At 42.9% G+C, this 57,671-nt stretch carries 53 protein-coding genes and 1 tRNA gene; 9 read left to right on the top strand and 45 right to left on the bottom strand.

Annotated features, from left to right (window positions below):
- Positions 1 to 108 precede the first annotated feature (108 nt).
- From FD12_RS03170 to FD12_RS03140, 7 genes are all read right to left on the bottom strand, one after another.
- Positions 109 to 486, bottom strand: coding sequence for a type II toxin-antitoxin system PemK/MazF family toxin (locus FD12_RS03170; protein WP_054747235.1), 378 nt, complete (start codon positions 484 to 486; stop codon positions 109 to 111).
- A gap of 8 nt (positions 487 to 494) precedes the next feature.
- Positions 495 to 779 carry a hypothetical protein gene (locus tag FD12_RS03165; RefSeq protein ID WP_054747237.1) on the bottom strand — a complete coding sequence of 95 codons (285 nt, stop codon included), beginning with the start codon at positions 777 to 779 and terminating at the stop codon, positions 495 to 497.
- Positions 780 to 850: 71 nt separating this feature from the next.
- Positions 851 to 1,975, bottom strand: a complete 1,125-nt coding sequence (gene alr / locus FD12_RS03160) for an alanine racemase (RefSeq protein WP_056981639.1) — start codon at positions 1,973 to 1,975, stop codon at positions 851 to 853.
- A 7-nt stretch (positions 1,976 to 1,982) separates the two neighbouring features.
- A complete protein-coding gene (acpS, locus tag FD12_RS03155; RefSeq protein WP_056981637.1) occupies positions 1,983 to 2,339 on the bottom strand; it encodes a holo-ACP synthase in 357 nt (118 codons plus the stop codon).
- A 143-nt stretch (positions 2,340 to 2,482) separates the two neighbouring features.
- Positions 2,483 to 4,012, bottom strand: a complete 1,530-nt coding sequence (gene cshA / locus FD12_RS03150) for a degradosome RNA helicase CshA (RefSeq protein ID WP_056981636.1) — start codon at positions 4,010 to 4,012, stop codon at positions 2,483 to 2,485.
- Between the two features lie 261 nt (positions 4,013 to 4,273).
- Positions 4,274 to 5,662: a UDP-N-acetylmuramoyl-tripeptide--D-alanyl-D-alanine ligase gene (locus FD12_RS03145; protein WP_054747240.1), complete on the bottom strand. Its 1,389-nt coding sequence runs from the start codon at positions 5,660 to 5,662 to the stop codon at positions 4,274 to 4,276.
- Between the two features lie 56 nt (positions 5,663 to 5,718).
- Positions 5,719 to 6,486 carry a hypothetical protein gene (locus FD12_RS03140; RefSeq protein ID WP_054747241.1) on the bottom strand — a complete coding sequence of 256 codons (768 nt, stop codon included), beginning with the start codon at positions 6,484 to 6,486 and terminating at the stop codon, positions 5,719 to 5,721.
- Positions 6,487 to 6,638: 152 nt separating this feature from the next.
- Here FD12_RS03140 and FD12_RS03135 point away from each other — a divergent pair, with 152 nt between their 5' ends.
- Positions 6,639 to 7,106: a low molecular weight protein-tyrosine-phosphatase gene (locus FD12_RS03135; RefSeq protein ID WP_054747243.1), complete on the top strand. Its 468-nt coding sequence runs from the start codon at positions 6,639 to 6,641 to the stop codon at positions 7,104 to 7,106.
- Here the strand turns inward: FD12_RS03135 and FD12_RS03130 are convergent.
- The gene (locus tag FD12_RS03130) at positions 7,103 to 7,822 is read right to left on the bottom strand and encodes a class A sortase (protein ID WP_056981634.1); all 720 of its coding nucleotides are present in this window, start codon (positions 7,820 to 7,822) and stop codon (positions 7,103 to 7,105) included. The genes FD12_RS03135 and FD12_RS03130 overlap by 4 nt on opposite strands.
- 51 nt (positions 7,823 to 7,873) lie before the next feature.
- Here FD12_RS03130 and FD12_RS03125 point away from each other — a divergent pair, with 51 nt between their 5' ends.
- A complete protein-coding gene (locus FD12_RS03125; protein WP_056981633.1) occupies positions 7,874 to 9,094 on the top strand; it encodes a multidrug efflux MFS transporter in 1,221 nt (406 codons plus the stop codon).
- An 88-nt stretch (positions 9,095 to 9,182) separates the two neighbouring features.
- On the opposite strand, the gene FD12_RS03120 is transcribed toward FD12_RS03125, so the two are convergent.
- The 5 genes from FD12_RS03120 to FD12_RS03100 all read right to left on the bottom strand — a co-directional run bounded on the left by FD12_RS03120 (position 9,183) and on the right by FD12_RS03100 (position 13,962).
- Positions 9,183 to 9,434 (bottom strand): type B 50S ribosomal protein L31, encoded by a 252-nt coding sequence (locus tag FD12_RS03120; protein ID WP_056981631.1) that lies wholly within the window; start codon positions 9,432 to 9,434, stop codon positions 9,183 to 9,185.
- A gap of 106 nt (positions 9,435 to 9,540) precedes the next feature.
- Positions 9,541 to 10,821 (bottom strand): UDP-N-acetylglucosamine 1-carboxyvinyltransferase, encoded by a 1,281-nt coding sequence (locus FD12_RS03115; protein ID WP_054747247.1) that lies wholly within the window; start codon positions 10,819 to 10,821, stop codon positions 9,541 to 9,543.
- Positions 10,822 to 11,061: 240 nt separating this feature from the next.
- The gene (locus tag FD12_RS03110; protein WP_056981628.1) at positions 11,062 to 12,678 is read right to left on the bottom strand and encodes a CTP synthase; all 1,617 of its coding nucleotides are present in this window, start codon (positions 12,676 to 12,678) and stop codon (positions 11,062 to 11,064) included.
- A gap of 158 nt (positions 12,679 to 12,836) precedes the next feature.
- A complete protein-coding gene (gene rpoE, locus FD12_RS03105; RefSeq protein WP_054747250.1) occupies positions 12,837 to 13,472 on the bottom strand; it encodes a DNA-directed RNA polymerase subunit delta in 636 nt (211 codons plus the stop codon).
- A gap of 55 nt (positions 13,473 to 13,527) precedes the next feature.
- Complete coding sequence (locus FD12_RS03100) at positions 13,528 to 13,962, bottom strand: YwiB family protein (protein ID WP_054747252.1); 435 nt, start codon at positions 13,960 to 13,962, stop codon at positions 13,528 to 13,530.
- 183 nt (positions 13,963 to 14,145) lie between these two features.
- Between FD12_RS03100 and FD12_RS03095 the strand changes: the two genes are divergently transcribed.
- From FD12_RS03095 to yidA, 3 genes are read left to right on the top strand one after another with little or no spacing between them, the layout of a single operon-like run.
- On the top strand, positions 14,146 to 14,973 hold the full coding sequence (locus FD12_RS03095; RefSeq protein ID WP_056981626.1) for a lipoyl protein ligase domain-containing protein: 828 nt from the start codon (positions 14,146 to 14,148) through the stop codon (positions 14,971 to 14,973).
- A gap of 12 nt (positions 14,974 to 14,985) precedes the next feature.
- A complete protein-coding gene (locus tag FD12_RS03090) occupies positions 14,986 to 16,323 on the top strand; it encodes an HD domain-containing protein (RefSeq protein WP_054747254.1) in 1,338 nt (445 codons plus the stop codon).
- 23 nt (positions 16,324 to 16,346) lie between these two features.
- Positions 16,347 to 17,153: a sugar-phosphatase gene (yidA, locus tag FD12_RS03085; RefSeq protein WP_054747256.1), complete on the top strand. Its 807-nt coding sequence runs from the start codon at positions 16,347 to 16,349 to the stop codon at positions 17,151 to 17,153.
- A gap of 358 nt (positions 17,154 to 17,511) precedes the next feature.
- Here yidA and FD12_RS03080 read toward each other — a convergent pair whose 3' ends face one another.
- From FD12_RS03080 to trpS, 18 genes are all read right to left on the bottom strand, one after another.
- Positions 17,512 to 17,880 (bottom strand): DUF3899 domain-containing protein, encoded by a 369-nt coding sequence (locus FD12_RS03080; protein WP_056981625.1) that lies wholly within the window; start codon positions 17,878 to 17,880, stop codon positions 17,512 to 17,514.
- Positions 17,880 to 18,860: a ribose-phosphate diphosphokinase gene (locus FD12_RS03075; protein ID WP_056981623.1), complete on the bottom strand. Its 981-nt coding sequence runs from the start codon at positions 18,858 to 18,860 to the stop codon at positions 17,880 to 17,882. Before FD12_RS03075 ends, FD12_RS03080 begins: the two co-directional genes overlap by 1 nt.
- Positions 18,861 to 18,939: 79 nt before the next feature.
- A complete protein-coding gene (glmU, locus tag FD12_RS03070) occupies positions 18,940 to 20,316 on the bottom strand; it encodes a bifunctional UDP-N-acetylglucosamine diphosphorylase/glucosamine-1-phosphate N-acetyltransferase GlmU (RefSeq protein WP_056981621.1) in 1,377 nt (458 codons plus the stop codon).
- 23 nt (positions 20,317 to 20,339) lie between these two features.
- The gene (gene purR, locus FD12_RS03065; RefSeq protein WP_186825936.1) at positions 20,340 to 21,158 is read right to left on the bottom strand and encodes a pur operon repressor; all 819 of its coding nucleotides are present in this window, start codon (positions 21,156 to 21,158) and stop codon (positions 20,340 to 20,342) included.
- 98 nt (positions 21,159 to 21,256) lie between these two features.
- On the bottom strand, positions 21,257 to 22,060 hold the full coding sequence (locus FD12_RS03060) for a metal ABC transporter permease (protein ID WP_056981619.1): 804 nt from the start codon (positions 22,058 to 22,060) through the stop codon (positions 21,257 to 21,259).
- Positions 22,053 to 22,736: a metal ABC transporter ATP-binding protein gene (locus FD12_RS03055; RefSeq protein ID WP_056981617.1), complete on the bottom strand. Its 684-nt coding sequence runs from the start codon at positions 22,734 to 22,736 to the stop codon at positions 22,053 to 22,055. The genes FD12_RS03060 and FD12_RS03055 overlap by 8 nt, the downstream gene beginning before the upstream one ends.
- 146 nt (positions 22,737 to 22,882) lie before the next feature.
- Positions 22,883 to 23,734 (bottom strand): 4-(cytidine 5'-diphospho)-2-C-methyl-D-erythritol kinase, encoded by an 852-nt coding sequence (ispE, locus tag FD12_RS03050; RefSeq protein ID WP_054747260.1) that lies wholly within the window; start codon positions 23,732 to 23,734, stop codon positions 22,883 to 22,885.
- Between the two features lie 132 nt (positions 23,735 to 23,866).
- Positions 23,867 to 24,115 carry a Veg family protein gene (locus FD12_RS03045; protein ID WP_054747263.1) on the bottom strand — a complete coding sequence of 83 codons (249 nt, stop codon included), beginning with the start codon at positions 24,113 to 24,115 and terminating at the stop codon, positions 23,867 to 23,869.
- 97 nt (positions 24,116 to 24,212) lie between these two features.
- Positions 24,213 to 25,103, bottom strand: coding sequence for a 16S rRNA (adenine(1518)-N(6)/adenine(1519)-N(6))-dimethyltransferase RsmA (gene rsmA / locus FD12_RS03040; RefSeq protein ID WP_082622148.1), 891 nt, complete (start codon positions 25,101 to 25,103; stop codon positions 24,213 to 24,215).
- Complete coding sequence (rnmV, locus tag FD12_RS03035; RefSeq protein ID WP_054747265.1) at positions 25,096 to 25,662, bottom strand: ribonuclease M5; 567 nt, start codon at positions 25,660 to 25,662, stop codon at positions 25,096 to 25,098. The genes rsmA and rnmV overlap by 8 nt, the downstream gene beginning before the upstream one ends.
- The gene (locus FD12_RS03030) at positions 25,659 to 26,435 is read right to left on the bottom strand and encodes a TatD family hydrolase (protein ID WP_054747267.1); all 777 of its coding nucleotides are present in this window, start codon (positions 26,433 to 26,435) and stop codon (positions 25,659 to 25,661) included. Before FD12_RS03030 ends, rnmV begins: the two co-directional genes overlap by 4 nt.
- A gap of 73 nt (positions 26,436 to 26,508) precedes the next feature.
- A complete protein-coding gene (metG, locus tag FD12_RS03025) occupies positions 26,509 to 28,536 on the bottom strand; it encodes a methionine--tRNA ligase (protein WP_056981614.1) in 2,028 nt (675 codons plus the stop codon).
- Between the two features lie 285 nt (positions 28,537 to 28,821).
- Complete coding sequence (locus FD12_RS03020) at positions 28,822 to 29,667, bottom strand: DUF72 domain-containing protein (protein ID WP_054747269.1); 846 nt, start codon at positions 29,665 to 29,667, stop codon at positions 28,822 to 28,824.
- A 21-nt stretch (positions 29,668 to 29,688) separates the two neighbouring features.
- Positions 29,689 to 30,405, bottom strand: a complete 717-nt coding sequence (locus tag FD12_RS03015) for an NAD-dependent protein deacylase (RefSeq protein WP_054747271.1) — start codon at positions 30,403 to 30,405, stop codon at positions 29,689 to 29,691.
- A gap of 23 nt (positions 30,406 to 30,428) precedes the next feature.
- Entirely contained in the window at positions 30,429 to 31,400 is a 972-nt protein-coding gene (locus tag FD12_RS03010; RefSeq protein WP_056981612.1) for a hypothetical protein, read from the bottom strand.
- 2 nt (positions 31,401 to 31,402) lie between these two features.
- A complete protein-coding gene (locus FD12_RS03005) occupies positions 31,403 to 32,650 on the bottom strand; it encodes a hydroxymethylglutaryl-CoA reductase, degradative (RefSeq protein ID WP_056981610.1) in 1,248 nt (415 codons plus the stop codon).
- Positions 32,651 to 32,714: 64 nt separating this feature from the next.
- Positions 32,715 to 33,656 (bottom strand): Ppx/GppA family phosphatase, encoded by a 942-nt coding sequence (locus FD12_RS03000; protein ID WP_056981608.1) that lies wholly within the window; start codon positions 33,654 to 33,656, stop codon positions 32,715 to 32,717.
- 23 nt (positions 33,657 to 33,679) lie between these two features.
- Positions 33,680 to 34,705, bottom strand: coding sequence for a tryptophan--tRNA ligase (gene trpS / locus FD12_RS02995; RefSeq protein WP_420843357.1), 1,026 nt, complete (start codon positions 34,703 to 34,705; stop codon positions 33,680 to 33,682).
- 360 nt (positions 34,706 to 35,065) lie between these two features.
- Between trpS and helD the strand changes: the two genes are divergently transcribed.
- Positions 35,066 to 37,372 (top strand): RNA polymerase recycling motor HelD, encoded by a 2,307-nt coding sequence (gene helD, locus FD12_RS02990; protein WP_056981604.1) that lies wholly within the window; start codon positions 35,066 to 35,068, stop codon positions 37,370 to 37,372.
- Positions 37,373 to 37,628: 256 nt separating this feature from the next.
- On the opposite strand, the gene FD12_RS02985 is transcribed toward helD, so the two are convergent.
- Genes FD12_RS02985 through FD12_RS02975 form a run of 3 tightly spaced genes read right to left on the bottom strand, consistent with a single transcriptional unit; the run spans position 37,629 to position 41,459 of the window.
- Positions 37,629 to 38,960, bottom strand: a complete 1,332-nt coding sequence (locus FD12_RS02985; protein ID WP_056981602.1) for a dihydrolipoyl dehydrogenase family protein — start codon at positions 38,958 to 38,960, stop codon at positions 37,629 to 37,631.
- A gap of 14 nt (positions 38,961 to 38,974) precedes the next feature.
- Positions 38,975 to 39,937, bottom strand: a complete 963-nt coding sequence (locus FD12_RS02980; RefSeq protein ID WP_056981600.1) for an ABC transporter ATP-binding protein — start codon at positions 39,935 to 39,937, stop codon at positions 38,975 to 38,977.
- A gap of 4 nt (positions 39,938 to 39,941) precedes the next feature.
- Positions 39,942 to 41,459, bottom strand: a complete 1,518-nt coding sequence (locus tag FD12_RS02975; protein WP_056981598.1) for an ABC transporter permease/substrate-binding protein — start codon at positions 41,457 to 41,459, stop codon at positions 39,942 to 39,944.
- Between the two features lie 109 nt (positions 41,460 to 41,568).
- On the opposite strand from FD12_RS02975, the gene FD12_RS02970 reads away from it, so the two are divergent.
- Together FD12_RS02970 and FD12_RS02965 are read left to right on the top strand one after the other, a co-directional pair.
- The gene (locus FD12_RS02970; RefSeq protein WP_054747276.1) at positions 41,569 to 42,543 is read left to right on the top strand and encodes a polyprenyl synthetase family protein; all 975 of its coding nucleotides are present in this window, start codon (positions 41,569 to 41,571) and stop codon (positions 42,541 to 42,543) included.
- 20 nt (positions 42,544 to 42,563) lie between these two features.
- Positions 42,564 to 43,121: an RBBP9/YdeN family alpha/beta hydrolase gene (locus FD12_RS02965; protein ID WP_054747291.1), complete on the top strand. Its 558-nt coding sequence runs from the start codon at positions 42,564 to 42,566 to the stop codon at positions 43,119 to 43,121.
- Positions 43,122 to 43,438: 317 nt separating this feature from the next.
- On the opposite strand, the gene FD12_RS02960 is transcribed toward FD12_RS02965, so the two are convergent.
- From FD12_RS02960 to FD12_RS02940, 5 genes are all read right to left on the bottom strand, one after another.
- Positions 43,439 to 44,143: an SGNH/GDSL hydrolase family protein gene (locus tag FD12_RS02960; RefSeq protein WP_054747277.1), complete on the bottom strand. Its 705-nt coding sequence runs from the start codon at positions 44,141 to 44,143 to the stop codon at positions 43,439 to 43,441.
- Between the two features lie 178 nt (positions 44,144 to 44,321).
- A complete protein-coding gene (gene cydC / locus FD12_RS02955; RefSeq protein ID WP_056981596.1) occupies positions 44,322 to 46,061 on the bottom strand; it encodes a thiol reductant ABC exporter subunit CydC in 1,740 nt (579 codons plus the stop codon).
- On the bottom strand, positions 46,058 to 47,788 hold the full coding sequence (cydD, locus tag FD12_RS02950; RefSeq protein WP_056981595.1) for a thiol reductant ABC exporter subunit CydD: 1,731 nt from the start codon (positions 47,786 to 47,788) through the stop codon (positions 46,058 to 46,060). The genes cydC and cydD overlap by 4 nt, the downstream gene beginning before the upstream one ends.
- Before the next feature lie 214 nt (positions 47,789 to 48,002).
- Positions 48,003 to 49,016 (bottom strand): cytochrome d ubiquinol oxidase subunit II, encoded by a 1,014-nt coding sequence (gene cydB, locus FD12_RS02945; RefSeq protein ID WP_054747279.1) that lies wholly within the window; start codon positions 49,014 to 49,016, stop codon positions 48,003 to 48,005.
- Positions 49,009 to 50,460: a cytochrome ubiquinol oxidase subunit I gene (locus tag FD12_RS02940; protein ID WP_056981593.1), complete on the bottom strand. Its 1,452-nt coding sequence runs from the start codon at positions 50,458 to 50,460 to the stop codon at positions 49,009 to 49,011. The genes cydB and FD12_RS02940 overlap by 8 nt, the downstream gene beginning before the upstream one ends.
- A gap of 345 nt (positions 50,461 to 50,805) precedes the next feature.
- Between FD12_RS02940 and FD12_RS02935 the strand changes: the two genes are divergently transcribed.
- Positions 50,806 to 52,431 carry an NAD(P)/FAD-dependent oxidoreductase gene (locus FD12_RS02935; protein ID WP_054747281.1) on the top strand — a complete coding sequence of 542 codons (1,626 nt, stop codon included), beginning with the start codon at positions 50,806 to 50,808 and terminating at the stop codon, positions 52,429 to 52,431.
- Between the two features lie 219 nt (positions 52,432 to 52,650).
- Here the strand turns inward: FD12_RS02935 and FD12_RS02930 are convergent, their stop codons facing one another.
- The 6 genes from FD12_RS02930 to FD12_RS02905 form a co-directional block, all read right to left on the bottom strand.
- On the bottom strand, positions 52,651 to 53,421 hold the full coding sequence (locus FD12_RS02930; RefSeq protein WP_054747283.1) for an ABC transporter ATP-binding protein: 771 nt from the start codon (positions 53,419 to 53,421) through the stop codon (positions 52,651 to 52,653).
- Entirely contained in the window at positions 53,396 to 54,364 is a 969-nt protein-coding gene (locus FD12_RS02925) for a FecCD family ABC transporter permease (RefSeq protein ID WP_054747285.1), read from the bottom strand. Before FD12_RS02925 ends, FD12_RS02930 begins: the two co-directional genes overlap by 26 nt.
- Positions 54,361 to 55,266 carry a heme ABC transporter substrate-binding protein IsdE gene (gene isdE / locus FD12_RS02920; protein ID WP_056981591.1) on the bottom strand — a complete coding sequence of 302 codons (906 nt, stop codon included), beginning with the start codon at positions 55,264 to 55,266 and terminating at the stop codon, positions 54,361 to 54,363. Before isdE ends, FD12_RS02925 begins: the two co-directional genes overlap by 4 nt.
- A gap of 12 nt (positions 55,267 to 55,278) precedes the next feature.
- Positions 55,279 to 56,097, bottom strand: coding sequence for an NEAT domain-containing protein (locus tag FD12_RS02915; RefSeq protein WP_056981589.1), 819 nt, complete (start codon positions 56,095 to 56,097; stop codon positions 55,279 to 55,281).
- Complete coding sequence (locus tag FD12_RS02910; RefSeq protein WP_082622147.1) at positions 56,081 to 57,253, bottom strand: NEAT domain-containing protein; 1,173 nt, start codon at positions 57,251 to 57,253, stop codon at positions 56,081 to 56,083. Before FD12_RS02910 ends, FD12_RS02915 begins: the two co-directional genes overlap by 17 nt.
- Positions 57,254 to 57,469: 216 nt before the next feature.
- Positions 57,470 to 57,542 (bottom strand) — tRNA-Thr (locus FD12_RS02905).
- Positions 57,543 to 57,671 lie beyond the last annotated feature (129 nt).

The raw sequence follows: 57,671 nt of genomic DNA, 5'->3' as shown, positions 1-57,671 counted from the left end.
AAGAGCTCTCGTCTAGAATCCAAGATCAGGATCCTAAACGGGAGCTCTTATAGAAACGCCATAAATTATTGCGTTTCCTTACGTTTTATTCTATGTATCGATCTCTCACTAATTCTTAATCATTCCGAGACTGATTTTGATTGCTTTATCGACCTTATTCATCTTCGCATTATCGAGGTGAGTTACCTTGTCTCTCAACCGTTGCTTATCAATCGTTCTGATTTGCTCCAGTAAGATAACAGAGTCTCGCTCAATGCCATCGCTCACCGTAATCCCAACATGGGTTGGCATCTTTGGCTTGGAAATTCTAGCGGTAATTGCGGCAACAATAACGGTTGGACTGTAGTGATTACCAATGTCATTTTGAATAATCAGGACAGGTCGCATGCCTCCCTGCTCGGAACCAATTACAGGTGAAAGATCCGCGTAGAAAATGTCTCCACGCTTAAATATCGTGTCACTCACCCTTGCACCTCCCATCGTCATCAATCGAACTAATGGAAATTTTGCAATCCTTGACGATACTGAGTCAAATGAACATCAGCGTCTTCTTCACAACAAGAAAAATCATGACTAATTTCACGGTTTAAACTAGCCATTTCACGATAACCTTTCATTAATCCGTTGATGACTTGCGGGTCGTCAAAAAAGTAATTGATTGCAACCTCAACTACTGCACTCTCGGATAGGCCAACTGTTGAACAAAATTGCTCCAAACGATCTGCAATTCGATCATTGATCATAACTGAAAAATGCCTTTGATTAGTTGCTTTATCCATCGTAATTTCCCCTATATCTCAGATTACTTCACGTTCTAATATACCATGAAACTCATCAGAAAACAGTAACGTTATACATATTTTCTCTTAAGACGGTCACTAAAGCCGCAAATCACTTCGTAACTGATTGTCCCAAGATACTTGGCAACATCGTCGGCAGTAATTTGTTTATCGCCGGAATGCCCAATAATTGTGACCGGTGTTCCATATTCATAAGACTTTGGTAGCTTAATCATAAATTGATCCATGCAAACCCGACCAACAATTGGACACCACTGGCCATCAACTAAAACGGAAAAACCCTGCAGCTTTCGAGGGACGCCATCCGCATAACCTACTGGCACCGTGCCGATCCATTCGTCATCTTGTGCAGTGTAAGTGGCCCCGTACCCAATTGACCGGCCCTTTTTAACAAGCTTCACATAAATTAAGCCAGCCTGCAATGATAAGGCTGGATGAATCTTATAAGGCAATTGAGTAATATCAGTTCCCGATGGATTCAAGCCATAGGTCGCTATCCCAAAGCGGATCATATTCCCATCACAGGCTTTATGCCACAAACTAGTTGCAGAATTAGCAACATGAACGTACTTGGGACGCTTAGCCACAACGGCCATCAACTTATTGAAATTATCGTACTGATAATTAAAGTAATCGTCATCTGGGCTGTCGGCAGTCGCAAAATGCGTAAAGATCCCTTCGAAATTCATCACATCGTTCAAATCAGTTAACACCTGAATGGCTGCTTTTAGTTCGTCAGCGTACTGAAATCCGAGTCGACCCATTCCGGTATCCAATGCCAAGTGAACATTCAGCAACGTTTCACTTGGCACTTGTTTTAAAGTAATTGCTGCTGATTTTAACCACTCCGTAGAACTGACTGTCAACGAAATGTTATGGTCACGAGCAATCGCTGCAAATTCTGGATCCGTAATGCCTAATACGAGGATTGGCTCGTTAAAGCCGGCATTTCGAAGCTCAAGGGCTTCATCTAGTAAGGCGACACAGAAACCAGTGGCGCCAGCTTTTTCTGCAATTCGGGCTACCTGAATTGCGCCGTGACCGTATCCGTTTGCCTTTAGAACAACAAATAAATCTGTTCCCTCGTCCGTATGTTGCCTAGCATTCTTAACATTCTCAAATATAGCTTGTTGGTTAATCACCAATTGAGCGTTTCTTAAAGTCCCGACTACCATTACCTCATCACCTATTCTCTAAAATAACTTGGGTTATTACCATACTGTCGGTATGAGATATCGACACAAACGCATTTCCGTCAAATGGATGAGTATAAACGATTGGCTTACCGTCTTGATTGTTGAGAATTGCTAAGTCTTGAAACCGAACTTTTTTGCCCAGACCGGAGCCATATGCTTTGGAATATGATTCTTTTGCAGAAAAGCGACCAGCGATATACTCATAACGTCGTTTTTCAGACAATAAATCCAATTGCTGAATTTCAGCCTCCGTCAATACCCGGTTAATGAAATGATGATTTTTCTCAACTGCAGCCTTGATTCTGTCAATTTCAGTAATATCAATTCCAATTCCAGCAATCATCAAAAATCCCTCACATATCAAGAAAGCTACACTACATAATACCACAAAAAGGGCATGATTAAAACGAGATTCACTTGCGAACAGCAGATTTGATATTAAAAAAAGCAGCTGGAAAGGTTCTCCAACTGCTTTAGTTCATTCAATTACGAATTTTTAATTGTGAAGCGCCGTTTGCTACCACCGCTTGAACGTTTACTGCTATTCTTGCTTCCGCCATGATTGCGATCGCGGTCACGATTGCCACCACCGTTTCTGCTCCGGTTGCGGCCTGAGTTACGGTCATTATTTCGGTGATTGTTGCGTGAACCGCCCCAATGACCACCACCCCTGTGGCTGTTATGTCCATGACCACCGTGATGACGTGATAATGGGCGTTCAGGAGTAATCTTAACTTTCACATTATCCCGAGTCACATCATTTAGTAAGGCAGCAACTAAGTCAGTTGCTTCGTACTCATCAAGAAGCTTATCAGCCATCTTTTGGTACTTATCAGTATTCGTCTTCTGAATCAAATCAGCGATATCAGACTCTGCTGAATTCAATTGACCAACAAATGCTTCTTGTTCTGTTGGTGGCTTCAAAGGCAGCATGCGCACTTTGGTCAACTTCTCGATTTCTCGTAAGTAGTCCATTTCGTTTGGCGTTGCGAATGTAATTGAAACACCATGCTTTCCGGCACGACCGGTACGACCAACCCGATGAACGTAGCTATCTGGATCCTGGGGAATATCATAGTTGTAAACGTGGGTAACACCAGAAATATCAATTCCACGTGCAGCCACATCAGTCGCAACTAAAATATCAATTTTGCCACGCTTAAATTCTTGCATGATCTGAGAACGACGAGCCTGAGTTAAGTCGCCATGAAGGCCGGCAGCCTTATAGCCACGCGCCTCTAATCCTTTTGATACTTCGTCAACCCGGCGCTTTGTCCGGCAAAAGACAAGGATAACTTCAGGATCTTGGACGTCAAAGAAACGCGTCATTGTGTCAAACTTTTCGTATTCTTTCAATCGAACATAGTATTGATCAATTAAGTCCGTAGTTAATTCTTTAGCCTTGATCTTAACTTGTTGGGGATCCTTCATAAACTGAACCCCAACTCGCTTAATTTGAGCAGGCATTGTTGCGGAGAACAAAAGTGTTTGTCTCTCTTCGGGGGTTTGTTTGATGATACTTTCGATATCGTCTAAGAATCCCATATCTAACATTTCGTCGGCTTCGTCAAGAACTAAAGTCTTAATGTGCTCTAACTTCAATGTATGACGACGGATATGATCAAGGAGTCGTCCAGGAGTTCCCACAATAATCTGTGGATGGTCTTTTAATGCGTTGATTTGGCGGCGAATATCTGCCCCACCATAAACGACCTGAACGCGAGCCTTCTCGTCTTTACCGAGTCGATAAATTTCTTCTTGGGTCTGAATTGCAAGCTCTCTAGTGGGTGAAATAATTAGAGCTTGAACATTGGGATTGTCAAAATCAATCTTCTGCAAGATTGGTAATCCAAATGCAGCCGTCTTACCCGTTCCAGTTTGTGCCTGACCAATAACATCCTGACCCTTAAGAACCATTGGAATGGTTTCTGCTTGGATGGGAGTTGCTTCTTCAAAACCACTACTGGAAATTGCTGAGAGTAAGCGGTCTGATAATCCTAATTCACTAAACTTCAAATATGTTTCCTCCTAATTATTGAAACAATTAAGGTTCCGCCAATGACTAGAGAAAAATCCGTTTCTCTTGTTCGGTCATTAGCCTGACCATCAATCATTTATTACAAAATAACTTTTTCAGTTTACACCGTTTGTAGGTAATACGCAAGGGAAAAGGGCGTAACGAAAGCGGTTAACCTTCGAACTTCCAACTTCTTTTGCAAAATATTGGGTTGGGAGTTTTGACCAAGAGCACCTATTTCTCGATGACGATTGTATGCACTACTCTTTCTTCACCAATCCATCCACAACATTCTCTAGATGAAGTCCATGACTGGCCTTCAACATAACCTCATCATCGGCGGTTAGCTGGGCCGTTAGATCAGCAGTTAACTTATCGAGTTGATCTGCCGAATAATGGTGTAAATTTTCCGGTGCAAATACCGGCTTTAATCGATCATACAGTGCAGCCATATCATCACCGACTAAATAAACCATCGCAATTTGGCTGGGGTCAATACTGCTGGCTAACGATGCATGCATCTGCTTTGACTGACTGCCAAGTTCCAGCATATCACCCAGTACCGCAACTCGCCGACCCTTCGTTGGTGTTTCCTGGAAAGCCGTCAGCACTTCTTTGGCTGCAGTTGGATTGGAATTATAGACATCGCTTAAAATCTTCTCGCCTGCTTTACCAACCAGCCACTGGGTTCGATTCTTCGTCAGATCAAATTTTGTTAAACTCTTTTGAATCATTGATGGATGAATTTGGAACACCCGACCGACCGCCATTGCTGACAACGCGTTATTAACGTTGTAATCACCGATCATAGGGATTTCAAACGTCATATCCGGCCACAAATTCACTTTAAAGGATGTACTGTACTGACTATCTTGAGTTTCTGTCGCGTAAATATCATCATTAGGTTGGCGGCCAAACGTACTCTGAGCCGTCGAAACTGCCTTGGCCCGTTCCACCAGCAATGGTTCATCGCCATCATAAATGAATAAGCCGTCAGATTTCAATCCGTGGGTAATTTCCATCTTGGCATCGGCAATCTTAGCGCGGGTCCCAAAGAATTCGATATGGGCCTCGCCAATCATCGTAATGATCGCGACATCAGGCTGCACCAACTTTGATAGGAAATCCAGCTGACCTGGACGATCCATCCCCATTTCAACCACCAAGAACTCCGTATTGGACTCCATCTGCAAAATTGTGTATGGAACCCCAATTTCATTATTAAAATTATCGTGGGTCTTGGTCACATGAAACGTGCTGGAAAGGATGGCAGCGATCATGTCTTTTGTGGTTGTTTTACCATTGCTGCCGGTAATCGCAATAACTCGTGGGTTAATTTTGGTGAGGTAATATCGACTTAAGGTTTGAAACGCCGTCAATGGGTCATCAACCACCAATGCTGGAATTGAAAGCGGCAGCCGGTTGGCTTTGTCAGCAGCCCATAGTGTTGCAACTGCACCATTGTGAATCGCTGAGTCTATGTAGTCATGCCCATCATGCTCGCCGGCCAGAGGGATAAATAATTGGCCCGGTTCAAGCTTGCGGCTATCAAAGCACACACCCTCAACGTCTTGTTTTAAGGAACTATTTGGAAAATTATCGGTCTTGGCATTGATCGCTGAAGCAATTTCGCCAATTGTCATTTTCATTATTTAACGCTCCAATTTTGAATAGTTACTGTCAATTATAACAAAAAATCAACCAGCTAAACACCCGCCGCTTGATCTTGCCATTCTAACTTCCATGTGGAATTTTGTAAATTGTAACTCAAATCACCAACATAGTTCGTATTCTCAATAATTGTCTTGGTTCTTAAAATAATCGAAACCTGATCCGGATTTTTCAAAATTCTAATTGGAATATGATATGTTCGATTTCGTTCCCTAATTGAACCAAATAGAATGAACAAGCCATCATTGGCCTTGGTAATCAGCTCAATGAGAATGGAATTGTCGATGTCCTTGATTGCCAACGGCCGCAAAAATACCCGCAATGTATTATGGGTTTCGCGAAGATTCCGTTTGATGGCAATTTCCAACACATGATTGAAATCTGAAAATCGTCGATAGTAGGATCGAATCGTCCGATCATCTTGAGTGAGATAAATATAGTGGTTCAATAACTTGGAAGAAAATGGGCGACCCATCGGGGTTCCAAAGTGGGCAAGATACAAGAGTTCAGCGATTTCGTATGGTGACAGATTATTGACACTGTCTTCATCATCGAAGTCGATAAACTTCTTCGGCCCACTTGGGTTTTTAAGCAGGTATTGCCGGATTTCAGACGAGCCAAATATTAAATTGAACTTGGAATGAGAATTATACCCATTGGCATCTTCCTCATCATTGTTCAACAAAATAATATTATCTGGCAGTTGGTCTAACCCATTAATAAAATCAGCGGCGGTAATCCCCGACGACAGAATCATGTTGGAAATCGGATTTGTATTGATAAAAATAAAATTGCCCTTCATTGTGTCATTACCCCATATAAAAGTCTAATTTAATTGTACTACCCTTTGACAAAGATGTCTGTAAATACCTTTCAAAAATGAATTTGTTTGCCCTTTTGCTCAATAGTTGGTAACATTATTGTTAATACAATGATGGTGACGAGGTTAAAGTAATGACTAACGTTTTATTTGTTTGTCTGGGAAATATCTGCCGTTCGCCAATGGCAGAAGCAATTTTTAAGAAAATGGTCAAGGAAGCGGGGCTTGCCGACAAAATTGCCGTTGATTCAGCAGGAATCAGTAGCGAAGAACAAGGCAATCCCCCTCATCCAGGCGCGCAAGCAGAACTCGAAATGCATGGTATCGATTGGACTGGGATGACTTCTCGGCCGATTGAGACAAAAGATTTCGAGTGGGCTGACCTGATTATCGGGATGGATAGCCAGAACATTTACTATCTAAAGCAAATGGCCCCTGAAAACGATAAGGCCAAAATTCATCTGTGCTTGGATATTCTTCCAAATGAAATGGGAAAAGACATTCCAGATCCTTGGTACGACCATAAATTTGGTCGGACCTATGCACAGTTATCCGAGTCGTTACCAAAATGGCTGGATTACATCAAAGCGAACATGCTCTAATTATTGGCGGGCCTCAAAAGGGCTCGTTTTAATTTTGGCGTTGCTTGATTCAAAGAGTACTGATTAATGAGCTTGCCGCGGATCATTAAGCGCCCCGCTCCCGTTGCATCACACGTAATCAATGTCACAATCGGCTTCTTAGTCTGTTTGACCACATCTACCCTGGTAGCAGCAATGAAAACTCGTCGATAAACCCGGTAATGGTATACTTTTTTCAAATCAGTCAGATAAATATTATCGCCAACTTTAGTTTTGAAGTACAATGGTCCAAATAACACATGGCGATTCACCATATGGTGGCCGGCTAATGGATAGTTACCCTTCCCCATCTTTTGATCCTGACGCATCGTCCCAGCTGCCAGGGCTAATGTCGTATTGGCAACTCCAAGACCAATTGGCAGGTGGATTGAGGACTTTGGTACTAAAATTTCACCGACAACTTCCAATCGGTTGGTATTCATCCTGGAACGCAAAGCAGTTTGGAAATCTAGTGATTTGACTTTTTTGAAATCATAGCTCACATTTTTAGAATGGCGCTTGGTTTGCTGCTTTTGCCTGGTTTCGGATTTCTCAACCATCTGGCGGGTCACTTTGGGCTGATAAGATTTAATCACTTCATTTTTAATGGGGCGGTTAAAAATCAGTACCAGTGCAATCAGAAACACAAGCACAAAGATCAGGTTGATAATGATTCGTTTGAAACGACTTTTTTTCATGTTTGCCTCCAATGGCGAACTTTATTTTGATAAATAGGAGTGATCAACTCATTGGCTGAAAATAAACTAGCACCGAATTCTTGGCAGCGAAATCTGCGAGTGTTATGGTTTGGCACGTTCATGGCTGGAATTGGTTTCAGTGAAGTCATGCCATTCCTGTCACTTTACGTCGACTCGCTGGGAAAATTTACACATAATGAACTCAGTTTGTACAGTGGCTTGGCATTTGCGGCCAGCTACTTTGTAACCGCACTGGCTTCTCCATTCTGGGGAAAACTGGCTGACCGAACCGGTCGAAAGCTGATGCTGATCAGGGCATCTGCAGGAATGGCCATTGTCTTCATCTTCATGGGCCTTGTGATGAACGTCTGGCAATTGATTGGCCTGCGACTGCTTCAAGGCGTGTTCTCAGGTTATATCAGTAATGCGAATGCCCTAATTGCCACCCAAGTCCCGAAGAGACGTAGTGGCCAAGCGCTAGGCATGTTAGTTACTGGAAATGTTTCCGGCGCACTTTTTGGGCCCCTATTGGGTGGAACCCTTGCTTCCATCTTTAGTTACCGGGTGACCTTTTTCATTACGGGATTCTTATTTGTAATGGTATTTCTGGTTACAACCATTTTTGTAAAAGAAGACTTCAAACCAACCGCAAAATCAGAAATGCTTAACACTCGCGGGGTTGTAGGCGAATTATCAAACGCCAAATTAGTGTTTGGCATGTTTGTCACGACCATGATCATTCAGGCTGCGAACAATTCTATTGTACCAATTTTATCATTATATGTTCGGCAAATCATGGATAACAGCTCGGCCACAACCTTTTACAGTGGAATTGTCGCCGCAGTTCCAGGAATTGCGACACTGTTTGCTGCTCCTTTATTAGGGAGAGTCGGTGACCGGATCGGAACCGATCGAATTCTAATCATTGGATTTATTTTAGCAATTAGTGTTTATGTCCCGATGGCCTTTGTCACCAACGTTTGGCAGCTGATCGGTCTACGCTTTATCATTGGTGTTGCCAACGCCGCAATGTTACCTGCCGTGCAAGCCATTTTAGCCAAAAACACCCCTCCTCAAGTGACTGGTCGGGTGTTCAGTTGGAACCAGTCGTTTCAAGCGATGGGCAACGTTGCCGGTCCAATGATTGGCTCAGTTGTTGCGACGTCTTTTGATTATTCTGGCGTTTTTCTTTCAACTGCGATTCTAGTGGTAATCAATTTAGCACTGGTCTATCATAATACGCGAGAAATGCGGCAAGCTCGCAAAATATAAACAAAATTCCCTAATTTTTGACATTCAAGGTAAAAATGTCCAAATAAAAAGACAGGCCACATAATGTGTCCCGCCTTTTTGTTTGGGTCTAGTTGTTTGTAAGACCGTATTTCTTGTTGAAACGATCCACAGCGCCATCCGCTTGGGTAAACTTTTGCTTACCAGTGTAGAATGGATGAGAGTCGGATGAAATTTCAACCCGGATTAATGGGTATGTTTTGCCATCTTCCCATTCAATGGTTTCGTCAGAGGTCTTAGTTGATCCTGACATAAACTTGAATCCGGTACTTGAATCTTGAAATACAACTTGGTGGTAATCTGGATGAATTCCTTTTTTCATAATATATCGCTCCTTTGCCCTGAATCAATTTGATGACCCAGAGATTATCGATTAGTCAACCTTGTTAGTTTATCATAAAATAATTCGGGTTTCAATAACCTTTCGGCTAAACTTTTTCTTCGACTTCCAGTTTGACGTCTGCACCAATTGACGTCAGTTTATCGACGATACTGCCATATCCCCGCAAAATATACTCTGCGTGGGAAATTTCAGTTGTGCCATTTGCCATGAGACCAGCAATAACCAACGAAGCGCCCGCACGAATCTCACCAGCATCAACATGGGCCCCCTTCAAGTGTGGCGAAGGATCCACAACGATTACACCCTCGTCAGTGTCTTCTGATTTGATGCGACCGCCTAATTTGTTGAGTTCGGGAATGTGCTTGATTCGCTTAGGATAGATGGTGTCAATGATGATACTCCTACCACTCGCCTTAAATAATAGTGGGGTCACTGGCTGCTGCAAATCAGTCGCAAATCCCGGAAACGGCATCACTTTAACTTGAATCGGTTTCAGGTCATGTGAAGGCCCAACATAGATGCTGTCTTCATAAACCGTTAGATCACAACCCATTTCCTCCAATTTTGCCACAAATGCTTCCAAATGTTCTGGAATAATATTCGTAATCAAAACACCGTCCCCAACCGCTGCGGCCAAGGAAAGATATGTACCAGCTTCAATTCGATCAGGAATAATTGTGTGGGTGTTACGAGCTTGGAGGGTTGGCACCCCTTCAATTCGAATGACATCTGTCCCGGCACCTCTGATATTTGCACCCATGTTATTTAAAAATGTCGCAATATCAATAATTTCAGGTTCTTTAGCAGCGTTACCAATCACCGTCGTTCCGGGTGCTTTAACAGATGCGAGAATTGTATTAATCGTTGCGCCAACAGAAACCACATCTAAAAAGATCTGCGCACCATGCAGACCATTTGGACCCGTTTGAATGGTCACAGTTCCATCATGATCGCTCACCTCAGCACCCAGTGCCTTAAAGGCCTTAATATGCTGGTCAATCGGTCGCGGCCCAATATTATCGCCACCAGGAAAGCTGACCGTTGCACGTTGAAAACGCCCCAACAATGCGCCCATGAAATAGTAAGAAGCTCGCAAGCTCTTGATCGCCTTACTTGGGAGCGGTGCTTCGACAATATTTGTCGGATCAATTGACAAAACATCGCCCTTAAACTCAGACGATACATTCATTGATTTTAAGATCAACATTAAATTGTGAACATCTAAAATGTCTGGAACCGAATCAAATTTAACTGGTGTGTCGGCTAAAATGGCGGCCGGAATAAGCGCAACTGTGCTATTTTTAGCACCGCCAATGGACACCTCACCAGAAAGACGATTCCCGCCATTTATTATTAATTTAGTCATCAAACTTTCCTCACTTTTACAATCGAACATTTTTAACGCTATGAAACATCTTAAAGAAAAAGCTTGCAAAATACAATCCCTTTAGTTGAATTATACAATGTGTGACAGGAAACACAATGATAGTGTGTAGTGTTCATGGATTAAGTCAGAGAACCTAAAGCTATTCGCTTTGCCAACCCGCGCTCTACAAAAAAAGGGTTAGGGCACTACGCCCCAACCCCTTGCCCAAAAATGGACTTATTACTTATTTTTCTCAAGATAAACATCATTAGCTGCTGCCACAAAGTCCTTGAACAGTCCCTCTGGCCGGTTTGGTCGAGAAATAAATTCTGGATGATATTGAGAACCAACGAAGAACTTATTTGCAGGAATTTCAACAACTTCAACCAAATGATTGTCAGGTGATGTTCCTGAAATCACCATGCCATTTTTCTCCATTGCCTCACGATAGGCATTGTTAAACTCATAGCGGTGACGATGCCGTTCTGAAATCACATCGGCATTGTCATAAGCTTTGGCAGCCACCGTTCCTGGCTTCAACTTACATGGATAAGCACCCAAACGTTGGGTCCCACCCATATCATGAACGTCCTCTTGGTCAGCCATCAAATCGATCACATTGTGCTTGGTTCTCGGATTCATTTCAGTTGAATTGGCATCTTTGTATCCAAGAACGTCGCGGGCAAATTCAACGCAAGCCATTTGCATCCCTAAACAGACACCGAGATACGGCACATCCTTTTCGCGAGCATAACGAATCGCAGTAATCATGCCTTCAATCCCACGATCACCGAAGCCACCGGGAACAATAATGCCATCAGCTGATGAGAGTAATTCTTCAACGTTGTCATCGTTAATCTTTTCAGAATCCAACATTTCCAAATCAATGTCTGCATCCACCCGGTAACCAGCATGCTTCAATGCCTCGGCAACGGAAATATAAGCGTCGTGAAGGCCAACATACTTACCTACCAGGGTAATATGGATCGTTCGCTTCAAATGCTGGACATGCTGCTCTAATTCACGCCAGTCAGACATGTCGGCAGCTGGCTTTTCAATTCCGAAATGTTCCAAAATCTGTTGATCCATTCCCTGCTTCTGCAAATTCAACGGAATCGTGTAGAGAGTCGGCACATCTAAGGATTCAACAACCGCCTGTGGCTTAACGTCACAGAACAAGGAAATCTTCTTACGCATCGAATCAGTGATCGGCTTTTCCGAGCGAACAACCAGTAAGTTTGGCTGAATTCCTAGGCTGCGCAATTCCTTTACACTATGCTGGGTTGGCTTTGTCTTCATTTCACCAGCTGCCCGCAAGTAAGGAATCAGGGTTGTATGAACATAAAAGACGTTTTCGTCACCAACCTCCGTCTTCATTTGACGAATGGCTTCCAAGAATGGCAACGATTCAATATCACCAACAGTTCCACCAATTTCAGTGATCACAATTTCTGCATCTGTTACTTTGGCAGCTCGCATAATTTTTTCTTTAATCATTCCCGTGATGTGAGGAATCACTTGAACGGTCGCGCCAAGATAATCTCCATGACGTTCCTTACGTAAAACTTCATCATAAATTTTACCGGTTGTCACGTTTGAATACTTATTGAGGTTATTGTCGATAAATCGTTCATAATGGCCAAGATCAAGATCAGTTTCGGTTCCATCATCGGTAACGAAAACTTCACCATGTTGATAAGGGTTCATCGTACCAGGGTCGACGTTAATGTATGGATCGAATTTTTGAATTGTTACGTTTAATCCGCGATTTTTTAACAATCGACCTAGTGAAGCTGCAACAATCCCTTTTCCTAAGGAAGAAACAACGCCACCAGTTACAAAAATATATTTGGTCATTATATAATCCTCTCCTCTTACTAGTTCGACGGGGAATCACAAATAAAAAAATCCCTATCCATAAGTGAATAGGGAACAATTAATCATCGTTCAGATGTCCTTGAAAACTCAAGGAGCCCAAAAAACATAATACATACTTTTTTGAAATTAGTCAAGAATTATTGATTATCTTTTGAATTGTAATCATCATCGTCGTCACCATCATCACCGAACGAATCATCATCGTCATCGTTCAGTTCATTCAGCTGACCCTCAATGCCATCTGGTAAGTCCTCATCACTGGCATCATCGGTACTGTCATCGATGTCTGCAAGATCCTTATTGTACTTACCGAGATCTTCACTGCTATCGTCATCATCGGCGTCATCGTCATCTTCTACGAAATCATCATCGTCTTGATCTTCAGGGTCGTCGTCATCGTAATCAATGACATCATCATCGTCGGAAGCATCAGCAAGGAAGGCATTAACCTTCCGACGCTTTTTGCGCTTTGGTCGATCTTCATCCTCTTCAGCGTGGACAGTTGCTTCATCAATTGATTCGTATGGGTACCATGTTCGCAGTCCCCAAAGATTGTCACCAAGTGAAATAAAGCTACCATCAATGTTGAGATCCGTATAAAATTGTGACAAGCGATCACGGATCTCTTTGTTACTATCGCCCAAGTATGACTGCACCTCATTAGCTAAATCCACAAATGGCATTGTGTCACCGCGTTTTGCTAAGATTGCGTGAGCTACTTCAATCATCGATAGTTCGTTTTTGTTTTGGCCTTTAAAGACTTCTAATTCCAAACTGGTACACGTCCTTTCAACAGTCTAACAACAGTCTAAAAATTACTATACTCGATTAAATTGTAAATTGCAATCGAATATTGTATTTGCCCAACAAATCATTACCAGCATATAGTAAATAATCAATTCCAACTTTACCACGCAATGGTTGATCCAGGATCTCCGTATCCAGTGCAGATGTCACTGTCTGAACGTCCAAAAGTCCATAGGGTGTCCGATAACGTGCTGCAACCCGTTTACCTTGACTGAATAACAATTGCAAACGATTAGTTGCCGAGCGGGTTAATTTGATATCACCGTTATCCATGATCTTAATGGTGACTGGTACCGATCCTTCTTCAGCGTCCTCAGTGTATCTAATGTAGATGCTGGTCCCGACTTGAACGAGTTGACCAGTGACATCAAAGACAAAGTTCGATTCCTCGCCGCTTTGCACAATATTCGTCTCTAAATGAATTTGAACTGGAACGCCAGTTGCCAAATTATCCATAATACACCTTCTTTAACTCTACTACTTGTCTAACTAATACATTGTATAACCTCAACCCGAATTTAGCACTCATTTTATCTTTAAATGATCAGTTTGGCGGCCAGCCTTTAACGGATCTTATTCAATATTGGTAGCGGATTCTGTTATAATTAACTAAGTTACTATTTTGAATGGGGGTATTAGATGAAGCTGGCGAACGTTCCAATCACCGTGATTAATCAAACATATTCAAGTGAAGAGAAATTAACAAGCTTTGCGGACACGAATGCCCTACTTGAAATTTGTGATAAATTTCAGCGACCCTTTCTTCATTTTTGGACAACCGAACAGCCCACTCTCATCTTGGGCATTAATGATCGCCACTTACCAAAGCTGAGTTTGGGACTCAAATCGTTAAAAAACAATCATTTTGATTATTTTCTGAGAAATTCTGGTGGCCTGGCTGTGGTCAGTGATCCGGACGTCTTGAATATTTCGTTATTTATCCCGTTGGCCGAAACTACTTATTCTGTTGATGAAGCCTATGAAGAAATCGCTGGATTAATTCAGCTATGCTGGCCAAGTCTTCCAATCAAAACTTATGAAATTGTTCATTCATATTGTCCCGGCAAATTTGATTTGAGCGTCGATGATCAAAAATTTGCCGGAATTGCCCAGCGGCGAACGCCGAATGCCTTGGTGTTAATGTTGTATATGAGCGTCAGTGGCAATCAGGATTTCCGAAGCCAAACAGTGGCAGACTTCTACACGCAGGGTGGCGCCTACACCCAGGATCGTTGGCAGTTCCCAACCGTCGACAAAGCAACGATGACGACCTTAGCGGCACTTGATTTACCAACCATCACCATCCCAAAAGTCGAACAACAACTCCTGACAACTTTAACCCAGCAAGGTGAGTCGGTTGATTTATCATCCGCCCCAGAATTTCTGCGTTCCAGCCAATTCACTACGGAACAAGCAACCCAACTTAAAAAAATTCAATTGCGAAATGATCAGCTACCAATTGTCTAAGGAGGCAATTTTTTGGATTACGCACATCAACTACTTGAGAGAGAAAAGGTCTTCCGCGACCCGGTTCATAACTATGTCCACGTCAAATATCAGGTCATTCTCGACCTAATTAACACCACTGAATTCCAACGATTACGCCGAATTCATCAACTGGGCACGACGTCTTTGATTTTTCATGGCGCAGAACACACCCGGTTTGCCCATTCACTCGGCGTTTACGAAATTGCCCGCCGGATCATCGAATCATTTGAGGAAAACTGGCTGTCTACGCAACCAGGGGATGGCCTCTGGGACGATTCCGAAAAATTGGTGACCCTATGTGCTGCACTCCTTCACGATATTGGTCATGGTGCTTATTCCCACACCTTTGAGCATATCTTCGGAACAGACCACGAAAAGATCACCCGAGATATTATTACTTCTCATACAACCGAAATTAATCACGTCCTCGAACGGGTTGCCCCCGACTTCCCGGAGAAGGTTGCCAGCGTCATCAGTAAGACCTATCCAAATCGCCAAGTTGTCGAAATGATCTCCAGTCAACTTGACGCTGATCGAATGGACTACCTACTCCGAGATGCCTATAACACCGGCGTTAAGTATGGGACATTTGACCTTTCCAGGATTCTGGAAGTGATGCGGCCTTACAAAGACGGTATCTGTTTTGAAATGAGCGGCATGCACGCCGTTGAAGATTATATCGTCAGCCGGTTCCAAATGTACCAACAAGTTTATTTCCATCCCGTTTCCAGAGCAATGGAAGTGATCTTAAATCGTTTGTTACAACGGGCCAACGAAATTTTCAGTGAAGAAGGCTTAAAGCATAATCCCCAAACGCCTTACCTTCTGTTGCCATTTTTCCATCACGACTTCAACTTAGATGATTATTTGCAACTAGATGATGGCGTCTTGAATACCTACTTCATCCATTGGAAACGATACCCGGACGACTTACTGAGTAATTTAGCAAGCAGGTTTATTGACCGCAAGCCACTCAAATCGGTTAAGTTTGATGATTCAACCAAGGATCTTTTGCCCCGCCTCAGGGAAATCATTGAGCAGTCTGGGTTTAATCCCAAGTACTATACCGCAACTGACAACAGTTTTGACCTTCCTTACGATGCCTATCGACCTGGCAAAAAACAAATTCAACTGATGCAAAATGACGGATCGCTGATTGAGTTGTCGTCAATCAGCCCACTGGTACGAGCCATCTCTGATAAGCAAACCGGTGACAACCGCTTCTTCTTCCCCCGAGAAATTCTCCGGCCGGAAGAAAATGTTGACCTGTTCCAACCTGAGTACGATGAATTCAATCATCATATTCGTAACGATCAATTAATTAAATAATAATTCAGAGGAGAGAATTCCCTATGGACATCAAATTAGTCGCCATCGATATCGATGGCACGTTACTAAACGAAAAGCACCAACTCGCTCAAGCCACCATTGACGCAATTACCGCCGTCAGGCAAAAAGGAATCAAGGTGGTCCTAGCGAGTGGCCGGCCGCTGACTGGCGTTCAACCCTATCTGGACAGTCTAAACATTAGTGGTGCCGATGAATTTGCCCTTACTTTTAATGGTGCGATGGCCCAAACCTTGGGCGGTGAGATCCTCGTCCACCACACGTTAAGTTACGACGATTTCTTGGAAACTGAAATGCTGAGTCGAAAATTTGGCGTCCATTTCCAGTTGGAAACTGTCGACACAATTTATGCCACTAATCGGGACCTCAGCCCCTATACCATCGGCGAAAGTTATCTGGTCCGACTGCCAGTCAAGTACCGGGCACCTGAAGACATTTCACGAGATCTTGTCATTTCAAAAGTGATGATGATTGATGATCCGAAGCTGATTAGCAATGCCTATCAAAATATTCCCGCCGACCTTCAGCAACAACTTTACATCGTCCAAAGCGAACCGTTCTTCATTGAGATCATGAGTAAGCAGGCCAACAAGGGTAAAACATTGGGCGAACTTGCTGAGAAGTTGGGCTATACGGCAGATAATGTCATGGCCTTGGGAGATCAGGAAAATGATTTGACGATGATTAAATATGCCGGTTTGGGAGTTGCAATGGGCAACGGAATCACAGAAGTAAAGGATGCCGCATCGTTTGTGACCAAGCCTAATACTGAGAATGGAGTTGCGTATGCGTTAGAAAAATATTTATTATAAAACCAGAATGAAGCTGAGACATTAGTCGGTGACCTGTTTATCAATGTAAATTTGGCTTTCCAAATTTACATTGATAAGGCCTGCAACAAATGGCTAACCCTGCCATTTAAGCCAAAAAAGAGGCTGGAACCTATGTTGATTTTCAATCAGTGATCATCATTTGGATCGCCACTGATACTCAGAAAAAAGCCGCGACAAACGGCTGATCCCGGCCATTTAACAAGAAAAACCAGTTATTCCAACATCAGGAATAACTGGTTTTTCTTGTTAAATTCTGGGATCAAATCGCCTTTCGTCCCAGTCTGCTTTTTTGACTTAAATTCTGGGATCAAAGCACCTTTCGTCCCAATTTACTTCTTTAAATAATCGTGAGTATAATTCCCAAAGCAATTAGCAAACCACCCGTGGCAATACAAAAACGAGCGTATTTGTTAACTTTAATAGGTTGATTTTTAATCGATGCAACATCTTTTGCTTTAGGATGCTTGGGGTCATTCTCTGATTCCAAATCCGTTTTTTTCTTTTTTGGAATAAACCGCCAGCCAGTGAATAGGTGGCCGGACCCGACAACGAAAATTGATGCCAAGACAGTTAAAAATAACCCCAGCAAAAAGTCTGCGTTACCTAATGCAATCTTTGGGACACCAAACAGAACTAATAGTAAGTTGATCACTAAAATACCAACAACACAAGTTGCCGTTATATGCGTTTTGAGCTTTTCAACCATTAACCCTTATCACCACGAAATCTATTTCTAAAGAGTGGACTCACCGGCTTGTCTTCATTGATCCGTTTAATGGCATCACCAATCAACGGCCCAACAGAAACTTGCTGAATCTTGTCCAATTGCTTTTCCTTTGGTAACTGAATGGTATCAGTCACCACCAGCTGCTTGATCGGTGACTTTTTAATTCGTTCAATTGCCGGACCTGACAATACTGGATGGGTACAACATGCATAAACTTCAGAGGCTCCTGCATCCATTAGCGCTTGGGCACCAAGCGTGATTGTCCCAGCAGTGTCAATCATATCATCAATCATTAAACAACGTTTACCTGACACATCACCAATGATGTTCATAATTTCAGCAACGTTGGCTTGAGGACGACGTTTGTCAATAATGGCAATGGGCGCCTTTAAAAACTCAGCCAATGCCCGAGCCCGAGAAACTCCGCCGTGATCAGGAGAAACCACGACATCATCACTCCCGAACCCTTGCTTGATAAAATGATCGGCTAGTAATGGGGCCCCCATTAAATGATCGACAGGGATATCGAAGAAGCCTTGGATCTGGGCAGCATGAAGATCGAGTGATACGACCCGGTCAACACCATCTTTTTGAAGCATATTTGCAACTAACTTGGCGGTAATTGGTTCACGTGATCGGGCCTTTCGATCCTGACGTGCGTAACCATAGTAAGGAATCACAACATTAATCGTTCCCGCACTGGCTCTTCTTAAGGCATCTACCATGATTAATAGTTCCATTAAATTATCGTTCACAGGAGCTGAAGTTGATTGGATGATAAAGATATTATCACCACGAATACTTTCTTCGATGTTAATCCTGATTTCACCATCACTAAACCGGTCAACGGAGGTCTTACCAAGCGGTACACCAACTGTTTCGGCGATTTTTTCCGCTAATGGCCGGTTAGAGTTTAACGCGAAAATTTTAAGTTTAGAATCAAAATATTGCTGAGACATATGATCCTCCCATACGTTTTATTAGTTCAATTCGCTTTCCCACATTGATTATACAATGTTTTCGCTAAAAATTTCAGCGTTAATCCTTTTGATATGGTAATTTTTTGAAATAGCCGGGTTTATTGGTCTGCCTACTACGGGCAATCGCCATGTCGTATTGATTAACTTGGCGGTTAATCGTTGACCCGGCAGCAATAAATGAGTGATCAGCTACTTCAAGCGGTGCGATTAAATTGGAGTTGCTTCCAATAAAGGAATCATCACCAACAGTGGTTTCATGCTTGTGAGCGCCATCGTAATTGACGAAAATCACGCCACAGCCCACATTGATGTTCTTACCAAGTTTGGCGTTACCAACATAGGTCAAATGACCGACTTTGGTGCCTTCACCAATCGAGGCCTTCTTAACTTCAACAAAGTTACCAAGATGAACATGCTTGCCAATCATTGCTTGAGGACGCAGGTGACTATTAGGACCAATATCTGAGTGGTCCATCATTTCAGACTGCTCGATTAACGAAGAAGTGACCGTGACATGATCGTGAATAATTGAATCACGAATTTCAGAATTAGCGCCGATATAACAATCTTCACCAATCACCGTCTGTCCTTTGAGCTGGACACCTGGTTCAATAATCGTGTCTGAGCCAATCTTGACATCGCTATCGATATAGGTCCGCTCAGGATCGATCATCGAAATACCGTCTTTCATGTGCTGACGGTTAATCCGACAACGCATGATTTTAGTCGCCGTTGCGAGTGCCAAGCGATCATTGACACCCATTGTTTCGTCAAAATCAGCCATCTTGTAAGCAGCAATTGTTTCACCTTCTGCCTTCAAGATTTCAATGACGTCGGTTAAATAGTACTCGCCTTGCGCATTGTGATTGTTAATCTTGTGGAGTGCTTCGAACAGGGCCCGGTTGTCAAACACGTAGACACCGGTGTTAATTTCATCAATCGCCTGCTCTTCTTTAGTGGCATCCTTTTGTTCAACAATTTTTTCAACAATTCCCAAATCATTGCGCACGATCCGGCCATAACCAGTTGGATTTGGTGCTTTGGAAGTCAAAATGGTGACTTTGGCCTTTTTATTTTGGTGATAAGTAAATAAATCTTCAAATGTTTTGGTCGTAAACAGCGGGGTATCTCCGCTGACAACCATCGTCATTCCGTCTAAATGACCTAAGAGCTGCTCTGCCTGCAAAACGGCATGACCAGTCCCAAGCTGTTTTTCTTGAACGACATACTGAGTACGATCACCCAAGTTATCGCGAACTGCATCGGCACCGAATCCCACAACGGTTACAATATTGTCCATGTGAGCACCTTCAACGGCGGTCAGCACATGATCAACCATCGTTTTACCGCATAGGCGATGGAGCACCTTATACAGCTTGGATTTCATTCGGGTACCTTTGCCAGCTGCTAATATGATTGTATTCTTTGTTGCCATTATCAATGTCTCCCCAATGCATTCTAATTAAAAATCTTGTCTAGATAATTTCCTGGTTGTGAAATAACCGTGTTGTCTTTGGCGTCAACCCGCATCAATGACGTGTAATTGCCAATTGAGCGACCGTTTGGCGCGGTGCTTTCAGCAACGACTCCCACGCCAATCAAATTCGCGTCAAACTCTTCAACCATCGAAATCATCCCGCCAACTGTGCCACCACCACGCATATAATCATCAACGATCAGCACGTTGGAATCCGGTTTGAGGCTTCGTTTGGATAACGACATCTTTTCAATCCTGGTAGAAGAGCCGGATACATAATTCACATTAACCGTCGAGCCTTCGGTGATTTCAGTATCATGTCTCACGATCACAAACGGGACGTTTAAGAAATCGGCGACACTTTGAGCAATTGGCACACCCTTGGTTGCAATGGTCATGACCGCATCCACATCTTGATTAAGATATTGAGTGGCAAAAACCCGCCCAATTTCTCTTAAGGTCGCTGGGTTGCCCAGTAAATCAGACATATAAACATAGCCACCCGGCAAATACCTGGTGTTGGAAGACATCTGTTCAATCAGGTGATTAACGACCTGGACAGCCTCTTCTTTTAAAATATAGGGCAAGAACCGGGTTCCCCCGGCAGCACCAGGAATGGTTTCAAGCAAGCCAGTCCCCCTGGCTTGAAAAGTTCGTTTCAAAATTGTTAGGTCTTCACTAATTGAAGACTTGGCAGACCCATACCGTTCAGCAAAAAACGTCAACGGGATCAACGTATGGGGCCGTTCAAGCAAGTATCTGGTCATGTCAATCAACCGATCGCTTCTTCGTACTTTCAAAAATTCCACCTCTACTTTATGTAACATATACTAAAATCTTATCATAAATGTTCGTCTTTAGGGGAATATATAGAAAAATATAATAAATTTAAACTGTTTTATTTGCTTTTGCTCCGAATGAAGTTGTAAAACAATGAAATCCCATAAATTGCTGCTTCAATTGAAGAAATGAAGAAAGTAACCGGCCAATTTGTGAGATACCCCAAATACAGGCCAACCCAAACACCGAATAACGCAAACCCAACTGCCAAAGCCATCATCTGAAGAACCGTGTGCGCAAAGTATTTAGCACTGGAAGCCGGCAACGTCAATAAAACGAAAATCAATAAGGAGCCAACAATTTGGGCTGCCACACTGACATTAAAGGCCAACATAATCAAGAAAATGATTGAAATGATGTTGCGATAAATGTGGTTTGTTTGAGCGCCAACCGGATCAAACGAATCATCTTTTAGGTTTCTGAAAATTAACAGTAAGACCACCAACACTAAAATCGATAATGCCGCCATTTGAATAACATCTTGGCGACTAATCCCAATCACACTTCCAAACAAAATGTTGGTTGCATAACTGGAATTCTTTTGGGACAGCGACAAAAACAAAATTCCCAAGCCAATAAACAGTCCCGAAATAGCACTAATGACTGATTCCCGCCTTGATTCAACTGCTCCGCTTAATTCACCAACCATGATTGAACTAACGGTCGTAAACGCCAGCATCCCATTCAATGGTGTCCAGCCGATGAAAATCCCAAACGCAGCTCCGGCAAACCCAATTTCTGACAAAGTATGGGTCATGAATGGCATATTCCTGGCAACCACGAATACCCCCATCATCCCACTGACAATCGCGATCAAGGTCCCAGCCAAATAAGCGTTTTGCATAAACTCAAAACTAAACATATTGTCCCTCCTTGTTTTCATTGTGCAGATCTTCAATTGGTCCGGATTCATAATGTCCCTTTTTCAACCACAAGTAATGATCAGGATATTCGTGAATCATCTGCATATCATGAGAAACAAATAGGATCGTTAACCCGGTTGTTTTGTTGAGTCGGAAAACAACATCGAGCAACTCTTTCTTAGTGTTAGGATCGAGGCTGGCAGTGGACTCATCCAGGATTAATAGGTCAGGATGGTTGATTAATGCCTGAGCGAGATACGCCTTCTGCTTTTCACCGCCTGAAGCCAAACCCAGTGGCCGGTCAGCAATATGTTCGAGACCAACTTGATGAATCACTTGATGGACCCGCGTTCGTTCTTTCTTCGATAGCCAAGGCAGCTTGAGCCCCGTAAAATTTAAGGCAACAAAGTCCTTGATCGCAAGTGGATACTCAACATCGATATTCCGAAACTGGGGAACGTACCCAATTCGAACCCCATCTTTGATGACAACTTTACCTGCAGACGGATGCAGTTGGCCTAAAATCACCCGCACCAAGGTTGTCTTGCCAATCCCATTTTCACCGATCACGCCAAGAAAATCCCCCCGGTTGACCTGAAAGCTGAGTCCAGATAACACTGGGTGATTGGGAAAACTTAGCGATAAGTCTTCAACTGAAATTAATGTGTCACTCAAATGAATACCTCCAACAATTATTGTAAAAAGTAATAATTACTATTTTAGTTTAGAGTAAATCACAATTTTGTCAATCCGCAAATGCATAATTAAAGGGTTGCTTAACCAAAACGATGCATTCTGCTTTGGTGCAACCCTATTTTTACTCAACACGTTGGCTGAGCAACATAAACTTCATGGCAAAATCCTGAAATACTATTATAAATCCGTCGGGCACGGGATTCGCTGTGGCAAACCCCAAAAACAGTCGGTCCACTGCCACTCATCTGAGAACCGTCCGCGCCATATTTTAGCAAACGATCCTTAATGACTTGAATCTGGGGATGACTCGAGGCGGTAATCGGTTCCAACGTGTTCCCTAAATTCGCAACAATTTGCGCGTAATCTGATTGCTCAATACCTTCAAGTAAGCCTTCAATGTTGGGATGATCAACTTGGGTGTAACGTAACCGGCGTAAAATTCGCGGCGTTGATACACTGACATTGGGTTTGGCAAGCACGAACCACATTTTGGGTAGCGGCCGCAATGGCGTCACAATTTCTCCTCGGCCACTCACCAACGCGGTTCTTCCATACACACAATACGGCACATCAGAATCAATGGCGAGCCCCAACTTTGCCATTTCCTCTAATGAAAGTTGGGTATCAAACATGTCATTCAGTCCCCGCAAAACGGCAGCAGCATCTGATGACCCGCCACCTAATCCGGCCGCAACTGGGATGTTCTTTTCGATTGTAATGTTGAGGCCGCTGGTGACGCCGGTTCGCTTCAAAAATAAATGGGCTGCTTGATAAGCAAGGTTCCTCTTATCATTCGGTAAAAAGCCGCTATCAGAAATAATTTGAATTTTTGAGGAAGTGGTTGTTTCAATCTGCACGTGGTCGCTGAGGCCGATGGAAGTCATGACCATCCGCCACTCAATCGCGCCGTCGGAGTGGGCAAATGGCGTATCAAGGCCCAAGTTCAGCTTTGCCGGAGCCCGAACCATCATTTTCATCTGCGCCACCCCCTTACAATTTACTTATTATTATCAAAATTATACTAAATAATGGTCTAGTTGTCAGTGGCTATCACCGAAAAATGGCAAAATAAAAAGGCCATCCGGCCCCCAAAAGATTGATACGAACTCTTAGCTTACTTGAGCGGCATCAAAATCTACCTCAATATTCTTGGTTAAAATATCGGTATAGCTATAAGAAACGCGTTCAAAGCTAGATTTCCCTGGATCTAACTCCACAACAAACACAGCTGGAAAAGTTTCTTTCAAAATCCCATGACGTTTTGTTGTTTTTCTTCGACCTATTTGCGAAGTCACCAAAACGTGTTGACCGATATGGTCGTCCATCTTATGCTTAATCACTGACAGCGTAACTGGCATCCAAATCACCTCACGATAAGTCATTATACCACGTGAGTTATGAAATCGCAAATTTTACCACAAACAACTTTCACTTTCAACTACAAAAGTTTAAAGATTAGTTTAAGATACCATTGTCATGAAAGGCATTCGCTAACTGGACAAACTGATCAATTGTCAGCTGTTCTGAACGGGCACCGGGATCAATTTGGACCTCCGTTAACACTTTAGTAATAGCGCCCTTGGCTTCGTCAGTCTTGCCAAAAAAGCCTAACAGATTATTCCAAAGTGTCTTTCGTTGGTGCATAAAGCATCCCCGGACAAATCCCGCAAATCTTTTTTCATCGAAAGGAACGGTTTCCTTAGCTTTTTTTTGGGTGAGCTTAACGATTGCGGAGTCAACGTTTGGCTGAGGAATGAACGCCGTTCTGGGAACAATAAATGAAATTTCAACGTTATTCATTTCTTGGACAATCACTGACAAGGAACCATAAGGCTTGGTACTTGGGACGGCAGTCAGTCGTTCCGCAACTTCTTTTTGCATCATGACCACAATGGCATCAAATTTAAGATCGCCTGCCAAGAGATTCATCACAATTGGCGTTGTAATGTAATATGGCAGATTGGCAACCACTTTCAGTGGATGTTTCCCCGTAAACCGTTCTTTAACCACTTGAGGTAAATTTGCCTTCAGAATATCCTCGTTAATAATCTCAATATTGTCATAGGGTGCCAAAGTCTCTTGCAATACCGGCAGCAGGTTTTCATCAATTTCAAAACCAAGGACTTTATGGGCAGCCTTAGCTAACTGTTCCGTTAACCCACCGATTCCAGGACCAATTTCAATCACGTCGTCATCACTGGTAATTTCAGCGGCTTCAACGATGTTGTCCAAAATGTTAAGATCAACCAAGAAATTTTGGCCAAGGCTTTTTTTAGCAGACAGCCGGTAACGGTTCAAAATTGCCTGGGTCCTCGCAGGACTGGCAATTGCAGGGTATTCAGTCATTTTTATTATCTCCATCAATTTGTCTAAGGGCAGCCAGAAATTGGTCATGCGTGATACCAAACATTCGCAGGCGATGCTGCAGCTGTTTGCCATTGACATAGCCAATTCCTAAAATTTCACCCAACTTCTCTCGTCGTCGTTTGGCATCTGGATTGCCCATCAAGCCGTCTTGAATCAATTCAGCTCGTGAAATGAGTTCAGCAGCCGAATCATCCTCCGTATAGACTCGGCTAAGGGCCTGGCGAATTGATTCAACGCTGGCGTGCTCAACTCCCAAGGATCCCACAGAACGGTTCGGAACGCCCTGCTTCTTGGTAATAAATGCATGCTTCACATTCGGAACTTCTGCCGCGATTGTTTTGCGAATCTTTTCACCCGAAAAGTCGGGGTCAGTAAACACAATCACGCCACGGGTTTTGGCCAGCTCGGAAATCAGATCCAGGGTTTCTTGGGGAATGGCCGATCCACGGGTTTCGATTGTGTCGGCGTCAACTGCTTGACGAATTCTTTTGGTGTCATCCTTGCCTTCAACGACGATGACTTCTTTAATCTTTTTCATTTGTCCTCAATTCCAAATAATTTCAAGGTATTTTCGTAAGTGTGGGCTGCGATCACTTCTGGATTGACATCACAGAAGCGGGCAATCGCCTCCACGGTATAAAGGGTATAGGCGGGCTCATTTTGTTTGCCTCGCAACGGTTCCGGGGCGAGATAAGGGGCATCGGTCTCCACTAACATACTATCAAAGGGGGTCTGACGAACCGCCTCGTGGATTTCTTTGGTTTTCTTAAAACTGGCAACCCCACTATAAGAGACCAGCATCCCCAAGTCGAGAAATTTTTTCAGCCATTCCGAGTCACCGTTAAAACTATGCATGACCCCCCGAATGCCAGAAACGTCCATTTCCTTGAGAATATCATAAGTATCCTCAAACGCGTCTCGGTTGTGAACCGAAATTGGTAGATGCAGTTGTTTAGCAATGTCAATCTGGCGTTTAAAGATGTCCTTTTGAATGTGCCGAGGTGAAGTCGTTTGATGATAGTCCAAACCAATTTCACCGAGCGCAACAACCTTGGGGCTTTGAAGCTGTTCAATCAGCAATTTTTCCTGTTCTTCATGATAGTAGATCGAATCTTCAGGGTGCCAGCCAATGATCGAATACATATCTGGATAGTGAGCAGCCAGCTCTAGGGAGCGGTCATTCAGTGCCTGATTGGAGCCAACGTTTGCCAGTTTGACAACCCCTAAGTTTTGAGCATGCTTGAAATACCTGGAGGCTTCCGGATAGAGTGTTTCATCGTTTAAATGCGTATGGGAATCAAAAATTTTCATTTAGTTACCTCAAAATTGTTAATAACAAAAACAGACCGTTTCCAAAACATCTGAAAATCGGCCCATTTGATTTCTATTCCAATGTCATCCCGTTTTCAAAGTGTGGGTTGATCGTGACCAATTCAACATTGCCATCTTTATCCTCAACAGATAACAACATGCCTTGACTGACTTGACCACGCATCTTTCTTGGCTTCAAGTTAGAAACGATGATGACTTTTTTGCCAACTAAGGACTTGAAATCAGGGTACCACTGGGCAATCCCTGACAGGATTTGACGGTCACCATCATCACCGGCATCCAATCGGAATTGGAGCAGCTTATCGGCACCTTCCACCTTATTGACATCCTTAACTTCAGCGACTTTTAACTCAATCTTTTCGAAAGCCTCAAACCGAACTTCCTTTTTAGTCAGGTTGAGATTAGTTTCTTCAGGATCAAAATGGCTTTCTGCAGCAGCTTTCATTGCAGATCTTCCCTTAGCCTTATCAGTTTTGGTCATCTGTTCCTTGATGAAATTAACTTCGTCATCAACTTCAACCCGAGGGAAAATCGGTGTCCCCTTTGAAACTGTCTGACCACCGGCTGGAAGTGCCATGAAATCAAGATTCTTCAAATCGATTTCTTCGGTCAATCCGAGTTGAGTAAATATCTCTTGGGGTGCATGGGTCATGATCGGACTTACTAATTCAGCGATCACTCGCAGGCTAGCAGCCAAATGAGCCATGACCGAGTCCAATTGCGCTTTATCATCAGGATTCTTAGCTAATTTCCAAGGCTCTGTCTGATCAATATACTTATTCGACTGAGCAACTAATTTCCAGACTTCACTTAAGGCATCTGAAAAATGAAGGTCGTCCATCAGTTTCTTATAATTGGCAATAACCGTGACGGCGGTATCCTCAAGCTCGCTATCAAAATCGGTAACCCCTGTTTTGACTTGAGGGAGAACGCCACCTTCATACTTGTTAATCATCGAAACGGTTCGATTAAGTAAATTACCCAGATCATTGGCCAAATCGTAATTCAAACGATCGACAAAATCTTCAGGCGTAAAGAGGCCATCATTGGCGTACGGCATTGCCCGCAGCAAATAATAACGAAGCGCATCTAATCCATAACGATCAACTAACGTTTCAGGATAGATCACGTTGCCTTTTGACTTGGACATTTTGCCGTTCTTCATTAACAACCAACCGTGACCAAAGACCTTCTTAGGCAATGGTAATCCCAGTGCATGTAAAATAATTGGCCAGTAAATTGTGTGGAAACGGACAATTTCTTTTCCAACCATTTGAACGTTGGCGGGCCAATATTTCTTGAAGTTGCTGTCATCTTTTCCGTCATAACCAAGCGCAGTGATATAGTTGGTCAGCGCATCAATCCAAACATAGACAACGTGCTTTGGATCCGATTTGACAGGCACACCCCAACTAAAAGTTGTCCGCGAAACCGCCAAGTCTTCCAATCCAGGTTCAATAAAGTTTTTGATCATTTCGTTCATTCGAGCTGCTGGCTGGATGAAATCAGGGTGATCTTTATAGTACTGGAGCAGCCAATCGGCGTACTTACTCATTTTGAAGAAGTAAGACTGTTCGTGAACCAATTGAACTTCGTGACCACTAGGCGCCTTTCCGCCAATCACTTTACCATTATCATCACGATAGACTTCGGCGAGTTGGCTTTCGGTAAAGTACTCTTCGTCAGAAACAGAATACCAACCCGTGTATTCACCTAAATAAATGTCACCTTTATCGAGTAATTCCTGAAAAATGTCAGCAACTGCTTTTTCATGGTAATCATCGGTTGTCCGAATAAATTTCGTATTTGAAATTTCAAGCTTTTTCCATAATTGCTTAATTGTGGCAGCCATTTTATCAACATAATCTTGAGGAGACATCCCCAGTTGTTCCGCTTTTTGTTCGATTTTTAGGCCGTGTTCATCGGTCCCAGTCAAGAAGAACACATCATAACCCATGGCACGTTTATAACGCGCTTCAGCGTCACAAGCAATGGTGGTATAAGAATTTCCAATATGTAATCTTCCTGATGGATAATAAATTGGTGTCGTAATATAAAATGTTGGCTTACTTTCTGTCATGAAAGTACCTCTTTTCCAAACTGATAATCTTAATAATTACAATCAAGTATAGCAAACAACAGCGTGCGAAAACAAGCAGTTTTGCAACGAACATCAGCCCGTCTGGATGACGGTTTGTTTCCGCCCACTTTCATAATCGATCGACAAGCAAACACAATCTGGATTCTTTGATCCACTGAACAGTCCAGTCCTCCAAATATCAAGCTAAGTGTAACCGGCTCGTATGCAATTTTCAGCGTGAAAGCTTTATTTATTCCAACTGATACCCACTTGTGGATTTGCATTTTAAAACAAATCCATTTGCAATGGTGACAGCCCATTAAACGAAATGCCCAGCATTTTCTGCAATTCCAGTGCATTATCGGCCGCATCACCACCGGAATTATTATTGAAGATCACACAAACCTCTTTGGTCTGTTGTGCCAACTTTTGAACCGTGTTGGCAAAATCTTGAAGTTCGTCGGTTGAATAACGATATAGTGTTCGCTGACTGCGCCAATCTTTTGATCGTTCAGACCAGCCCTTCACGTTGCGACCATGAAGGCGTAAGATACACAATTCGTCGCTGGTGACAATCGGCTCAAAGGGCACTCCCATGTTGGTCGTGTGCGGTTCGTCAACAGCCACTAGGCTCATCCCAAGTTCTTTGAGATAACCAGCCACATCCCGGGTGATCTCGGGTCCATACCAGCTTGGATTGCGGAACTCCACTGAGATGGGATACCCCGCCATGAACGTGTGGATCCGCCGCAGATACTCGATTGCGGCAACTCCTCTTGAAAAATAGGGCGGAAATTGAAACAACACACTTTTGAGTTGATGAGCTGCCATTAATGGGGCCACCGCCCGTTTATAATCATTAAAAACAACTAATCGCTGCTGATTATCAATGGGATCTTCGCTACCCTGATCATGCAACGTCATCACTTGGTTAGCTTTTAAAACAAATTGAAAGTTATCGGACACTTGCTGTTGCCAATGTTGGATGACCTCAATTTTAGGAACAGCGTAAAAAGGGGTATCCAACTCAACTACCGGAAAGTGGGCACTATATTCAGTTAGGCGAAGCTTCCGGTTCTCATGAATCAGAGATGGATGCTCCGAAAAAGTTGTTAATCCTATTGTGATCAAGATTTACACCCCTTCTCGACCCTAAGCGTTCACTTTCAGATCCTTGAAGAAATCAACCGCATTTTCTTTAATCATGGTAAATGGAAACGAGAAACTCAGTTGTTCTTCATTGATGGCCAAGACAGTTGCGTTAGCAGAACGATAATCGATTAACCCTGCAAACGGATAAACCCGCATGGAGGTACCAACGATGACAATCAAGTCAGCATTAGACACGGCACTGACACTCTGAGAAATCGCACTTGGATTTAAGCCCTCACCGTATAACACAATGTCTGGCCGCAAGATACCACCACAATTTCGATGATACATGCTAGTTAGATATTCTTTATAATCAACCTTCTTGCGACATTTCTGGCAATAAACGTTATACAGATTCCCATGAAATTCAATGAGATTTTGGGTGCCGGCTTTTCGATAAAGACTGTCAATGTTTTGGGTGACAACAGTGGCATCTTTCTGTTGAGTGAAGGCCGCCTGCTTCTCATGAATCACATTTGGTTTAGCATCCGGGTAATACATATTTTTCTTTTCATACTGGTAAAAGACCTTGGGTTCATCCCTCAAACAGTCTAAACTCAAATAATATTCGGCTGGCCGATTAGATTTATCATTGGTGTACAACCCACCTTTTGAGCGATAATCGGGAATTCCAGAAGCAGTGGAAACCCCTGCACCAGTTAGAAACACAATCTTTTTAGCATCGTCAAATTCTTGTTGAATTTTCTTATCAATCATTGTATTCCTCCTATTTTTGTTAATTACTGTCTAATAATATAAGGCATTTTGAGCTCGTCAAACAACTCTTTGACAGTTTTGTCATAGACATCTTTGAAGAATTCTGGATTGTCTTGATCACCCTTTGGATTGGCAATGACAAAGGAATTTTGGTCATCAACCCGGTTAAAGCCAACATAGGCCTTGGTGTTACTGTTAACTTCGATCAATTCAGAATGGTAGACTTCAAACAATTGTTTGACTTTCAAACCTAATTGGCGTTCCGACAGCACACTCGTCAATGTCGTAAACTCGGTATTATGAAGCGCAGGCAATTCCCAGTCTTTCAATTGGGCGTCGAAGGCCTTGAATAGCTTTACGACATTTCGTCTCAACCCAAATGGAGAATCCGTTGGTTTGTCGGTGATTAATGCGTATAACTTTTCAGCAGCTGCATACGAAACCGGGAAATCTTTTTTCAGTTTATCCGCCACTGTTGATAACTTGTCACCATAAAAGGCCATGGCATCCAGCAACGTTGTCAGGCGTAGCATCATTTCATCATCCAAGGGATCTGGCTCAGGCTTGATGGTGGCATAAATCCCTTTCATGTACATTTCTTCAATATCGTCATTGATCAGACCATGCTTACGCTGCTCAGATACAACCACAAAGTGGGAAACGATGTCATAGAGTTCAGTCCCCATCATTTTTAACTGCTCATCTAACTTGTCTTGCCCAGTCGTCAATGAGTAAAAGACTTGTGGGAAGCCGCGCAATACCATTAATAAGTGAAGCAATTCGTGTGACGCCGTGTAGTTTGGGGCACTTAAATCCGCAATTTGGATAATGACATTTTTGCCATCCTGAACTGCTTGAGCCTGATCATGTCGAACATAACCGGATTGCAATTTACCAATAAAGGTCACGGTAATTGTACCGGGGAAAAGACTATTCACGGCGTTGATCAAGTCTTGGACCTGGTCATTTAATTCGATATTAATACTGTTGTCCATAATTATCTCCTTAACTGTCTTAAAATTTGTTTCACATCGGTTGAATCTGGCTGCTTCATTTTTTTGAGTCGATCGACCACTACTGGGAGTTCTTCTCTAGTCGCACCATTGGCCATCGCTAAAGAGTTAAGTTGAAGATTCATGTGCCCCTTCTGGATCCCGTCAGTAACCAACGCTTTTAAAGCCGCTAAATTCTGGGCGAGCCCGACTGCGGCAATCACTTTCATTTCTTCACGTACATTGGTGACTTGGGCAATCTGCTGGTTGATTTTAGCCAGCGGCAATACCTTTGTTGCTCCACCAACGTAACCGATTGGCATTGGGATCGTCAAGTGCCCCGCCAGGCCAGTGGCTGAAACCGACCATTGGCTGAGGCCACGATAATGACCATCTTTGGCAGCATATGAATGGGCGGCACTCTCCACGGCCCGCCAATCATTGCCAAACGCAATCACGGCGGCGTCAATTCCGTTCATGATGCCTTTATTGTGAGTCGCAGCTCGGTAATGATCAATTTCAGCAATCCGACTGGCATCAGCGATTCGTTTAGCCACGGTTTCACCTGACATTGATTGGGTTTCTAATGCAGAAAAAGGAACGGTTCCATTCACTTGAACGATCCGCTCAGCCTCAAAATTTGTCAGAATGGCCATTGTAACGGTTACCGCTAACTTTTGCTGCAACCAAGCAGCAACCGCCTCCAACATGGTATTAATCGTGTTGGCACCCATTGCTTCACCGGGATCGACGGCTAAATCCACGGAAGTAAAGTGCTCGTCCAGCTTTCTAACGCCAACCTTTTGAGCGCCGCCCCCATACTGTAGAATGTGGGGGTGACTACCGTTTGCAACGGCGAATAGCTCAGGTCGATGTTGATCAACGAATTGTGTCAGTTTAGCAAGTGGGAAATCTTTGATGACAATTTGGCCGCCAATGAGATGACTGAGAACTTCTGCTTTAATGCCGGTCCCGCTTGCCAACAGTTTACTGCCATTGCTCGCCGCCGCGATCACTGACGGTTCTTCCGTTACCATTGGGACTAAATGTTCTTGGCCGTTGACCTTCAAATTAGTCACAACGCCTTCTGGAAGTGGATAATCTGTAAGAAAGTTTTCAATCAAATTTCGGGAAACTGTTGAGTCATTGCCCAGCTTGTTTAGTTGATCGGCTGACAGCCCCACTTCCTTAGCAATTAAATCAAGTCGTTGCTGGTATGTTTTCTTGTAAAAATGATCCCATTTTGTCTTCATCATATCACCATAGATTCTCAAAAGGCATAAAAAGCTGGTCAAGAAAACTCTCGACGCCAGCCTTTTATTTGTCCAATTGGACATTATAATTTTTTTCGACGTACTCAGTAATAATGCCCTCGCGAACACCGCTCTCAGAAAATAATACTTTTTTGGCATCCACGCGATCCATTAGCACAATGAGTGGCAATAAACCGCCGACAATAATGTCAGCGCGGTCATTTTCCAAGCCTTGGATTTGTCTCCGTTGATTCACATTTCCGCGCAATAAGTTCAGATAAGTCCGGTTAACCTGTTCTGCCGTCAAATGATAGCCATGAATCGCATCAATTCGCGTCATGTGCTGCCGTTTGCGATTAATTCTTGCCAGGGTGCGGTTCGCCCCGCCAAGTAGCACTAACGGTTGATGGTAGGAACGGCTCAACCATTTAATTTTGGCATAGAGCTTGCGAATATTAAACTGCGCGTTAAATAAATTCGCCCCTGAAATTGCATCTTCCAGATGATAACGTTCTGTGAGGTTAACGGCTCCAATTGGGATACTCGTCAGATTTTTACTTTGGCCATGACTGACCCGGATCAGTTCACAACTGGCCCCACCAATGTCTAAAATAAGGCAATTTTCGGCGCCCAATCGATTAATCACCCCGAGGTAATCGTAGTAGGCTTCCTCTGTCCCAGACAGGACTTGAAGCTTAATGCCAATCCGTTGTTGGACATCCTTCAAAAAGACATCCTGATTCTTGGCTTGCCGAACAGCGGCCGTCGCAATTCCAATGACCTTTTTTGCATTGTACTTAAGATAAATCCGTTTGAAATCTGCTAACGATTTAATCGTGCGTTCCATCGCGTCCTTCTGAAGGATCTTAGCTTTACCCATCCCTTCAGATAGCCGGCTGTCACTTTTGATCCGTTTAATCTCGCGGTAGGAACCATCATTAGAAATTTGGTTAATCGCCATTCTGACGGAATTGGAACCAATATCCAAAATTACCAGGTTTTCCATTTCGGCCACCCTTTCTGGATATTTTAATCAAAATAATTGATTCCAATAGCGTCACGAACCTCTTTAAGCGTTTGGTTAGCGACCTCATTTGCATGCTCGCTGCCCTTTTTAAGAATGTCATAAACGCCCGCTTCATCTTTGGCGTACTGATTACGACGTTCTCTGATTGGCTTCAATTCTGCTTGGAGCACTTCGTTGAGATAACGTTTAATTTTAACGTCGCCCAAGCCACCATGACTATATTGTTCCTTTAATTCGGCAACTTTTTTCTTATCCGGATCAAAAATATCCAAGTAAGTAAAGACCGTGTTGCCTTCAACTTGGCCGGGATCTTCGACGTGAATATGGTTGGGATCCGTGTACATCGACATAATTTTCTTTTGAATCGTATCTTCGTCATCTGATAAGTAAATGGCATTGCCAAGTGACTTACTCATCTTGGCGTTCCCATCCAAGCCAGGAATTCGACCCATGCCCTTTGGTGGGAAGTAACCCTCTGGTTCAACCAAAATGTCTTCTTTATAAATCGAATTAAATGAGCGGACAATTTCGCGGGTCTGTTCCAACATGGGCTCTTGGTCATCACCCACCGGAACAGTCGTTGCTTTAAAGGCCGTAATGTCAGCAGCTTGGCTAATTGGATACATCGCAAAGCCAACTGGCACACTTTGACCAAAGTTCTTCTGTTTGATTTCATTCTTGACAGTTGGATTGCGATTTAATCTGGAAACCGTCACTAAATTAGAATAATGTTGGGTTAATTCTGGTAAAGCCGGGATCTGAGACTGAACTAAAATCGTTGACTTTTTAGGGTCAATGCCGACGGCCAAATAATCCAATGCCACTTGAATCAAACTGTGCCGAATTTTTTCGGGATCGCGGGCATTATCAGTCAACGCCTGCATATCAGCAATCATGATGAACGTTTCATAATCACCTGAGTTTTGTAATTCCACTCGGTTCTTCAATGAACCAACGTAATGACCAATATGTAATTTACCAGTTGGCCGATCACCTGTTAAAATAATTTTCTTTGCCAAATTTCTCATCCTTTCAAAAAACGCCCTATTGAATTAACAATAGGACGCTTAAACGTGGTACCACCTAAATTGCAGCCACTGTCTGGCCACCTCTTTAGACGATACGGGCGTCACCCTTTTAATTTCCAATTCGATTCATCATAGCCGCTTTCAGCATCTACAGCCTCTCTGTTTGAGATAAATCTACTGACTTGTTTATAACAGGTTAATTTTACTGATAAATTGGCGAAAAGTAAAGGCTTGTTAAATAGATAATTATCTCCATTAATTCTTTAAGCCGCTTGGATTGACAGGAGGCCAAAATCAATCTAAAATTGTGCAAGCGTTTAGTTAAAGATGAATTAGGTAACCGACGAATGGAGGCCTCTCTTGGAAAACGACGAACAAGCAAAAGAACAGCAACGAGTGGATCAAGTCGTTTCAAAAATTGATCAAAAGATTTTAACGACCAAACAAGAGTACGACCGCGCCCACTCAGAAACAAAGCGGGTCCAACGGGACTATTCCGATAACACTTCGGTTAACTACTTTGAAGTTGATGATCGGATCGAAACCAGTGCCGAATTACAACAACAACGGGGCCTGGTTTCCCGATTGACAGAAAACGAAAGTATCCTCAAAACCCAATTATCAACTCTCCATGACTTGAAAAAATCACCCTATTTTGGTCGAATTGATATCCAAGACGATGATGAACCGGATGAAGAACAACTTTACATCGGGATCGCCTCATTTGAAAACGCCGATGGTGAATTTCTCGTGTATGATTGGCGGGCACCCATTTCCAGTATTTACTATAATGGTACTTTAGGCAGAGTTGCTTACGAAACGCCAATGGGCGAACAGGAAACGACGTTGAAGAAAAAGCGCCAATTTCAGATTGTCAACGGTAAAATCCGCAATATGTTTGATACCAATGAGACTGTTGGCGATGAAATGCTCCAATCGGCATTAGGGGCTCAAAATGACGACTACATGCAGAATATTGTTGCCACCATTCAGCATGAACAAAACGACATCATCCGGGACACCAAGAGCAACTTACTGGTTGTTCAAGGCGTTGCCGGATCGGGTAAGACCTCTGCAATTCTTCAACGAATTGCGTTTTTACTCTATCACAGCCGCGACACTTTAGAAGCTGATCAAATTATTTTATTCTCACCAAATAAGCTGTTCAGTCACTATATCTCAGAAGTCCTTCCCAGTTTGGGAGAACGGAATATGCGTCAAGTTACCTTTGACGAATTTATCGATAATCGATTAAAAGGCTTAAATGTTCAAAGTCTGTTTGAACGTTATGAAACTGATGGTCAACTAACCACCCAGCAGCGAAACATTCGCAACTTTAAGGAATCCGCAAAGTTCATGGATGAAGCTAAAGAATATTGTGATCATTTATCCGCTAGTCACATTTACTTCAGTGACATTATTTTTAACGAAGCGGTCTTCTTCAGTAAGCGAGAAATCCGCTCAATTTTTGATAGTTTCCCAAAAGCTGCCAAAGTTTCTGAGCGTTATTTACAAACTAAGAACGAGTTAATCAAGCGGCTCAAACGCCGGATTAACAAAGAAACCCAAGAAGACTGGGTCAATGATGAAATTGATCAATTAAGTGACGAGAAGTATCACGATTTGCTGGCAGGAAAATCATTGGGCGAATTCCAGAACGAAGATGACGAACGGTTCTTCATCGCTCAAAAGATTGTCACTGACCGATTGCGGGTTGTTTACGATGCCATTTTCAATGATAATTTTTTGGACGCTTACCTCCAATATGCTGACTTTCTTGCGACGGTTGCCTTGCCGCAGAATATCCAGCAGCCCAAATGGCAACAAGCTATCGATGAATTTAATGATGCCATCGAGTTCCATTCAATTAAGTTGGATGATTGCGCCCCATTGTTGTACATGCGCGATTATATTTGTAACAGCGGCCAGAATAATACCATGAAATATTTATTTGTTGATGAAATGCAGGACTATTCCATTGCCCAATTAAAGTATCTTCGTTACGCATTTCCTCAAACAAAGTGGACTTTGCTGGGTGACAGCGAACAAGCCTTGTTTAAAGACGTCGAACAGCCGGAAGAAATCCTGCAGTATTTGAATGCCGCATTTAAAGTGCGCAATTCGCGATTGATCAGTTTGATGCGGTCATACAGATCGACATTTCCGATTACCACGTTTGCTAAATCAATTTTGCCAAATGGCGACAATATCGAGGCGTTTAATCGGGATGGCGACATTCCTGAACTGGTACTTGCTGCGGATTTCAAGGATGCTGTCAGCCAAGTCATCAAGACTGTTAACAATCAACGAGAAAAATACGGAACAGTCGCTATTTTGACAAAGAATATGCGGGAAGCTAAACAGGTATACGATCAAATTCACAGTCAAACCAATGCCACCCTTTTAAAGGATGCCGACAGAACTTTACCCAAAGGTGTCCTAGTGCTGCCGATTTACCTCGCAAAGGGCTTGGAATTTGATTCGGTGATTGCCTGGGATACCTCTGAGAAAAATTATCCTGATGCATCTTTATTAGGCACCCTTTACACCATTATCACCAGAGCAATGCACCACTTAACCCTGATCAGTATCGACAATGTAACACCGCTGATTTCGGACGAAACCTTGCACAACAGTCAAATTAAGATTGAACGAACAATTGGGTGAAAGCTCTAAATCATCCCACACATTAGTTTTACGCCCATCAATCAAAAATGAAAACCACCTCCAAAGTCGTGTGATAGCATGACTTTGGAGGTGCTTTTTTAATGGGCCAGATTGTCCCTTAAATAACACGAACCTGATGAATATTGCTGATGATAGAGTGATGATATCTCATAATCACGGCCAAGATTAATCATAAATTAACCGCTGTACAAATGAACGTTCCTTCAATTCCAAAACTCAGATGCTTGGTGCACAACTACACTAAGTAGGTCACATCACTTGCCAACGATGGATAAGCCAAGATTTCCTTGTTAAAATCATCAATCTTCATGCGCTGATCAATCATGAGTGTAAAAATATTGATTAAATAGTCTGCATGATTGCTTAATACCGTTGCACCGACCACTGTACCATTTTCTCTGTCCACAACCACTTTAGCTTTGGCCAAGGGTTCATTCAACCGATGATAGCTATACCAACCAGTCATATCGTTACTGATCAACAAATAGTGATCGTCACCATTTGCAATGCTCGAAGGCAGGCCGACCCGCGCGAGTGACGGTTGCCCAAACACCAGCGTTGGAATTGATTTAAAAGTAATCTGATCTCGACTTCCAGCAAAGTAATCCGCTAGGTAACCGGCCTCGTAACCTGCAACCGGAGTTAACTTAGGGCGCTTGGTGCTGACCACATCCCCCATTGCAAAAATCTTGTCATTAGTCGTTTGCAAATAATCATTCACTTTAACACCGTGGTCATCATAATCAACGCCGACTTGGTCTAAACCAATCGTATCAATGTTTGGAATCCGCCCCGATGTACAAAATACCATATCGGTTGGGAGCTTAAAGTTATCCTCACCCGAAAGGACATATTGCTCACCTATCTTGGCAATTTGCGTAACGGACTTATTCAGTTGAACATCAATGCCTTCATCTTCAAGATGACCGATAACTTCTTTTACCAACTGAGGATCGAATTGTTTTAAGGGATGATCATTATGATGAATTAAATGGACCTTGGCTCCGGCAGCATGAGCAATTCCCGCTAATTCAAAGCCAATGTAGCCACCGCCAATGAACGTCACGTCTTTTGGCATTTCGTTTAAGTTGAGGAAATCGGTGCTTGTTTTAAAATATTCTTTGCCCGGAATATCCAATCGGCGTGGTCGCTGGCCGGTTGCAATCACATAGTTATCAGCTTCAAGTAAATGATCACCGGCTTGCAACTGACCTTCTTGATTAAATTGTCCCGACTCATGGAAGGTATCAATCCCATCGGCCTCTAACGAGTGCTGAGTCGCATGCGAAATGGGATCGGTATATTGGCGCTTGTGCCGCATCAAGTCCGGCCAGTTAACCTCAACATGGCCAGAAATCCCATTCCCCTGCATATCGGCAACCGTCTGGGTCACCTCTAACCCCGCAAGTAAAATTTTCTTGGGATCACATCCCCGGTTCGGGCAAGTCCCACCAAATAAATTATTTTCTACAACCGCAACCGTCTTTTTCTGGCGCCGTAATGCATGCGCTAATGAACCACCGGCAACCCCACCGCCGAGGATCACAACATCATATTTTTCAACCATCAGAATCTCTCCTCTCAAATTGTACTCAAGAAACGAATGATACTCTCATTATCAAAATACCCCACAGTTTTACCACGTCCATCGATAATCCGAACTAACGGTGCAGAAGCTAATAACCTCAATACTTCTTTTAAGTTTGACGTTTTCTCAATGCTTGGAGCCGATCGAGCCTGGTCATCATTTCGCTGGGTAACCATAAAGCCTGCCTCGATCACCTGATTGACGAGAATTTTATTTAGGTCCGAGTATCGATTATGACTGAAAAAGTCAGCCACAAACTCATTTGCAGGATTATTGGTAATATCTTTGGGCGTATCGACTTGTAGCAGGCGCCCATTCTTCATAATGCCAATCCGATCACCTAGCTTTAACGCTTCATCCATATCATGAGTGACAAAGACGATGGTATTTTGATATTTGGTATGTAACTTCAAAATTAATTTCTGCAAGGACTCTCTGGCGAGCGGATCCAATGCGCTGAATGGTTCGTCCATCAAAATAATCGGTGGTTTCCCCGCCAGTGCCCGGATAATCCCGACTCGCTGCTGCTGGCCGCCAGAAAGTTCGCTGGGCATCCGATTCCGAAAATCATTATCCAAGCCAACTTCTGCCAACAGATTATCGACCATTGCACGCACTTGGCGACTCGCAACATGCTGCATGTCCGGCACCACAGAAACGTTTTTGGCAACCGTCATGGTGGGAAACAGAGCGATTTGTTGCAAGACATAACCGATTTTCCAACGTAAATCAGTCAATGAATAATCATCAACCGACTTGCCGGCAACCGTGATGGTGCCAGAACTTTTCTCCAGAAGGCGATTAATCATTTTTAAAGTGGTTGTCTTACCAGAACCCGAACTGCCGACGAGCACAAATAATTCTCCTGGCATAATCCTCAGGTTAAGATCTTTGATGACAGGCTTGCCGTCAAATTTTTTAAAAACGTTCTTAAATTCAATCAAAGGTTCAACCATCAAATCACTCCTTTATCAAATGATGCTTGACCAAATAATGACGAGCCACGCTGGCGGGGGATTGATCTAACACGTTCACTTCATAGTTCATCTGCTGAATCTGTTTCTCAGAAATTTTGCCGGCCAGCTTGTTCAAACTGCTGACGACTTGAGGATGTTTCTTGGCAAACTCTTGAGTCATCAACGGCGCCCCCTGATAGATCGGAAAAACATGCTTGTTATCTTTCAGGACCGTCAAATGATATTGACGTAATTCACTGTCCGTCGAGTAACAATCGATCAGGTTAATCTGATTGTCGTGAATCGCCCGGTATCTTAATTCCGGCTCCATCCCTTTCACTGGGAACTTAATGTGATACCGGCGTTCGACCAATTTCAAGCCATCTCTTCGATCCATAAATTCCATGCTCATCCCGGCTTTTAATTTCCCTTGAACATTTTGTAAATCTTCGATGGTCTTTAGATGATATCGCTGGGCAAATGAGTCCTTAACGGCAATACCATAAGTATTGTTATAGGCCATTGGTTTCAAATAAGTCATCTGATCTTGTTGAGCCAACTGCTGCTTTCCCAAATGATAAATGGCAGCTGGGGTCTTCGGCGTGACCGACGAGTGCGTCAGCGTCTCCAACACCGTCCCGGTAAACTCAGGATAAATATTGATTTGATTGCTCTTTAACGCACTAAATAAAAAGCTCGTCTTGCCAAAGTTGGGTTTGAGTTCAACGTCCAGCCTTGGATCTTTTGCTGTGATTAAATCCTTGTACATATTAATCAAGATTTCGGGTTCTGCCCCTAACTTACCTGCAATGACGACTTTTTGATTGAGTTGTGAAACGGCCGTGTAGCCAGCAAAGCCGCCACCAATGACTACAATTGTGCCAATTAGGATCACCACATTTCGGAATTTCATCTTTTGCAAAATTGTAATGAAATAAGACATCACAATCGCTAATAAGGCAGCAGAAATTGCACCAATCAGAATCAGGCTGGTATTGTTGCGGTCAATTCCCAGCAAAATAAAGTTACCAAGCCCACCTGCACCAATCAAGGCAGCAAGGGTTGCGGTGCCGATAATCATCACCATCGAGGTACGAATTCCTGAAATGATAATTGGCATTGCCATTGGCAGCTCAACTCGAAATAATTTTCGGGAAGGTGACATCCCCATGGCATCGGCGGCCTCTTCTGTCGACGGATCAATCTCAGTAAGGCCAACATATGTATTTTGAAAAATCGGCAGCAAGGCGTACACCACCAATGCAATGATAGCCGGAACGGTCCCGATCCCAACAAACGGAATTAACAATCCCAATAAAGCTAAGGATGGAATTGTCTGCAGCACACCGGTCAGCTGCAGGATTACCTGAGCTACCTTAGGATACCGGCGAACCCAAATGGCGACTGGGATTGCAATGATGACGGCAATTAACAACGCCCAAAATGAAATGGCCAGATGCTGACCGAGTGCTTGGACTAAAGCAGCTTTTCGATCTATGAAGGTTTGGACAAAATCGTGCAATTCTTTCACTCCTTAAATTCAAACTTGGCGCGTTGTTCAATTGACAACTGCCCGTTGAATTTGTATCTTAGATGTTGTAGTTAAAATTCGTTAAAGATTGAGGTATCTCATGGTTCATCAACTCTGGCGTCAATTCCCACAAATTCAAACAAAATTAACTGATTTGCAGCCTTACTTGTTAACAGCAGTCAGTCTCAATAACCAACCCATTCATCATAAAGTTTTACAATTGCTTAAAGCAAGTGGAAAGCTTCTGCGGCCTGGATTTTTCTATCTATTTTCTGAGTTTGGTCAGCCAACCGATCCCAATACGCTACGATCTGGTGCTGCCGCTCTTGAACTGCTTCATGTGGCGACCCTGATTCACGATGATGTGATTGACCAATCTCCAATTCGCAGAGGGGTTGCCACCGTTCACACTGAATTCGGTCAAAAAAATGCCATCTACGCTGGAGACTATCTATTTACATGTTACTTCACCGAGGTCTTAAAGGCTACGCAAGATCCAAAAAATATGCAACGCCATGTTGAGGCCATGCAAACTATTTTGAACGGTGAACTGGATCAAATGAGCTATAATTATAATCCGAAAATGAGCGAAGCCGATTATTTTCATGAAATCACCGGTAAAACAGCGGAGCTATTCAAATTAAGTTTCCAACAGGGAGCAATTTTGACCAACGCACCGACTAAGCTTGTGACACTCGGCGGCGAGATTGGCTTAAAGATTGGCCAGGCCTACCAAATTCTGGATGACGTTTTAGATTATCAAGGTAACACAAAGAAGACCCGCAAGCCAGTTTTGGAAGATCTTCAATCCGGCGTCTATACCCTACCACTCATTTTAGCCAATCAACAAACCAAAGCGCTGAAGCCACTACTGGCAAAGAAGCAGCAGCTACTCCCCCCAGACATCTCAGAAATCCAACGCATCGTGATTGAATCTGGCGGCGTGGCAAAGTCGCTTGAGATTGCTCATCAGTTGACATCAGAGGCGTTAGACCTGATTTCTCAACTGCCCGATCAACAAGCCAAAGTTGACTTGAAAGCTCTAACCCAATTGCTTCTCTCAAGAGATCAATAATCGTGAATTCAGGTGAAATTATGGCAGAATCGACTGTATATATGTTCCATGGTTACACGTCATTTGCGGCGGACCACTGGTTTCCATGGCTTGAAGCTCAAGTTGAAGAAAACTTGAAAATCCCATTTAAGAAACTGAATTTTCCAGATTCTTACCATCCCACAGTTTCCGCATGGAATAACTATTGTGATCAAACCATCGATCCCCATGATGGGATAACGTTGGTTGGTCATAGTTTGGGCTGTATTCAAGTACTGCATTACTTGGAAGCCCACGATATTCATCATATCAACGTTCTGTTAGTTTCTGGATTTGATGAACCCATTTGGACAATTCCGGAACTAGACAGCTTCACTGAGCATCCAGTCGACTATTCCAACGTCCTTCCAAAGATTCGAAAAGTCACCGTCATTTCTGCAATGGATGACCCAAGCGTTCCTTATCAGTACACCCTAACAATGGCCCGCCATTTACACGCCAAATACGTGTTAGTTCCCCATGGGCATCATTTTACTGATTTGGGTGACGATAAAACCTTGCCAATCGCATTCGAAGAATTGGCAAAGCTCGTTGAATAACCAACATATGTCATTAATTGTATCCGAACCCGCTACAAGACTTGGAGGAAACTGCAATTCTTGCCATTGAAAAGAGATTGAGATAATAGGCGTTTTGATCCCAGAATTTAATGAAAAGAACCAACTATTCCTGATTTGGAATAGTTGGTTCTTTTCATTAAATTCTGGGATCAGCCGTTTGGAACAGCTTTTATCTAAGTGGCTACAGCGATCCAAACGAACAATCACTGATTGGAAATTAATATATGCCCAATCTTTTTTGGCTTAAATTCTGGGATCAATTCGCCTTTCGTCGCAATCTCGAACTTTTTGAAACATCAATTCAAGACATCTGAAATTTTCTTCACCAATTCGCGGGTATAGTAACGAGCTCCAGTTAAATCAACATGAACTCGGTCACTGGCAAACCAACCAGAATGACCTTTACTGGCTTTATACCAATTGACCACGTGTACATTGGCATGTTTTTGAGCATTCTTAGCAATTAGCCGGTTGGTTGTTGCTTGCCAATGACGGGGGACTCTTGTATTAATCCAAAAGATCTGCCGTTTTTTGCCAACCGTTTTCAGGACCGAATTGATATCTGCCTGAGTTGGCGGTCCATTTGTTCCTAAGTTGATGACAATATATTTGCCCAGATGACCATGCGCTTTGAGGTTCCGAACAATTTTAGGCAATGAATAAAATTGGCGGCCAACTGACCCACTCACAGCACTATGGCGGAAAGCTTGCTTAATATTGGGCTTGACATCCAACATCACGGAGTCCCCAATGGCGGTGATCGGGGTTTTCGATGCTGTTCTGGTCTGCAACTTCGTCAATTTGTACTTGCTGGCAACCTTCTTTTCACGTTTGGTTAAGTGAATGCTCGGACTCCTTTTCGTGCGGGTATTGGCAGAAGCGTCGGTGTCTGTTGAGTGACTGGGTGCAGTAGCCGTCATAAGCGTGAGGATACTTAAAGCAATGATCCCCGCAATGCCGACGATCAAATAACGACTGAATAAGTGAGACTGTTTTTGCATGTTAACTCCTTTAATGATAATCCAGTAGAATTCGAACTATGAACCATCATACAGGAAATACCGAATTTCGCAAGCTGCGCCTTAACCCCATTCAGAACAATGGTTGTAGCCAGATTGAAAGCCAGTTTAAAATGGCTATAATCAACGGCTCAATTTCAACTACTCTGGGCAAGACGCTTTACTTTCCTCTATCCAAATCATACAACTGCCTGAACCTTGGCTCCTGCTGATACAGTTCCTGAGGGGTTCCCTGCATATCAAAGTGGCCATTTTCCAAGAATCGTACTTGATCCACGTGGGCAATTCCTGCCAAATGGTGAGTAACCCAAATAATCGTTTTATTGTGGAGCAAGTCAAACACTTGATCCAATAACTTTTTCTCGGTAATCGGGTCCAAACTGACTGTTGGTTCATCCAAGATGATAATTGGCGCATCCTGCAGCAAAATTCTTGCCAAGGACAACCGTTGTCGTTCACCACCTGAGAATCGTTTACCAGTTTCTTGAACTTCAGTATTATACTGATCTGGGAGCGATTCAATCAGATCTTTTAACCCAACCGCAGCAATCGCGTCTTTGATTTCATCATCCGTTGCATTTGTATTACCCAATCGAACGTTATTCATAACAGTTGTATCAAACAAGTATGGTTGCTGGTCCAGGATACCAAATAACGAGGAACGAACTTTCTGCAAAGATGAAACGTCCTTACCATTAGCCAAAATTTGACCATCGTTAGGAATCAAATCCCCAACCAGTAACTTCAGGAAGGTACTTTTCCCCGTTCCACTAGGTCCTAGTAAAGCAACCTTTTCACCGGGATGGATCGTCATTGAAATGTCGTTGACGATGTTTCGATCACCATCTGGATATTTAAAAGTAACATTGGCAATTTTTAATTCTTTGAAATGACCTTCCAACTGATTCTGGTCGACCTTTGCAGGTTGATCTCTATCGAGTTGGTTGACCCGCTCAATTGAACGTCGATAAACCGGCCACTCCGAAAGTCCCTGACTCATATTGAGGAATGGTGAAACTGCAGGGAAAATGGCCAACGCAAACGCCGCAACCCAGTTTGCCAACGATTTAGTCGCAGTGAACGAGTTGGCTGCCCAGATCAATAGCGTAATGGTCGTTAACAAGACGACAAATTGGACAAAGAACGAGCGCCACCACTGGAAATAATGGTCTTTTTTGCGCAGTTGGGCAATTTGTTTGATGGGCTTTTTCTGTAAATTGATGAAGTCATCATATCTGCCAGAAATTAGCCAGTCACCCAATCCGAGCACTTCATCCGTTAAGTTTGTATAGAATTCATGTTGAATCTGATGTTGTCGATACTCGCGAACGCCGTTGGTTGCCACAGAGGCAAGGGGCAGCACAATTACGATAATCCCCAGTAACAGCAGCATCAATAAGCCAACGACCCAATTCAGTGAGCCAACCCCAATGACGATGAACAAGTATAACAGCCAGCCAATCACCATTGGAAAAACGGTTCTCAAATAAAGATTTTCAATATGATCAATATCATCTGCCAGAATACTCAAAATATCGCCGGTCTGATGGGATCGTTGAATTGCCGAAGCTTTGCGCTCGACTGTTTGATACAGTTTCTTTCTAAAATCAGAGACAATTTTGAGAACCCAATTGTGACTCGTCAGCCGCTCAATGTACCTAAACGTTGGTCTGGCGATTCCAAATGCCCTGGCCAAAACAACGGGTACATAAATATAAATGATGCTTGAAGGCTGTCTGGCGGCCTCACTAATCAGGTAGCCGGAGTTAAACATCAACGCACCACCAGAGAAGAAGGTCATAAATCCTAGAAACAGAACCAAAATTAATAGGCCCTTATACTTTCTCAGATAAGGCATTACCCAAGTATCGTGGGCAAACGTTTCTCTTAATCCTTTCATAGGTCGGACGCCTCCATTTCTGAACGTAATTTGACATAGTCGCCGTTCTTCTGAGCAAGTTCAGCGGGCGTTCCCTGTTCGACCAATTTGCCGTGATCCATGACGAGCACGTAATCCATTTCACCAATCCAATGAAGCCGATGGGTTGCGAAGAATACCAAGTGGTCACTGAAGACTGGCAGGATATCTTTTTTTAATGCAGCTTCAGTTTCAATATCCAAATGAGCAGTGGGTTCATCAAACAGTAAAACCTTCCGATCAGTATCCAAGAATGCCCGTGCAAGCGCAATTCGTTGGGCCTGACCACCGCTGACTGTTCGAGCCCCTTCACCAATCATGGTATCAAGTCCGGCAGGCAATCTTTTTATCCATTCAGTCAAACCAGCTCGCTGGGCAGCATCCTCAATCGACTGTTTTGACGCATTATCCACATAAAACGAAATATTATCCGCTAAGGTTGCGTGGAACAAATAAGGATTCTGTGGGATATATAAGAAATTTTTCTGCCATGCCGCCTGATCCAAATGGGGTAACTTGTGGCCGTCAATGGCAACTTGATCCGGCTTATCAGGAGATAGGAATCCCCCAATTAAATTAATCAACGTCGATTTCCCAGAACCCGAGGCACCAATGATGCCAATCTTTTGCATCCCTTTGATCGTCACCGAAATATTTTTTAATGCCGGTTGGGTCGTTTCAGGATAGGTAAAGTTGACGTGATCCAATGTGAGCATGGAGTCTTGATTCCACTTGAAATCAGGTAATTCATCCCGTTGTTTCATTTCAGGTTGATGCAGCACATCCAGAACGGCTGACATCGCATTTTTTCCATTCAGGGTTGCGTGATAGTCATTGGCAAAGTTACGAATTGGCAAGAAGTATTCCGGCGCCAGCACCAAAATTGTCAACGCTGGCAACAGCATGACCTTGCCATCCAGCAAATCAAACCCAAGGAAAACAGCAACGACCGCGATAGATAACGTTGTGAAAAAATCCAAAGCAAACGTTGAGGTCAACGCAATTCTTAGCGTGGACATGGTTTCAGTTCGATAAGATTCACTAACTGAATAGACATTATTGGCGTATCGTTTTGAGAGGCCCAACTGCTTCAGAGTTGAAAGCCCCCGCAACGTATCAACAAAGTGATTTGACAAATGCTGATAACCTTCATATTGACGATCTGCCTTGCTTTGGGCAGCTAAGCCTAAAATCACCATAAATAAAATAATAACTGGAAAAATGATGAATAGAAAAAGTGCTTGTTCCCAGCGAATAAATAAAATATAAATCAAAATTAACCATGGTGTGATCGACATGTCCAACATCTTGATAATAACGAGCATCAAGTAAGTTTGAACTTGGTCGATTCCTTCCAAAGCCATTGTGACGATGTTTCCAGTCCCCCGTTTGTCAATTTCTGCCGGGCCTAACCGAAAAATCTTTGCCATCAGGCTTTCGCGCATGTCACCACTTGTTTTTTCAACAAATGGAAATAGCACCCGGTTCTGCCACACCGTCAATAAATGGCGACATAAAAAAGCGACCGTAAAAATACTCGTCGGCAAAATGATCGAACCGATTGGCATGAGGTTCCACAAATTAACAATTGCAATCGACAAATATCTGGCTTGAACAATAATTGCAATCGCTTGCAGAAAAACTAGAATTCCAAGAATGATGACGTATCGTCTCATCCCTGGCAAATTAAATAAGCGTTTATCAATCAAAACTTCACTCCCCCTACTCATTCATACTGCCTTTAGTATAGTTAAAAATTGATCACAATGATATACATAATCAACGGAATTTGGGGAAATGGCGATCTCATTTACTTCAATAAGTCACTTTCTTACCCCTCAACTAAATAACAGGTTGCAGTACGCAAAAACCGCACCACAACCTGTTATTTAGTTGATGTTCAAATCTTACTTGTCACACACTTTATTGTTCTGCAGCCCTCGGTGACTTCAAGCGCTTATAGAATACCCAATAGCTCCAAATAAAGTAAATCAGAACAATTGGCAAAATCGTAAACGTTAAAATTGTCATCAGGTGCAACGTGTATGGAGAACTTGATGCATTTTTAATTAAGATTGAGTTTGCACTGTTATTAGCAATCATAACTCGTGGGAATAATCCATTGAAAATCAGGACAACCACACTGATAAGTGACAGCCCACTGGCGATGAATGATGCCCAGTCGTGCTTTGCTTGAGCGCCCCACCATGCAGCCAAGGTAAAAATAACCAAAGCAATCAAGATGGACCATGTTGATACTGGCTTCTTGGTAAAGAAATCAGTAGTCAAGTAAAGCAGGATGACAAAGACAACTTCACCAGCTAGTAAGACCGGATAGAGAATCTTACTCCACTTTTGAGCCCGATCACGAAGTTCACCGGTTGTCTTCAATCGCAGGAAGTTCAAGCCATGGATGAAGCACAGCAATGAAACTGCAACCCCACCAACTAATGAGAACCAATTGACATAATCAGTGAAACTACCAAAGATATTACCATTAGCATCAATCGGCATTCCTTGAATCATGCTGACAAACATCATTCCAAAGAGGAACGCTGCACAGAAACTGCCAATTGAAGCTGCCCATTCCCAGAAGTTTCGCCAAGTATCCGTTTGCATATTAGCGCGAAATTCAAACGAAACCCCTCGGAAGATCAAGGCAACCAAAATCAGGAACAACACCAGATAATAACCGGAGAATAGTGATGCATACCACATCGGGAACGATGCAAACATCGCACCACCAGCAGTAATCAGCCAAACTTCGTTACCATCCCAATGAGGTCCAATTGTTTGAATCACGACATCCCGTTCATCACGATTCTTTGCGAAGAATCGAACAGCCATTCCAATCCCGAAATCAAATCCTTCCAGGAAGAAGAATCCACTGAACAGGACACCAATCAACAGAAACCAAAGTAATTGCAGATTAGTCATTATGAGCCGCCCCCATTTCATAAGGATCTACTTTGGAAGTCTTTTCAGGCTTGGATGAATAGCCATCAGTCGTCACAGAATCTGGTCCTTGCTTGAGGACTCGATGACTCAAGATAATCATAACTGCTCCAAGTGATGCGAATATCAAGAAGTAAACGATGTTCGTAAACATGAGGCTTGCGACGGTAGAAGTTGGCGATACGGCATCCGCAATTGTTAACAACCCATAGACAACCCAAGGGTAACGACCAAATTCAGTGATGAACCAGCCACAGGTGTTAACAATAAATGGTAACCATACCATGAGTCCCATTACATACAAGAACCAGCGTTGCCTCATAATGCTTTGAGACTTCTTACGATTGAACCATAAGCCGATAATTGCCACTAAGCCAAACAAGCCAGCGGAAATGGCCATGATTCTGAAGCTCCAGAACAAGGTTCGTGTTGGTACATAGTAGTTACGAGTTTCCCCGTTCTTGTTATACTTAGCCTTTAATTCTTTGTTGACTTGTTCTTGGCCCTTAAAGGTACCATTCAAACTGTGATGGCCCAAAATATTGAGCACATAAGGGATTTCAATTGACCAAGTCTTTTGATGACCCTTAGTCCCTTGTGCGAGTGACCAATCACCTTTTTCAGTAGAATTCTTATAAATTCCTTCCATTGCGGCAAACTTCATTGGTTGATTATTAATCAAGTAACGAGTTTGCGTATCACCGGACCATACAGAACCCATGCAGGCCAGCAAACCGATAATTAATGAAACCTTCATTGATTTGCGGTAGAAGTTCTCGTGATCCTTCTTTAACAGTCGCCATGCTGAACAGCCGGCAACCACAAATGCAGCCGTTAAGAACGCGCCAAAGATAACGTGTGGAAATTCATTCCATAGTTGACGGTTCATGATAACAGCTGAAAAACTGGTCATTTCAACTTTGTGCTGAGCAGCGTTCATCGCATACCCAACCGGATTCTGCATAAAACTGTTGGCAGCTAAAATCCAAAGTGCGGATAAAGTTGACCCAAATGCAGTTAACCAGATAAACAGACAGTGAATCGTTTTGTTAAAGCGATCCCAAGTAAACATCCAAAGACCAATGAACGTCGACTCCAAGAAGAAAGCAGCCAACGCTTCAATGGCTAATGGCGCACCAAAGATATCACCCATAAACCGTGAATAATCAGACCAGTTCATCCCAAACTGGAATTCTTGGATAATACCAGTTACAACCCCCACGGCAAAACTATACAGGAAAATCTTCCCCCAAAATTTTGCCATGTTTTTGTAGACTTCATCTTTCTTAATAACGTAGACCGTTTCCATAATTGCAACGATAAAAGCTAAACCAATCGAAAACGGAACGAAGAAGAAATGGAAGACCGTGGTCATCGCGAACTGGAAACGTGATAACCATAACATCGAAAGTCCAATACTTAACATTATTATATCCCCCCTTGCAAAAGACTAATGAGTTCTCCTCACATAACTTCATTGTATATAGAAATGACTAAACATTCAAACTTTAGTATCATTTAATTATCATTAATAGCTTATAAATTATCAATACAGTAAGTATTATGTAACTATTTTTTAGAAAGCGCCATCTAATTGATTAAATCAACGTTTTAAATCTGAATAGTCAATCTCAATTTAAAATTGGAATGGCTTTCATTAGACAATTCGAGCCAGCCCTCTTATACTGATAGTGATAAGAAACGTTTATGCTATCATTCATTCTTTGTATATTTTAGTAATCTTATCAGTTTTAAGGGGGAGGAATATTTCATGACAAAGAATATCGTTGTTATTGGCGCTGGCTTTGCTGGTGTTTATGCCACAAAGAAACTCGCCAAACATTTTAAGAGTAACCAAGATGTTAAGATCACGTTGATCGACAAGCATTCATTCTTTACCTATTTAACGCGACTTCATGAAGTTGCAACTGACCGGGTTAATCCCAACAGCGTTCGGTACGATTTGCAACGAATTTTTCACAAGCAAAAGAATGTCAAACTGATCACCGACGAGGTTACTTCTGTCGATAAAGAAAACAAGTTAGTTAATTGTAAGAATGGCACCTATCCTTTCGACAGCTTACTCATTAGCTTAGGTGGTGAACCTAACGACTTTGGCACTGCTGGGGTTAAGGAGAATGGCTTTACGCTTTGGTCAATCGAAGATGCAATGCGGTTGAGAACCCACATCAAAGAAACCATTGCGAAAGGGGCAATTGAACGAGATCCTCGTAAGCGACAATCTCTGCTAACGATTGTCGTCTGTGGCTCTGGTTTTACTGGTGCCGAAACTGTTGGTGAGTTGATTGACTATAAGAAAGTACTTGCTAAAGAAAACAAGATCGATCCAAGCGAAATCAAGATTATTTTGGTTGAAGCTGCTCCAACGATTATTAACATGCTTGATCGAACTAACGCGGGCCACGCAGAAGCCTACTTGAAGAAAAACAACGTTGATATCCGCCCTTCATCAATGATTGTCAGTGTTAATAAGGATAGTGTTGATATTAAGGATCAGGATTCTATTTCAACCAACACACTTATCTGGACCGCTGGTGTTAAGACGAGTTCAATTACTGACAGTTTCGGAATTGATGCCGGTCACGGTGGCCGATTAATCACCAACCAATATTTGCAAGCTAAAGGGTTTGAAGACAGCAGTATCTACGTTGCTGGTGATGATGCCGCTGCGACTGAACAGGGCGCTGAACGAGCTGTTCCGCAAACCGCTCAAGAAGCTGAAAATGAAGCGGTTGTCACCTCAACTAATATCGCGGCAGATATTGACGGTAACCATAATTACATGGAATTCCATGATAAGAACATGGGCTTTACGGTATCATTTGGTGGCCACTATGGCATTGCTCAAGTATTTGGTGGCAAGCGTGTCAGAGGTTGGCTTGCAACCATCATGAAGCACGGTTCCAACTTGCTTTATTTCTGGCGAATTCGTTCTGGATACTTTATGTTCAATTACATTCTCGACGAGTTCTTTAGGGTAAACGATAATCGAACGGTGTTTGGAGCCAATACTGCTCGGAGGAGTAACGTTCTTTGGAGTGTCCCATTGCGATTGTTCTTTGGGCTTGCTTTGATGATTGACGGCATTAGCGCTCATTATCTCATTACTGGAAGCGGTGGCTTGGCAATGTTTGAGGCCATTCTTGGTTGTTTAATCTTCTTTGGGTTGTTCACTTGGATTGCCAACCTCGCCGTCATTATCTTATTCTTTGCAGCAATGATGTCTTGGCCAACAACTTGGATTCTATTTGTTGCCATTGCCTTAATGAATGGATCCGGTCGATCATTTGGATTAGATTACTGGTGCGTTCCGTGGTTACAAAAAGTTTTGGGCAAATCTCAATATGGAATTCCGAAATCACTTTACACCAAGTAATCTGATACTTTTCGAATCGGATAAGTTAGGAGCAAGTTACGACTTTGATTTCTAAATTGGAGCAGCCTGAACATGCTGAGAACAGTTGGTACTCCAATTTCAAATAAAACTAAAATAGCGTCACCATTCTGAAATGAATGATGGTGCTATTTTTTTAGCTTAATAATCTAATAAGATCGATAAACCATTCCCCTGGCGATCGATTGATTTCCATTCAGATCAAAACTTGGAATCAGGAATTTCAGCGATATAGCGGCCATATTCCGGTACCTCAATAATTTGAATATTGGTATTAAATACCGAACTAAGCAACTGCCGATCGTAACAATTAGCCGGTCTGTCATTGGCTACTAATTGACCATCTTTTATCAGCCATAATTCATCACTCAACCTAAAGGCTTGATTAACATCATGGAGAATCAACACAATCGTCATATCTGAATCACGATGGAGCTGGTTTAAAATCGCCATTAGCTCACTTTGATAATGAATATCCAAATAAGTCGTTGGCTCGTCCAACAACAAGTAATCCGGTTGCTGCGCTAAGGCTGAAGCTAACCAGACTCGTTGTTGCTGCCCACCAGACAGGGAAGTAATTGACCGTTTTGCCAACTTAGTGAGATGAGCCTGTTTGAGATACTTGACAACTTCTTCATCGCTAATCACATCAAGTAATTTATGATAGGCTAAACGCCCCGTTTTAATCACATCGATCACGTTCATATCGTCATAGATGACGTTCTGTTGGGCAACGATTGCGATTTGAGTAGCCAACTGTTTATGAGAATAGTCGGTTACTGAACGATGATTCAAGAGTACTTCCCCACTAGTCGGCTTCAAAATTCCGGCCAGTAATTTTAAGATAGTGGACTTACCAGAACCATTTGGACCAATGATCGAAATGATTTTCCCTGATGGGATCCTTGCAGAAATCCGGTGCAAGACCGGGGCATGGGCGGGATAATTAAAACTGACTTGATTGAATTCCATTAAGCATCTTCCTCTGCAACATCCATATTAAGAATGGGCCGCCAACAACAGTCATCAACACGGCAGCGGACAATTCACTTGGCAAGACAATCAAGCGGCCAACCGTATCAATCACCAGCAGCAACCAGGCTCCGAGCAGCATCGACATTGGAATCAACGTTGTATAATCATTGCCAACGAGAAATCGAGCCAGATTGGGGACGACAATCCCAACAAAAGGAATCGTTCCCACGACTGATGTGACCCCCGCGGATAAATAGACCGTAATGAGTAGCAATGAAAGTCGCATAAACTGCGCTGAGACTCCCTTGGTTTGCAACTGTTCACCCGCAAGCTTTAAATAATTGGCCCACGGAGAAATCACCACGGCAACGAACATTCCGCTAACTCCGAGGATTAACAGACCCACTGAATTTGTCCAGGTAATCCCGTTAAACGATCCACTGGCTTGGCCGACCCCATTCGAGAACAATTGTTGAAAGCCGGAAAACGTTAGCATTAAAGCAACACCAACAATGATCAGCCGATAAGGACTGGTAAGAATTGTTCGGTTAGTCAGAATCAGCAAAGCAATTCCCCCACCAATGAGTGAATAGAGAAATTTACCACCAATAAAAGTTGGCAGTAGCAAACTTCCAACCGTTACAACCAGTTCCCCGGCACTCGTGACGCCAAGAATGCTGGGATCTGCCAAATGGTTTCGAAAAGCAGCTTGACTAAGCGCCCCAGCAACGGCCAACATTGCCCCACACAACAAACTGGCAAAAATTCTTGGGGCGCGAATGTCAAATAAAACAGTGTATTGCGTCGCATTTTTATTCGCAAATGATTGAATCACTTGCCCGAACGGTATAAAGGTCACGCCAAGCATCAATGCAACTACAATTGAAATTAATAACAAACAGATAATAACCAGGTACCAAAATTTTTCTGATTTACTCATCGTTTTGAATCACTTCCAGATGCAGGATAAAGCCAATTAGAGATAATTTTGAGCGCTTGGGCAGCCCGCATATTCGCGGTCGCATCAAAATTAGGCTCTTCAAGATTATAGACTCGGTGATGCTTAACTGCGGCCGTTGTTGCCCACATTGGGTCCTGTTTAAATTCCGTATTAAACTGGGGCACAACGATTTGGGGCAAGGCATGAGCCAGTCTCAAAATGACTTGGGGGTTGGCTCGCTTGATTGCTTCATCGTTTGGCTGAATAAATTCCTGGGTCTTGGAAGCAAAAACATTATTACCACCAGCAATTGTCACCAAATTACCAACATATGATCGATTGGTGGCAATTAGATAGGAAGCCCCTGGCAACCCCATTAAGATAAGAACTCGAGGATGCTTAGCATGTCGATTGGCAACCATCTTAACAGCTCGTTCGGTCTTGGTAATCTGGCTAATCGCTGCTTTCGCCTGAGATCGACGTTGATAAGTCTTTCCCATCGCCCAGATTGTCTGCTTTAGCTTTGCCACGCTGGTTAAATCCAAAAAATGTGGTTGAATATGACGTTGCTTAAATGCCTTACCAAATTGATCTCTCAACGTTGTGACCGAATAGACGGCCGTTGGTTTTAAAGAAGCAATCTTTTCGACGCTTGGATTCATGGGATTGCCAACTCGAGCAACATGCTCATAGCGGTCTGGAATCTTGTTTTGAGTGGTGGGTACCCCAACTAATGGCAGCTTTAGCTTATCAGCAATTTGAACCACTGCAAAGGTTGTTGCAACGATTCGAGGCTTTCGATTCGTATTTGCATTTCCATTCCTAATGAATAGCCCACAAAGGATGCCGATAATCAGAACGATTCCCAGTACTATGACAGCAATTTTCCTTGAACCTTTCATTCAACTAGCCCCCTAATGTCTCAGATAAATCCAAGCACCAGTAGAAATTGCGGCAACGACGACAACCCCACCAACAATCCAGCGGCCGTCATTAGCTGACTGATGTCCCGACTTTGCTTTATTTGGTGTCGTTTTATTAGTGCTGGATGCAGTCGCCGGTTGACTAGACTGATTTGATTTCGGCTTTTTAGCGGTGACTTTTTTCTTCGGATCCTTTTTAGTCTTCGTTTTGGAAGGCTGCTTATCCGTTGAGGCATTTATTGACGATGCTTTCGTCGGAGTGGTTTTCATTTGGGCAACTGCCGGTTTTGAATGGGAACTTTGGCTTGCTTTTGTTGGCATCGTTGAATTGGTGACGGCAGCAGCGTGATGTTTTTTCTGATTAACCTTCAGGCTTGGTAAGTTCGCAGAATTAAATTTAAAAGTAATCAAATGATGAGCTTTGTAAACTTTGGGAACATCAATTGCCAATTTAGCATTAATTCGTTTTTTGAGATTCGTTGTATAAAACGAATAGTACAAATGAGAATTACCAGCAGCGTCCTTTATTTTTCGGACATTTTTCGGCCGCTGACCGTCTACCCAATCGACCTTAACGGGAAAGGCAGATAAGCTTTTGGCCGTCTTGATTTGCATCGTAACATAATATTCGTGATTGCGAACGATAACCGTTGCTGGGCGAACAAAGTAGCCAGTCGCCATAGAATTTTGATTAGTCCCATACTTTAACGAGCGATATGAAATTGATTGAGCGTTGACACTGGTAGGTAATGCCGCCAGGAATCCAATAAACAATAGGATTGATAGTCCAATTTTAGTTAGCACTTTCATTGACAACCCTCCCACCAGCAATTTGCTGGTTTAAGGACCCAATTGTGCCATCTTTATGGCTGGCTTTAGGTGCATGCTGACTGAATTTAAATCGAATTGGGAATGTTTGGCTGATCTTCATATAAGGAACGGTTACGTGAATTGAGCCTTTAATGAGATGCGCGAGAGTTTTGAATGATGAAACATTAAAGGAATAAATCATTGTGTAGTTTTTACTTGTCATACCATATTTAACAGTTGAAGATTTAACCTTTCGATTGTTAATGGTAACTGGTCGGACGGCTTTACTTCCCAACTTTAAATTTTTAGCGTAACTGACTTCAAGTTGAACATTATAGTGTTTACTTATTTTACGAATAATTGCTTTTCTGGTATAGTACTTGTTTGCCATTGAAGTATGCATCGATGTTCCCTTTAGAACAACATAGCTACGGGTCGTTGTTGGCACTTTCGCTTTCTTGATGGTGGCCGAATGGGTAGATGACTTAGCAATTGGTGATTTAGTGGTTGAAACATCAGTCGTTGAGTTGTCATTCTTGGCTGCTGTTGTCTGATTGACAGAGGAGGTGGTTGTGGTCGTTGCTGCAGTACCAGTTGGTGCTGTCACAACTACTGATTGGCCATCAGCTGGAACAGATGGAACAGATGGTGTGTTTGGAACCGGAGCAGATGTCTTAACCGCTTTTTCCCAGCTGAACAAGAATTGTGCTGATTGGGTCATATTACTGGTTTGATTTCCTTTTCCGTCTGGAATTGGCAGATCTATTAGGTTAAAGGTAACCGGCGTATAATCATCTGGATTACTTACCGAAAAAGTTAATGTCCCGTCAATGCCATTCGCACCAGTGGTTGCCGTTGGCTTGACAGTTTGGCCAGCAACTATCATTGCCCCAATATACTTTGCCCCTGTTGTATTAAGGGTTATCGTATAGTTCCCACTGTTAACGTTAACTGCAGCTGTTTGATCAAAAAAACCATTTGCCATGGACACATCCGTTTTACTGCCCTCCTTGATAACCGTTACTGGGACATTGTACGTTCCATCATCTAGGTTTGCAGTGGCAGCCTGAACAGACGACGTAAAAAGCAGCCCCATCACAGTGAATACGTTTACAAAAAATAACACTTTAAAAAAGCGCAAAAAAATAGCTTTCATCTTAATCCCCCCAGATTAATAAGTTTTGTAAGTAGTTTTGCTTACACACACAGTTTACCATCTGCAAAAAAATAGAAAATAGCAAAACGAAAAAAAGTTGATATATCAGTGTGGTATAAAGACTAATCTCGAACTGTCAGATTTGAAATGGGGTGTCCATTGTGCTTTCATCTACTCATTGAAAAGTAGCAAATATTAAACGGAATGTCTCAAATAAGCCGTTTCCGGGATTTGAACCCGGGACCTCTTCCTTACCATGGAAACGCTCTACCTTCTGAGCTAAAACGGCAAATAATTATCACAATAACAATGATGATAACAAAAAAGCCTCCGATAGTAAATGCTATCAGAGACTCAAGTTAGCGTGGCAACGTCCTACCCTCGCAGGGGGCGATCCCCCAACTACTCTCGGCGTGCA

The organism is Lentilactobacillus rapi DSM 19907 = JCM 15042, assembly GCF_001436255.1.
In the GTDB taxonomy this organism is placed as follows: domain Bacteria; phylum Bacillota; class Bacilli; order Lactobacillales; family Lactobacillaceae; genus Lentilactobacillus; species Lentilactobacillus rapi.
The sequence above is the reverse complement of the archived record's forward strand: the minus strand, read 5'-3'. Positions and strand labels throughout refer to the sequence as shown.

Coding starts and splice junctions, on each gene's coding strand:
- FD12_RS03045 (WP_054747263.1), bottom strand. CDS start 24,115: ATGCCAGTTACGCTGTCAGTGATTAAGCATAAGATGGACGACCATATC.
- cydB (WP_054747279.1), bottom strand. CDS start 49,016: ATGACTAATCTGCAATTACTTTGGTTTCTGTTGATTGGTGTCCTGTTC.
- FD12_RS02970 (WP_054747276.1), top strand. CDS start 41,569: ATGGTTCATCAACTCTGGCGTCAATTCCCACAAATTCAAACAAAATTA.
- FD12_RS03145 (WP_054747240.1), bottom strand. CDS start 5,662: ATGAAAATGACAATTGGCGAAATTGCTTCAGCGATCAATGCCAAGACC.
- FD12_RS03075 (WP_056981623.1), bottom strand. CDS start 18,860: ATGTCTCAGCAATATTTTGATTCTAAACTTAAAATTTTCGCGTTAAAC.
- FD12_RS02980 (WP_056981600.1), bottom strand. CDS start 39,937: ATGGTTGAACCTTTGATTGAATTTAAGAACGTTTTTAAAAAATTTGAC.
- FD12_RS03095 (WP_056981626.1), top strand. CDS start 14,146: ATGAAGCTGGCGAACGTTCCAATCACCGTGATTAATCAAACATATTCA.
- FD12_RS03170 (WP_054747235.1), bottom strand. CDS start 486: ATGACGATGGGAGGTGCAAGGGTGAGTGACACGATATTTAAGCGTGGA.
- alr (WP_056981639.1), bottom strand. CDS start 1,975: ATGGTAGTCGGGACTTTAAGAAACGCTCAATTGGTGATTAACCAACAA.
- FD12_RS03005 (WP_056981610.1), bottom strand. CDS start 32,650: ATGAAGACAAAATGGGATCATTTTTACAAGAAAACATACCAGCAACGA.
- FD12_RS03000 (WP_056981608.1), bottom strand. CDS start 33,656: ATGGAAAACCTGGTAATTTTGGATATTGGTTCCAATTCCGTCAGAATG.
- FD12_RS02940 (WP_056981593.1), bottom strand. CDS start 50,460: ATGTTAAGTATTGGACTTTCGATGTTATGGTTATCACGTTTCCAGTTC.
- rnmV (WP_054747265.1), bottom strand. CDS start 25,662: ATGAAAAAGATTAAAGAAGTCATCGTCGTTGAAGGCAAGGATGACACC.
- FD12_RS02910 (WP_082622147.1), bottom strand. CDS start 57,253: ATGAAAGCTATTTTTTTGCGCTTTTTTAAAGTGTTATTTTTTGTAAAC.
- FD12_RS03100 (WP_054747252.1), bottom strand. CDS start 13,962: ATGGATAATTTGGCAACTGGCGTTCCAGTTCAAATTCATTTAGAGACG.
- FD12_RS02925 (WP_054747285.1), bottom strand. CDS start 54,364: ATGAGTAAATCAGAAAAATTTTGGTACCTGGTTATTATCTGTTTGTTA.
- FD12_RS03165 (WP_054747237.1), bottom strand. CDS start 779: ATGGATAAAGCAACTAATCAAAGGCATTTTTCAGTTATGATCAATGAT.
- FD12_RS02960 (WP_054747277.1), bottom strand. CDS start 44,143: ATGCAAAAACAGTCTCACTTATTCAGTCGTTATTTGATCGTCGGCATT.
- glmU (WP_056981621.1), bottom strand. CDS start 20,316: ATGGCAACAAAGAATACAATCATATTAGCAGCTGGCAAAGGTACCCGA.
- FD12_RS02930 (WP_054747283.1), bottom strand. CDS start 53,421: ATGGAATTCAATCAAGTCAGTTTTAATTATCCCGCCCATGCCCCGGTC.
- FD12_RS03060 (WP_056981619.1), bottom strand. CDS start 22,060: ATGTTTAGTTTTGAGTTTATGCAAAACGCTTATTTGGCTGGGACCTTG.
- FD12_RS03135 (WP_054747243.1), top strand. CDS start 6,639: ATGACTAACGTTTTATTTGTTTGTCTGGGAAATATCTGCCGTTCGCCA.
- FD12_RS02915 (WP_056981589.1), bottom strand. CDS start 56,097: ATGAAAGTGCTAACTAAAATTGGACTATCAATCCTATTGTTTATTGGA.
- cydC (WP_056981596.1), bottom strand. CDS start 46,061: ATGAAAGGATTAAGAGAAACGTTTGCCCACGATACTTGGGTAATGCCT.
- FD12_RS03015 (WP_054747271.1), bottom strand. CDS start 30,405: ATGATTGATAAGAAAATTCAACAAGAATTTGACGATGCTAAAAAGATT.
- trpS (WP_420843357.1), bottom strand. CDS start 34,705: ATGAGAAATTTGGCAAAGAAAATTATTTTAACAGGTGATCGGCCAACT.
- FD12_RS03110 (WP_056981628.1), bottom strand. CDS start 12,678: ATGACCAAATATATTTTTGTAACTGGTGGCGTTGTTTCTTCCTTAGGA.
- FD12_RS02935 (WP_054747281.1), top strand. CDS start 50,806: ATGACAAAGAATATCGTTGTTATTGGCGCTGGCTTTGCTGGTGTTTAT.
- ispE (WP_054747260.1), bottom strand. CDS start 23,734: ATGAAAATGATGGTTCGGGCTCCGGCAAAGCTGAACTTGGGCCTTGAT.
- isdE (WP_056981591.1), bottom strand. CDS start 55,266: ATGAAAGGTTCAAGGAAAATTGCTGTCATAGTACTGGGAATCGTTCTG.
- yidA (WP_054747256.1), top strand. CDS start 16,347: ATGGACATCAAATTAGTCGCCATCGATATCGATGGCACGTTACTAAAC.
- FD12_RS03130 (WP_056981634.1), bottom strand. CDS start 7,822: ATGAAAAAAAGTCGTTTCAAACGAATCATTATCAACCTGATCTTTGTG.
- FD12_RS03120 (WP_056981631.1), bottom strand. CDS start 9,434: ATGAAAAAAGGAATTCATCCAGATTACCACCAAGTTGTATTTCAAGAT.
- rsmA (WP_082622148.1), bottom strand. CDS start 25,103: ATGACTGAATACCCTGCAATTGCCAGTCCTGCGAGGACCCAGGCAATT.
- FD12_RS03010 (WP_056981612.1), bottom strand. CDS start 31,400: ATGGACAACAGTATTAATATCGAATTAAATGACCAGGTCCAAGACTTG.
- FD12_RS02965 (WP_054747291.1), top strand. CDS start 42,564: ATGGCAGAATCGACTGTATATATGTTCCATGGTTACACGTCATTTGCG.
- metG (WP_056981614.1), bottom strand. CDS start 28,536: ATGACAGAAAGTAAGCCAACATTTTATATTACGACACCAATTTATTAT.
- FD12_RS03080 (WP_056981625.1), bottom strand. CDS start 17,880: ATGGTTGAAAAGCTCAAAACGCATATAACGGCAACTTGTGTTGTTGGT.
- acpS (WP_056981637.1), bottom strand. CDS start 2,339: ATGATTGCTGGAATTGGAATTGATATTACTGAAATTGACAGAATCAAG.
- FD12_RS03030 (WP_054747267.1), bottom strand. CDS start 26,435: ATGAAAATTTTTGATTCCCATACGCATTTAAACGATGAAACACTCTAT.
- FD12_RS02985 (WP_056981602.1), bottom strand. CDS start 38,960: ATGGTTGAAAAATATGATGTTGTGATCCTCGGCGGTGGGGTTGCCGGT.
- FD12_RS03115 (WP_054747247.1), bottom strand. CDS start 10,821: ATGACTAAATTAATAATAAATGGCGGGAATCGTCTTTCTGGTGAGGTG.
- FD12_RS03140 (WP_054747241.1), bottom strand. CDS start 6,486: ATGAAGGGCAATTTTATTTTTATCAATACAAATCCGATTTCCAACATG.